General features: G+C 65.1%; 38 protein-coding genes and 1 pseudogene (1 of these 39 running past the window's edge). 17 read left to right on the plus strand and 22 right to left on the minus strand.

What is annotated here, in order from left to right; genetic code table 11:
* Nucleotides 1–157 precede the first annotated feature (157 nt).
* Nucleotides 158–496, plus strand: a complete 339-nt coding sequence (locus A6A04_RS07655; protein WP_156612513.1) for a hypothetical protein — start codon at nucleotides 158–160, stop codon at nucleotides 494–496.
* A gap of 289 nt (nucleotides 497–785) precedes the next feature.
* Here A6A04_RS07655 and A6A04_RS07660 read toward each other — a convergent pair whose 3' ends face one another.
* The 4 genes and pseudogenes from A6A04_RS07660 to A6A04_RS23585 all read right to left on the minus strand — a co-directional run.
* Entirely contained in the window at nucleotides 786–1,511 is a 726-nt protein-coding gene (locus tag A6A04_RS07660) for an efflux RND transporter periplasmic adaptor subunit (RefSeq protein ID WP_068491568.1), read from the minus strand.
* Entirely contained in the window at nucleotides 1,508–3,142 is a 1,635-nt protein-coding gene (locus A6A04_RS07665; protein ID WP_245651119.1) for a TolC family protein, read from the minus strand. The genes A6A04_RS07660 and A6A04_RS07665 overlap by 4 nt, the downstream gene beginning before the upstream one ends.
* Nucleotides 3,143–3,159: 17 nt before the next feature.
* Nucleotides 3,160–8,142 carry a putative Ig domain-containing protein gene (locus tag A6A04_RS07670; protein ID WP_068491571.1) on the minus strand — a complete coding sequence of 1,661 codons (4,983 nt, stop codon included), beginning with the start codon at nucleotides 8,140–8,142 and terminating at the stop codon, nucleotides 3,160–3,162.
* A 1,731-nt stretch (nucleotides 8,143–9,873) separates the two neighbouring features.
* Nucleotides 9,874–10,725 (minus strand): annotated as a pseudogene (locus A6A04_RS23585) (DUF4347 domain-containing protein); the annotation flags it as partial.
* 160 nt (nucleotides 10,726–10,885) lie between these two features.
* Here A6A04_RS23585 and A6A04_RS07680 point away from each other — a divergent pair.
* Nucleotides 10,886–11,992 carry a helix-turn-helix transcriptional regulator gene (locus A6A04_RS07680; protein ID WP_156612515.1) on the plus strand — a complete coding sequence of 369 codons (1,107 nt, stop codon included), beginning with the start codon at nucleotides 10,886–10,888 and terminating at the stop codon, nucleotides 11,990–11,992.
* On the opposite strand, the gene A6A04_RS07685 is transcribed toward A6A04_RS07680, so the two are convergent.
* The gene (locus A6A04_RS07685) at nucleotides 11,975–14,074 is read right to left on the minus strand and encodes a TonB-dependent receptor (protein WP_172822742.1); all 2,100 of its coding nucleotides are present in this window, start codon (nucleotides 14,072–14,074) and stop codon (nucleotides 11,975–11,977) included. The genes A6A04_RS07680 and A6A04_RS07685 overlap by 18 nt on opposite strands.
* 244 nt (nucleotides 14,075–14,318) lie before the next feature.
* Here A6A04_RS07685 and A6A04_RS22255 point away from each other — a divergent pair, with 244 nt between their 5' ends.
* Entirely contained in the window at nucleotides 14,319–14,522 is a 204-nt protein-coding gene (locus tag A6A04_RS22255) for a hypothetical protein (RefSeq protein WP_156612516.1), read from the plus strand.
* A gap of 32 nt (nucleotides 14,523–14,554) precedes the next feature.
* Nucleotides 14,555–15,148, plus strand: a complete 594-nt coding sequence (locus A6A04_RS07690; protein ID WP_156612517.1) for a helix-turn-helix transcriptional regulator — start codon at nucleotides 14,555–14,557, stop codon at nucleotides 15,146–15,148.
* An 87-nt stretch (nucleotides 15,149–15,235) separates the two neighbouring features.
* Here A6A04_RS07690 and A6A04_RS21560 read toward each other — a convergent pair whose 3' ends face one another.
* The 12 genes from A6A04_RS21560 to A6A04_RS07755 form a co-directional block, all read right to left on the minus strand.
* Nucleotides 15,236–17,257 (minus strand): HlyD family type I secretion periplasmic adaptor subunit, encoded by a 2,022-nt coding sequence (locus A6A04_RS21560; protein ID WP_082914781.1) that lies wholly within the window; start codon nucleotides 17,255–17,257, stop codon nucleotides 15,236–15,238.
* Between the two features lie 9 nt (nucleotides 17,258–17,266).
* Nucleotides 17,267–21,178 carry a peptidase domain-containing ABC transporter gene (locus tag A6A04_RS21565; protein ID WP_082914782.1) on the minus strand — a complete coding sequence of 1,304 codons (3,912 nt, stop codon included), beginning with the start codon at nucleotides 21,176–21,178 and terminating at the stop codon, nucleotides 17,267–17,269.
* 90 nt (nucleotides 21,179–21,268) lie between these two features.
* A complete protein-coding gene (locus A6A04_RS23110; RefSeq protein WP_172822743.1) occupies nucleotides 21,269–27,577 on the minus strand; it encodes a cadherin-like domain-containing protein in 6,309 nt (2,102 codons plus the stop codon).
* Between the two features lie 215 nt (nucleotides 27,578–27,792).
* The gene (locus A6A04_RS07710) at nucleotides 27,793–28,587 is read right to left on the minus strand and encodes a TOBE domain-containing protein (RefSeq protein WP_068491583.1); all 795 of its coding nucleotides are present in this window, start codon (nucleotides 28,585–28,587) and stop codon (nucleotides 27,793–27,795) included.
* Between the two features lie 164 nt (nucleotides 28,588–28,751).
* Nucleotides 28,752–29,441: a response regulator gene (locus A6A04_RS07715; protein ID WP_068491585.1), complete on the minus strand. Its 690-nt coding sequence runs from the start codon at nucleotides 29,439–29,441 to the stop codon at nucleotides 28,752–28,754.
* A complete protein-coding gene (locus A6A04_RS07720; protein ID WP_068491587.1) occupies nucleotides 29,438–32,155 on the minus strand; it encodes a sensor histidine kinase in 2,718 nt (905 codons plus the stop codon). The genes A6A04_RS07715 and A6A04_RS07720 overlap by 4 nt, the downstream gene beginning before the upstream one ends.
* A gap of 10 nt (nucleotides 32,156–32,165) precedes the next feature.
* Nucleotides 32,166–32,540 (minus strand): potassium-transporting ATPase subunit C, encoded by a 375-nt coding sequence (locus A6A04_RS07725; protein ID WP_068491589.1) that lies wholly within the window; start codon nucleotides 32,538–32,540, stop codon nucleotides 32,166–32,168.
* A 21-nt stretch (nucleotides 32,541–32,561) separates the two neighbouring features.
* Nucleotides 32,562–33,179 carry a potassium-transporting ATPase subunit KdpC gene (gene kdpC, locus A6A04_RS07730; protein WP_068491654.1) on the minus strand — a complete coding sequence of 206 codons (618 nt, stop codon included), beginning with the start codon at nucleotides 33,177–33,179 and terminating at the stop codon, nucleotides 32,562–32,564.
* A gap of 12 nt (nucleotides 33,180–33,191) precedes the next feature.
* Entirely contained in the window at nucleotides 33,192–35,264 is a 2,073-nt protein-coding gene (gene kdpB / locus A6A04_RS07735) for a potassium-transporting ATPase subunit KdpB (protein WP_068491591.1), read from the minus strand.
* A gap of 12 nt (nucleotides 35,265–35,276) precedes the next feature.
* Nucleotides 35,277–37,004, minus strand: a complete 1,728-nt coding sequence (gene kdpA / locus A6A04_RS07740) for a potassium-transporting ATPase subunit KdpA (RefSeq protein ID WP_068491593.1) — start codon at nucleotides 37,002–37,004, stop codon at nucleotides 35,277–35,279.
* A gap of 10 nt (nucleotides 37,005–37,014) precedes the next feature.
* The gene (kdpF, locus tag A6A04_RS07745; RefSeq protein WP_068491594.1) at nucleotides 37,015–37,104 is read right to left on the minus strand and encodes a K(+)-transporting ATPase subunit F; all 90 of its coding nucleotides are present in this window, start codon (nucleotides 37,102–37,104) and stop codon (nucleotides 37,015–37,017) included.
* Nucleotides 37,105–37,491: 387 nt separating this feature from the next.
* A complete protein-coding gene (locus A6A04_RS07755; RefSeq protein WP_068491598.1) occupies nucleotides 37,492–37,884 on the minus strand; it encodes a septal ring lytic transglycosylase RlpA family protein in 393 nt (130 codons plus the stop codon).
* Nucleotides 37,885–38,069: 185 nt separating this feature from the next.
* Here A6A04_RS07755 and A6A04_RS07760 point away from each other — a divergent pair, with 185 nt between their 5' ends.
* Together A6A04_RS07760 and dapA are read left to right on the plus strand one after the other, a co-directional pair.
* Entirely contained in the window at nucleotides 38,070–38,531 is a 462-nt protein-coding gene (locus A6A04_RS07760) for a nucleoside/nucleotide kinase family protein (RefSeq protein WP_156612520.1), read from the plus strand.
* Nucleotides 38,532–38,542: 11 nt separating this feature from the next.
* Complete coding sequence (gene dapA, locus A6A04_RS07765) at nucleotides 38,543–39,481, plus strand: 4-hydroxy-tetrahydrodipicolinate synthase (RefSeq protein ID WP_068491602.1); 939 nt, start codon at nucleotides 38,543–38,545, stop codon at nucleotides 39,479–39,481.
* Between the two features lie 126 nt (nucleotides 39,482–39,607).
* On the opposite strand, the gene glmS is transcribed toward dapA, so the two are convergent.
* Nucleotides 39,608–41,431 (minus strand): glutamine--fructose-6-phosphate transaminase (isomerizing), encoded by a 1,824-nt coding sequence (gene glmS, locus A6A04_RS07770; RefSeq protein WP_068491604.1) that lies wholly within the window; start codon nucleotides 41,429–41,431, stop codon nucleotides 39,608–39,610.
* Nucleotides 41,432–41,436: 5 nt separating this feature from the next.
* A complete protein-coding gene (gene glmU, locus A6A04_RS07775; protein WP_068491605.1) occupies nucleotides 41,437–42,780 on the minus strand; it encodes a bifunctional UDP-N-acetylglucosamine diphosphorylase/glucosamine-1-phosphate N-acetyltransferase GlmU in 1,344 nt (447 codons plus the stop codon).
* Between the two features lie 94 nt (nucleotides 42,781–42,874).
* Here glmU and gph point away from each other — a divergent pair, with 94 nt between their 5' ends.
* The 8 genes from gph (at nucleotide 42,875) to A6A04_RS07815 (ending at nucleotide 52,492) form a co-directional block, all read left to right on the plus strand.
* On the plus strand, nucleotides 42,875–43,552 hold the full coding sequence (gene gph, locus A6A04_RS07780) for a phosphoglycolate phosphatase (RefSeq protein WP_068491607.1): 678 nt from the start codon (nucleotides 42,875–42,877) through the stop codon (nucleotides 43,550–43,552).
* Between the two features lie 93 nt (nucleotides 43,553–43,645).
* Nucleotides 43,646–46,111, plus strand: a complete 2,466-nt coding sequence (locus A6A04_RS07785) for an EAL domain-containing protein (RefSeq protein ID WP_245651120.1) — start codon at nucleotides 43,646–43,648, stop codon at nucleotides 46,109–46,111.
* A 36-nt stretch (nucleotides 46,112–46,147) separates the two neighbouring features.
* On the plus strand, nucleotides 46,148–46,534 hold the full coding sequence (locus A6A04_RS07790) for an RrF2 family transcriptional regulator (RefSeq protein ID WP_068491609.1): 387 nt from the start codon (nucleotides 46,148–46,150) through the stop codon (nucleotides 46,532–46,534).
* A 302-nt stretch (nucleotides 46,535–46,836) separates the two neighbouring features.
* Nucleotides 46,837–47,829 carry a hopanoid-associated sugar epimerase gene (gene hpnA, locus A6A04_RS07795; RefSeq protein WP_068491611.1) on the plus strand — a complete coding sequence of 331 codons (993 nt, stop codon included), beginning with the start codon at nucleotides 46,837–46,839 and terminating at the stop codon, nucleotides 47,827–47,829.
* Entirely contained in the window at nucleotides 47,826–48,980 is a 1,155-nt protein-coding gene (locus tag A6A04_RS07800) for a glycosyltransferase (protein ID WP_068491613.1), read from the plus strand. The genes hpnA and A6A04_RS07800 overlap by 4 nt, the downstream gene beginning before the upstream one ends.
* Complete coding sequence (gene hpnD / locus A6A04_RS07805; protein WP_068491615.1) at nucleotides 48,977–49,843, plus strand: presqualene diphosphate synthase HpnD; 867 nt, start codon at nucleotides 48,977–48,979, stop codon at nucleotides 49,841–49,843. Before A6A04_RS07800 ends, hpnD begins: the two co-directional genes overlap by 4 nt.
* Nucleotides 49,844–49,861: 18 nt before the next feature.
* Entirely contained in the window at nucleotides 49,862–51,784 is a 1,923-nt protein-coding gene (gene shc, locus A6A04_RS07810) for a squalene--hopene cyclase (protein WP_068491616.1), read from the plus strand.
* Nucleotides 51,785–51,838: 54 nt separating this feature from the next.
* A complete protein-coding gene (locus tag A6A04_RS07815) occupies nucleotides 51,839–52,492 on the plus strand; it encodes a phosphorylase family protein (protein ID WP_068491655.1) in 654 nt (217 codons plus the stop codon).
* On the opposite strand, the gene hpnH is transcribed toward A6A04_RS07815, so the two are convergent.
* Nucleotides 52,442–53,590: an adenosyl-hopene transferase HpnH gene (hpnH, locus tag A6A04_RS07820; RefSeq protein ID WP_068491618.1), complete on the minus strand. Its 1,149-nt coding sequence runs from the start codon at nucleotides 53,588–53,590 to the stop codon at nucleotides 52,442–52,444. The genes A6A04_RS07815 and hpnH overlap by 51 nt on opposite strands.
* A 154-nt stretch (nucleotides 53,591–53,744) precedes the next feature.
* Here hpnH and A6A04_RS07825 point away from each other — a divergent pair, with 154 nt between their 5' ends.
* The 3 genes from A6A04_RS07825 to hpnJ are packed head-to-tail and all read left to right on the plus strand — an operon-like array spanning nucleotide 53,745 to nucleotide 56,951.
* Entirely contained in the window at nucleotides 53,745–54,359 is a 615-nt protein-coding gene (locus A6A04_RS07825; protein ID WP_068491620.1) for an ABC transporter substrate-binding protein, read from the plus strand.
* 1 nt (nucleotide 54,360) lies between these two features.
* Complete coding sequence (hpnI, locus tag A6A04_RS07830; protein WP_068491622.1) at nucleotides 54,361–55,515, plus strand: bacteriohopanetetrol glucosamine biosynthesis glycosyltransferase HpnI; 1,155 nt, start codon at nucleotides 54,361–54,363, stop codon at nucleotides 55,513–55,515.
* Complete coding sequence (hpnJ, locus tag A6A04_RS07835; RefSeq protein ID WP_068491624.1) at nucleotides 55,512–56,951, plus strand: hopanoid biosynthesis associated radical SAM protein HpnJ; 1,440 nt, start codon at nucleotides 55,512–55,514, stop codon at nucleotides 56,949–56,951. The genes hpnI and hpnJ overlap by 4 nt, the downstream gene beginning before the upstream one ends.
* A 58-nt stretch (nucleotides 56,952–57,009) precedes the next feature.
* Here the strand turns inward: hpnJ and A6A04_RS07840 are convergent, their stop codons facing one another.
* Together A6A04_RS07840 and A6A04_RS07845 are read right to left on the minus strand one after the other, a co-directional pair.
* A complete protein-coding gene (locus A6A04_RS07840) occupies nucleotides 57,010–57,369 on the minus strand; it encodes a DUF4189 domain-containing protein (protein WP_068491627.1) in 360 nt (119 codons plus the stop codon).
* A 34-nt stretch (nucleotides 57,370–57,403) separates the two neighbouring features.
* Nucleotides 57,404–57,671, minus strand: partial view of a lysylphosphatidylglycerol synthase domain-containing protein gene (locus A6A04_RS07845; protein ID WP_068491629.1) — the 3' portion only. The gene runs 698 nt beyond the window's last position; only the last 268 of its 966 coding nucleotides appear in the window; its start codon lies off the right edge, out of view — the gene reads right to left on this strand; its stop codon occupies nucleotides 57,404–57,406.

A 57,671-nucleotide genomic window follows, 5' to 3' on the forward strand; every position in this document is an offset into this window, starting at 1 on the left:
TGACGCCTCCGGGCGCTACGCACCCTACGCCATCATCCCCAGGCAAAAGCTGCTACACCACTCGACGGGACATGACCCTCCGTCGCCCCTGGCCAGGCAACATCAACCATGCTTCACTAACATTCGATCTGGAGCCGCCATTGGGGGCCGGTCAGGGGTGCTCAACAACACCGGGACGGAGATGGCCGATGCCATGGGAACGCTGGCCGCCGTCATATTCGAGGTCACCACCCGTCTACGCGACAGTGCCTATTGTCTGAAGCAGGTGAATGCCATCTCCTCCGCTCTCAGGGAGCAGGCCAAACGCCTGGCCGATACCGCTGGTGAGGTCGGGCCGGACGAAGAGGAACGCTGTGGGGCCATGCTGGGGCAGTTGGCGGAATGCTACACCATGGCGCGTGAGCGTGAAACTCACCATTCCCAAGTGAATGGAGGGGCCTTTGTGCCGCATCAGGCAAGTGCAGGCACTTTTTCTGTCGATGATGCGCTATTCTGATATTTCAAGTATTGCGGTAATGTTGTTGACGTTCTGTCAACAACTTCCTTTTATGGCGTGAAATCGCCAGATGGTCCGATCCAAAACGGCCGCCAATTCAGATGTATTCCGGCCACTCCCTGGGTGGCTGTTATTGCTGGACGTTCTGCAGCCAGGGACTCGACCGGACTGACCTTGCCGCCACTTCCAAGGACATGGCCAGGGCCGCGCCCGATGAGATGTCGACCGGGATGAGACGCTTCAGTTTCCTCGGTTCGGAATGAGTGGGCAGCCGCTTGAGACTTCACGGCTAGGGACCGGCGGGCGGTGCTAGCAGCACCTTTCCCGACATGCCGGCGGAGAGTTCGGGGAAATGGCCGCCGATGGTACCGGTGACCTTGACGGATTGGCTGACCGGGTCGATGCGGGCGCCCACCCGCGTCAGCTTGACCGGGTAGGTCTTGGCGGTTTCGTCGATGGCGACCTGGAAACCATGGCCGGGCTTCAGCCATACCAGCCATTTGCTGGGCACCACGAAGTCCAGTTCCAGCATGGAATCGTCCAACACATCCAGCAGCGCCTGGCCCGGCTGGACGAACTGCTGGGAGCGCACCTTCTGTTCCACCACCCGCCCCTCGAAGGGCGCGGGAATGGCGCATTTCCCGACCACGGTCCCGGCGGCAACGTCACGGGCGCGGGCCTTGTCGCGCTCGGCCAAGGCGACGTCGTTTTCAAGCTTGCCGATGGTCTGCAGTTCCAGAAGGCGGGCATTGACCGCCACGGTCTTTTCCGCCGCCGACAGCGCCGCCCTGGCCTCGGCCAGTTGCGCCCGCTGGATCGAGCAGTCGAAGGCGACCAGGATGTCGCCCTTGCGGAACCGCTCGCCCTCGCGCATGCCAATTCTTTCCACCTTGGCACCGATCTCGGCGGCCAGGGTGGTGAAGTCACGGGGGCTCAGCTGTGCCCGCAATTCCTGGGCCTGGGCGGGAAGCGCCCAAGCGAGCAGCAGGGCGATGGCCGGGGCGGCCCGTTTCATCGCGATGGGGCCTGGGCCAGATCCCGGTTTTGCGCTCCGCTGCCCTCGGCATCGGATGGAGTGCCGTCATCCTGGCCGAGCCAGCGCCACGACTGGCCTTGCGCCGTGGAAAACGCCCGTTCGGCCGGGGAGGGGGCGTGTGCCGCTCCCCATGCTTCCAACCGTAGCGCGATGGCCGCCGACAGGGCGCGCAGGTCATGGCTGGCGACATTATCCGGCATCAGGTCGTGGCCGATACTGGCCTGCATCCGGGCATAGGCCTGCTCGACCTGGGCATAGGTCTGGAACCGGCGCAGGGCGGAGGCGATGGCCGAGGCGCGTCCCGCCACCCGTTCCAGCATGCCCTGGGCATCATTGGCGGTCCTGGCCTCGGACAGTTCGAACAGGCGCCTGTCCACCTTCCACAACTCGTCCGACTGGTCGAACTGGCTGATGGAATTCCTGAATTGCCGCTCGGAGACATGCACCTGGGCCAGCACCGCCATGCGAAGCGCCAGGCGCCGGGCCTTGGCCACGTCCTCGTTGGTTTCGGCGTATTTGATGGCGTCGGGACCGCTGATCAGGTTCATCAGGTTCCACGACAGCTTGGCACCGGCCTCGTACCAGTGATTGGCCATCAGGAACGAGTTATGATCATAGTTCCGGCTGGCCGAGAAGGTGATGCCGGGAAACAGCCGGACGATGGCCTTGCGGGTGTCGTCCGCCGCCACGCGGGCCAGATAACCCTGCTCGCGCAGGTCGGCATTGCCGGAGAAGGCCAGTTCCTCCATGCGCTCCAGATTCAGGTCCCAGGCGGGAGTCTTCAGGTCCCTGGGCACCTCCAACGCCAGCTTGGTGCCGGGCGGCGCATTGATCAGCGCCGCCAGTTCGATCTCGGCGGTGGACAACTCCTGCTGGATGGCGGTCAGTTGGCGCAGGGTCTCCAGCAGGCTCTTCTGGTAGCGCAGGGATTCGGATGGGGCCTTCAGGTTCTCGCGCTCCACCGTCCTGGCCCGCTCCAGCGCCACCTTGGCCTCGGAAACGGCGGTGCCCACCTCGGCCATGAGTTCCTGATGCGCGGCGGCGCGCCAGAAGGCGAAGCGCACGTCCTGCACCAGAGTGTGCACCGCCTTGCGCTTCCGCTCCGAAGCGATCAGGGCGCGGTCGGCGTTCTGCTTGGCGGTGAAATAGGACAGGCCGAAATCCAGCACGTTCCACGACAGTCCCAGATCGGCGGTATAGTTGTCGCGATCCGCCGAATAGGTCGGGTTCGAACTGCTGGTGGTCTGGGTGTAGAGATCGCGCGAACGGGTGGCGTTGGGCTCGGAGCGGCTGGTGAAATTGCCGCTGGCCACCAGCCTGGGCAGCATGTCCCAGCGGTCGATATCGGTCTGGCCCAGGGCCTGGGCCTCTTCCATGATCTTGGCGCGACGGTCCAGATTGTACTTCAACGCCCGGGCGATGGCCTCCGACACGGTCAAGGGAGCGGTCAGCGCCTCGCCCGACTTGAACATGTCGACGCGGTCATCCTTGGCGCTTTGGCTCAGTTGCTCGGGCGTGAACGGCTTGGGGGCCACGGCGCAGGCGGCCAGAAGCGCCACCATGGAGACGGAGGCCAGAAGATTCCTGGCACCAGACGCAGACAAAACCATGACCATTCCCCTCATGCTCACGCGGCCTTGCCGCTGTGCTTCAATCCAAACAGGGCGGCCTGCTTGGCCAGACGTGCCTCCTGGCTCAGTTCCCGCAACTGGCTGGTCAGGCCGGGACGGCCCACCGGCCTGACCGCCGCCTGCTTGACGCCATCCCGGAACGGCGCCGCGCCGGTCTGCCCCGGCGCCCCCTGGGGCTGGCCCTCGCCCTGGGGTTGGGGCGCCTCGGCTTCCCCGGTCTCCCCGACCACCACCTTGAAGGTCTGCACCGCTTCGCGGCCCTCGGCATCACGGGCGACAACGCGGATCACCACCTCGCCCTTGAAGCCGGGCGGCGGCGTGCCCTCGAACGAACCGGTCTTGGGGTTGAAACTGATCCAGCCGGGCAAGGCCGATCCGTTGGCTTGCAGCGCCGTCAGCGCCACCGACGCGTCCGCGTTGCTATGAGCGAAGGCTCCGGCTGGGATGGCAATGGACACGCGCCCCCCCACGGCGACCACCGTGTCGCGCATGGGGGCCGCGATCACCAGGGTCTCGCCACCACCCGTCGGCTTGGCGGCAACCGCCAGTTGGAAGGGGCTGGATGGAGGACTGGCCGGTGCGGTCGGAATCGCCGGTGCCGTGGACGACTGTGCCGGTTGCGGCGCGGGAACATCCACGGTGATGGACGTCATCGGGGCGGTCTGGCGCACCACCGTCGTCAATGTCGGCGCGATTCCCCCGTCACTGGCGGGGGGAGCCTGCGCCGGAAGCGAAGGCGGCGGTGGCGGCGGCGGCGGGGAGGGGGGCGGAGCCGCCACGGGCGCCGACTGAACCGTGATGGTCAGGCTCTTGCTTGCCGTGGCTCCGGCGCCATCGGTCGCCGTGATGGTCACCGCGCCGCCACCCGCCGAAATCGGATGGCCGGAAATCCGGCCGGTCTGGGGGTTGATGGACAATCCTGCGGGCAATCCCGTGGCACTGAAGGTCAGCGTGTCCCCGGCATCGGCGTCCGAGAACGTGCCGTTGGGAAGCGGGTAGCTGTAAGCCGATCCCACCTGCCCCATCGGCGGCGAAAGCAACACGCCCGTAGCCGTGGGGGGAGCGTTCACCGAAATGGTGGCGCTGACCGTGCCGCCGCCCAAGCCGCCATCATTGGCCGCCTTGGATGCCTGGGCGGTGAAGCCGCCATTGCCGCCGCCGACGGGAGTGAACTTCAGTCCGGCATTGCCCTCGGCGAAGGTGATGAAGGTGCCGTTGGTTATTTGGATGATGCCGTCATTCTTGTAGAGCGTGCCGCCGGTGATGCCGGTGATCTTGAAGTGGGAGACTTCGGCGCCATCCACCAGATTGCGGCTGAGCACCAACCCGGTCGAGGTCTGGATGTTGGGCGCGCCGCTGGCATTGGTCACGCTGGGCGTATCGGCGACGGGGCTCAACGTAATGTTGCTGGTCGCGGTTGATCCGCCCAGGCCGCCATCGGCAGTGCTGGTGGATCCCTGTACGGTGAAGGCGCCATTGCCCCCGGTGGTGGCATTGCGGTTGGCGGTGGGGCGGAAATAGACGTTGGTAGTCGCTCCGGCGCTGGCGATGAAACTGCCGTTGGTGATGGCCTGGGTATAGGCCGCGTCGGAATAGAGCGTGCCGCCGGTGATGCCGGTAATCTTGTAATGGCTGGTTTCCGCCCCGTCCCCGGCCGCACGGGTGATGGCGATGGCGCTGGAATCGGTATCTTCGGTCACCGTCGGGTTGGCGACGGTTGGTGTGTCGGCGGTTGCGGATACCGTGATGGTCGATGTGACCGCCGAGCCTGTGTTGCTATCACTGTCGCGAGCGACAAAAGTTATGGTGCGTGCCGTGGTGTTGGGGGACTCCGTGGTGTTGTTGAAACGGGCGGCCTTCAACAGTGTCAGGTAGTCGGCTTTGGCGCCCGATCCCGACAAGGTCAGCACCGAGCTTGATGTGTAGGTCACCGTGATGCCATTCATGGTGACACCGTCAGCCCAGCCGTTGAGGCTGAGGATGTCGCCGCTCTGGGCATTGGTCAGGGTGATGACCGCCTGAGTGAGATTGGTGCCGTCATCTGTCAGGGTGGCGTCGCTATCGATGATGGACAGATTGCCATTGTTCTCGGTGAAGGCGTCGGTATAACCGCCATTGGTGCCACCCGAGGAATCGTCGCCGTCCAGATCGATGATCGGGGCGCGGATCAACGCCACGCTGACATTCTGATTGCTTGACGTGCCGACGCCGTCATTGACCGTCACCCGCACGGTGCGCGACGCGGTGTTGACGGTACTGGCATCGCTGTTGCGGTAGGTCAGTGCCCGCACCAGCGCTTGCACTGCGGTGGGGGAACTGTTGGCGTTCAGGCTGACCAGCAGACTATTTCCTGACGAACCGCCGCTATAGGTGCCCAAGGGGGTACCTTCATACGTGATGGTGCTGCCCGAGACGCCGATCTGGCCGACCCCGGTTCCCTGATTGGCTATGCCCAGCACGTCCTCGGCCGTCTGGCCGTTCGCGATGATGGAGACGGTGACGTTGCCGCCGTTGAAATTGGTGTTGTCGAGGTCTGCGACCGTGGCGTTGCCAGCCCCGTCCAGGGCGACCGCAGCACCGCCGACGCTGTAGCTGACGGTATCGCCGTTCATATTGGTCAGCGTCGGCACGTCGTTGACGGCGGTGATGGTGACGGCCGAGGCAGTGTTGATGGTGGTGCTGGCGATGCCGCTGTTGGCGGTGCCACCGGAATCGGAGACCGACACCAGGGTGATCGTACGCCCCCCATCGGTTGTCGGCTTTTCGGAGCTGCTCAGGTAACCGAGGGCGTTCAGATAGGCCTGCCAGTTGGCGGCGGTGGTGGCCTTGGTCAGCGTCACTGTCGCCGTCGATCCGCTCATGGACACCGAATAGCCGATAGTATTGGCCGATGTGGTGCCGTTGGTGCCGTTGGTCAGCGTGATCTGTTCGCTATCGAGAACCAGCTTCTCGGCGCTGCCGTCGAACAGGTTGCCGACCGTCACCACCACCGAATTGATGGTCTGGCCGGATTCGATGGTGGACAGGCTGGCGCCGGAAAACAGCGTCTGGGCCGCCCCGTTTTCGGTATAGGTCGGGTTCGAGGCGGTAATCGATCCGGTGGGGGCGTCGTTTACCCCCGTTACCGTCACCGTGGTAGAGCCGGTGGCGGTCTTGACCCCGCCCGAGCCTTGCGCGGCGGCGGAGTTGCCATCGCTGAAGGTCCAGTTCAACTGGACGCTGGCGGTGGGGTCGTCGGATGAATTGGAGTATCGGATCGATTGCAGCGCCTCGTTGATTTGGGCCTGGGTGGCATTGGCCCCGAAGGTCAGCAGCAAGGTTCCCGACGAATTGGTGGTCACCGTGCCGATGGTAACCCCCGACAGCGTTAAATTGCCGCTTTCGGTCAAGGCGCCCAGATTACCGGAGGCGGTGAAGACGTCCTGGATGCTGGCGCCGCCGTTTCGGGCAATGGTCAGGGTGGTGCCGCTGAAATTGTTGCCCAACTCGGCGTCCGCCACGGTGACGTCGGCGTCCAGAATCACCGCGGCGCCGCCTTCGGTAAAGGCGGGCGCGCCGTTCAGGTTGGTAAAGGCCGGGGCGTCGTTGACCGGGTTGACAGTGATGGAAAAGGGGGTCGAGCCGATGGTGCCGCCCGCGCCGTCGGCCACCGTGAAGGTGAAGCTGTCGGACGTGGTCTCGCCGCCATTGTGGGTATAGGTGATGGCGCTGTTGGCGATGTCGGTCTGGGTGAAGGTGCTGCCGCTGCTCATCGCCGCGCCATACTTGTAAAGCGTGCCGTTGGCCGGCGCCGTGCCCACCGTCAGGGTGCGGTTGCCGGCGGCGCTCTCGGCATCGGAAATCGACAGGGCCGCCGAGCCGATGGTGGCGGAGGCCCCCTCGTTCAAGGTCAGGCCGGCATTGGTGCCCACCGTCGGCGCATCGTTGGCGCCGTTGATGGTGATGACCAGGACGGCGGTGTCGGTGAGGCTGCCATCCGAAACGGTGTAATTGTAAGAATCGGTCACGGTCTGGCCGGCGGCCAGCGAGTTGACAGCGGTCTCGTCGACCACATAGGTGTAGGTGCCGTCGGCATTGAGCGTCAGCGAGCCATTGGCGCCGGCCAGCGCCTGGCCTACCGTGCCGGCGGTGCCCGCGCCTTCCATATTGCCGCCCCGCACCGCCGTCACCGTCCTGGTCGCGCCCGTATCGGGGTCGGTATCGTTGGTGATGACATTGCCGGTGGCGTTGGAACCCGCTGCCGTGCCGGTCTCGGTGCCGGAACCGGTGTCGTTGACCGCCGTTGGGGCGTCGTTGGCGCCGATGATGTTGACGCTATAGGTCCGTGTCGTCGACGCGGAGCCGTCCGACACCGAGACGGTGAAACTGTCGGTCACGGCGCCCGTGGTCGCGTTGATCTGGGCGTTGCCGGGGACGTAAACATAAGAGCCGTCGCTGCTCTTGACGTACAAGGTGCCGTAAGTTCCGGCCTTGGATACGTCGTAGGCAGTGCCTCCGACATTTGTCGAGCCGCCAGTGGTACCGCCCGTAATGTCATAGGTCAGCGTGGTACCGGTATCGACATCGGCCCCAGACAGGGTTCCGGTAATGTTGCTGAAACTGTCATTGGCCGAGCTGTCGGTATAGCTGCCGGTCGATGGTGCCATCAGCGTCGGAGCGTCATTGACGGGGGTGAGGGAAATGGTGGATGTCGCGCTTGCCCCCCCCAGGCCGCCATCGGCATTACTGGTGGAAGCCTGGACGGTAAACGCGCCATTGCCTCCCGAAGAGGAATTACGGTTGGCGGTGGGACGGAAATAGACGTTGGTGGTGGCACCCCCGCTGGTGATGAAATCGCCGTTCGTGATGGCCTGGGTGTAGGCCGCATCGGAATAGAGCGTTCCACCGATGATGCCGGTGATCTTGTAGTGGGTAACCTCGGCGCCATCCACCGCATTCCGGCTGATGGCGATGGCGCCGGAATCGGTATCCTCGGCCACTGTCGGGCTGGCGATTCCAGCTGTATTGGCTCGCGCCGGCGAAATAATCCTGCCGCTCAGCCCCCAAACACTGCTGTCTGATGCCGCGTTCAACTCGCGCCACGAAACGGCAACGTTGCCATCCGCCAACAGTGCTATTTTGGCTCGCTCTTGCCACCCCTGGGCACTAGAGTTGACAAGCAGCTCACTTCCAACCTTCGCGCTATTCGCATCAAAAAACTGCGCTCTTATCGCCGACGCATCTCCGTCGCCGCCGCCTTGGTAGCCGATAGACTCATTGTTGGGGCCTGTGGCAGACTCGCCATCCGTCCAAAATGCGACAAACCCACCATTTTGGGTTCCGACTAATGTTGGCCAGTCCTGATTCCCCTGGGCCGCTGTATTCACAACGAACCCTGCGCCCACTTTCGCCCCGGAGGATGAAACGACCTGCCCATGCAACCTGAAATAAGAGTCATCGACGCCATCCGAATCTGATCCAGGCGCTCCATCGGCCCAGTCACGCCAGACGACGACATATCCACCACCAACAAGCGACGTGATCTGGGGCTTCTCCTGACTTCCCTGAGAATCCCAGGAACTAAGGAGCAATTCGGTCCCAACTTTTTGTCCGGTAGCATCAAATAGCTGGGAACGAATTCCCGGTGAATTGCCATCCCCGCCACCGGAGTTGTGGAGACCAATCTGTAAAGGCCACTCAGTCTCAATGTGTGAGAACGCGCCGTCAACCCACGTCACGGCAAATCCTCCACCTGTTAGAGCGGTGATTTGCTGGTAATCTTGATTGCCAGCCGCAGTCGTATTAACGGAAAATTCCGCACCAATTTTTGTGCCTGCCGCGGAAATTATCTGCCCTCTTAGTCTGTATGCACTGTTGTCTACACTAAGCGGATCGCCTTCGTCAGTCCAATCTCTCCATGCGACAACGAACGAGCCATTGCTTAGTGCCGCAATCTTAGGATGATCCTGATCGCCGGCCAGCAGCGAGTTAACCAATAGCTCGGAGCCAACTTTTGCCCCGGACGTGTCAAAAATTTGGCATCTTATGGCACTTAAGCTGCCGTCCCCTCCACCTTGGTTTCCTAGAGATTCATAATAATCTCCCCATCCATATCCACCATCTTTCCAAGCAACCGCAAAGCATCCATTGCTCAGCGTCGCAATGACAGCCTCATCCTGGTGGCCCGCCGTTGATGTATTTATTATAAATTCATTTCCGGACGATATCGTGGCTGATGGGTTGGCCGAGAAATCTGGCAATGTGAAAATCCGGCCAACCAGCCGATACCCAGAGGTGTCCGTGCCCTGGTCGCCATCGAAGTAGTCACGCCAGACAAATGCAACCTTATTATTTCCAATATCCGTGACAATTGTCTTTGACTGAAATCCTTGAGTTGTTGAGTTTACCTGAAATTCAACGTGGGATGCGCCGGAATTGTAGAAATAATCAGCAACAATACGACCGTGACTTCCGTCACTATTCGTCTCGGTTCCATATGAGTTCTGGTTCAGGCTCCCGAGTGAAATCATTCCATCTTCATAAACGACAGCAAATCCACTACTTCCAACCGTACATATTTGCGCATTATCTTGATTCCCAGGTTTGACGTCATTTACGGAAAGTTGAGGGGCGGCCGTAGCCGGCAGACTTAATATTCTATTTGCTTGCAGCGTCAATTCATCGACATCTATAATCCCATATCTTGCCTCAAGGTCGTCGTTTCCTCCGGATGCAGTGTCGCCGGTATCGTCCGTCGACGCCGCCACATCCGCCCCGGTGATCAGGGCCAGGCGGCCGATGAAGGCGCCGCCGATGGCGCCCGATCCCACGTCGCAGCCATAGAGCAGGATGTCGCCATCCGCCGACAGCGCTTGGCCGATGGCGGCCAGATCAGTGCCGCGCGGATCCAGGTTGGCGAGCGACAGCACGGCATCGCCCAATTGCACCTGTCCCTCGGCGCCATGGCTGATGACGTGGATGGCGTCGATATCGCTGCGCCCCTGCAGCAGATCGGCCATCTGGGACAGTCCGTCGCGGCCGGCATCGAGAACGTGGACCTCGACCCCGGCCTTCAACCCGTCGATCAGGCTTTGGTAGTCCTGGACATGAGCATCGACGAAGGCGATCTCGGTGCGGGCAGCGGGGGCGGCAGGAGCTTCGGCCGCCGCCTCGGCGACCGCCTGGACCGCATCCGTCACCGCCGCGCCGTCGAACATGATGCGCGGTTCCAGGGCCACGATCATCGGCCGCTTGGAAGACATCCTGGAGTGACGCTCCTGGCGAACGGAGGGTCGGCCGACCGGGCTGGTGCCCTTCAACGATGTCCACAGCGTCGATCCCATGATGCCCCCGACCGCTTGCCTCGGTTGCGCTCCAATGCGCCCCCATGGCCGGACGATGCCAAACGGTCGCGGTCGCCGCGTCCCCCATATGGGTGATATGCCCCGACTTTTTGCGGATATGGGCGATTTTCCTCCCCCTGGCAGCCATTCCTCCGGCGGTGAGCAACACAGGCCCAAGCCAGACGCGCACTCAAGCATCTGAAGTCGTGTTTCAATAACTGCGAAAGCGAATGCTCGCATTCGCTGCTAAGTGATGGGGCGCATAAACCAAAAATATTAATCGCACTGCGTTTTCTTTAAGGCACTCTCATGCTAGCCTAGGCTGTGGCTTTATGGTGACGACATGCTGAACAGCATTGAACAGGCTTTGGAACTCGTCGGTTGCTTTCAGGACGCCGCGTTGGATAACAGCCGTTGGCCCGATGCCTTGAGCAGGCTGTCCGGCGCGTTCCAGGGTGACCTTGGCGTCCTGACCGTGGGCAGCATTCAGCCCATGACCCTGATCACCAATCTGATGACGGGGACCATTGTCCCGCCTCCCAATCTGGAAGAACTGATCGACCGTCTCAGCCCCACCGACCTTCGCCTGCAATACGGCATGAGCCATCCGGGCAAGGCCTTTGCCTGCCGACAGGTCCTGGACGAGAAGGCCTGGACGGCAAGCCCGTTCTACCGCGAAATCCTGGAACCCAATGGCGTTCCCTATTCCATCGTCTGCATGGATGTGGTCGACCGGCATTACGTCTTTTCCACCGGCACCTTGCGTGGCGACCGCGACGGCTCGTTCACCAATGAGGAGGTCCGGCAGTTCGAAAGCCTGACACCGCACCTGATCCGGGCGGTGCGGACCCAGATCCGGCTGGGGCAACAACAGAGTGTCACCGATGACCTTCGGGCGACGCTGAATGCCCTGGTGGCGGCGGTCATCCTGGTGGACGCCACCGGCAAGGTATGGTTCGCCAATCACGCCGCCGAGTCCATCCTGGCCCAGGGCGACGGGCTGGGGGTGTCCCAGGGACGGCTGCGCGGCGGCACGCCGGGTGATTCGGGGAAGATCGAGGCCATGGTGGCGGAAACGGTCATGGCGGCCAGGGCGTCCCGCTTGCCCGGTGGCGATGCCCTGACCCTGGACCGGCCCTCGGGCAAGGCGCCGCTGAACCTGCTTTGCGTTCCCATGCGGGCGGATCGGCTGGAGGTGTTTCCGCTGCGGCCCTCCGCCATGCTGTTCGTCAGCGATCCCGAAGCCGAGCGCCCCATTCCCGAGGCGCTGATCGCCAGGATGTACGGGCTGACTCCCGCCGAGGCCCGGCTGTGCGGCGACCTGCTGCGCGGCATGGATCTGGCCGGGCATGCCGAACGCCACGGCATCACCGCCAATACCGCCAGGACGCATCTGAAAAGCATCTTCGCCAAGACCGGTACCGGCAGGCAGGCGGAGCTGCTGCGGCTCATCCTGGCGGGTCCCATGGGCCAAGCGGTCCTGGACGGTCTAGAACTCCACGCTTAAGCCCGCACCGATCATGCGGGGTTCGCCCACGCCGGCCACCTTGCCGCCCAGGGCCGTTCCGTAATCGGCGGCGCCAATGCGGTAGGCCTTGTCCAGCAGGTTCTTGCCCCAGACATCCACCCGCCAGCCATCGCCGATGGCGCCAACCGTCAGATTGGCGATTCCATAGCCGGGCTGGCGCAATTCGTTCAGGGCGTCGAAGTAGAGCGAGCTGCGATACTGCCATTCCACACGCCCGAACAGCTTGGTCCAGGGGGTGACGAAGCGCTGGTACTGGATGGCCGAGACCGATGTCAGCCGCGATGAATAGGGCAGGCGGTTGCCGGTGGCGTCGCGGGTGGGGTGATTGGCGTAACGCAGATAGCGGGCGTCCATATAGCCGAGACCGCTGGATACTTCCCAACCCTTGGCCGGACGCCAGGCCAGTTCCGCCTCTCCCCCCAGGATCCGGGCGGAACCGCTGTTTCCCGTGATGGTGCCGGTGGGATTGGCCATCTGAACCTGCGGGTGGCGCCAGTCGGTGCAATAGGTGGCGAGGTTGAGATCGACGCTGTCGTCGAGAAAGGTCGATTTCAGGCCCGCTTCGTAATTCCAGGCGGTCTCGGGGTTGAAGTGCAGGGTCGAGGTCTTGGAAAAGGCATCGTTGAAGCCGCCGCTCTTATAGCCGCGCTCGACCTTGACATAGGCCATCACCCCGGGGTCCAGATCATGGGCCAGAACCATCTTCGGCGAGATGTTCTGGTAGTCGCGGTCGGTGGTCACCGTCTGGGAGACGCCGAGAACCGCGCCGGTGGCGCCGGGCGCGTGGGAATAGCTGATCCACTTGTTTTCATGGCTGAGCCGACCGCCCAGGGTCAGGCGCCAGGTGGGAACGAAGGTCCATTCCACCTCGCCGAACAGGGCGGCGTTCCACTGCCTTTCGTTGGCCACCGAAGTCTCGCGATAGCCATAGGCCTTGCCAAACAAGGCCGCGATGGAATGGAGCTCCTGATAGGAGCGGGTATGGTAATCATCGGCATAGAGGAACACGCCCCCCTGCCAGCGCCAATCCCCGGCGGCATTGGAGGAAAGCCGGACCTCCTGCGAGACCTGCTTGTGGTCGTCGAACTGGCCCCATTGCCATTGGTCCTTGCCCGAGAAATCGCTGCCCTCGCCGCCGAAGCCGATATGACGGACGGCGGTCACCGACGCGACATCGAAGCCGGGGGTTCGCCAAAGGGCCTTGGCGGTGATCCCGCTGTTGTCGCGATGGCTGTCATAGGGCCGGGTGGCATCGGTGACGTAGCGCAGGGCGTCGTCGAATCCGGCGATGGCGGTTCGGGTGGCGCGGTCCTGGGCGTGATCCAGGTTCAACTGGTATTCCACATCCGGATTGGGGCGGGCCAGCATCTGCAGCCGGGTGCCCCAGTTGTCGCGGTCATTGATGTCGCGCCCCGTGCTCCGGTCATGCACGGTGCCATCCTGGCGTAGCGCGCCGACAGAAATCCGCGCCGCCAGGCGGTCGGGGATAACCGCGACATTGGCGTGAGCCAGCGCCCGCCGATAGGCGTAGGTGCCGCCATCGATGCGGGCGGCGGCGGAATTATCCATGCCGGGCGGGGCAAGATGCTGCTTCACCGCGCCGCCGATGGCGTTCTTGCCATACAGGCTTCCCTGAGGCCCGCGTAATACCTCGATGCGGTCAAGACCCACGAAATCGGTGCCGAAACCGGCCATCCGGCCGATGAAGACATCGTCGATATACATGGCAACGCCAGGGTCGACGCCGCCGCCGATCACATTGGCGCCGATTCCCCGGATGGTGATGTTGTTGGATCGCTCATTGCCGGTATCGGTGGTCCAATTGAGTCCCGGAACCGCCGCCACGGCCTCGCGGGTATCGCGGATACCGCCGAGATCCATCTCATTCGGCCCAAGGAGGCTGGCGCTGATGGGAACGTCGCCCAGACGTTCACGCCGCCGTTGCAACTCGGCCTCGACCTCGTTGCGGGACGTGCCGAAGATATCGATCATCAATGGTGCTGGCGCGGGCTCGCCATCAACCGGCTGGGCGGATACTTCTTCCATACCCGCGATCAGCATCGCGATGCCAAGCCCTGTCGCCTTTCCAAGGCGAGGTCGGTGCGACATTCCTCGTCTCATTGCACTACCCTACGCAGCCTTATCGAGATGATAGGTGAAGCATGGGCGACAGGAAAGCCCATCAACCGCAACTATTTTCAAGACTTGGTCAACTTTCTGTCCGTCCATCCCCCATATGGGTGACGCCAATCTGGCGACGAAAAGACACTCTAGGGTTAAGGAGCGAACCTTCGGGAGTAGGGTGATGACAAGCGCCGCGGACCCGGCTCAAACGGAACTGAGACAGATGGCCTCCGTCGCCATCAAGCTGGCCATGGATCAGGGCGTCACCGGCCCATTCGCCATCGTCAAGGCAATCCACCGTCTTCGCCAGCAAAGGCCGGAGCTCACCGATGACCAGGCATTCATCCTGGCTTGCGGAGCCTGGGCGGGCAGCACGGAACCGTGATCTCCCCCTTTCCATCGCTCGAGCTATTGCCGGTGGCCGCGCTGGTTCTCTGCCATGATGGCGGCGTCGTCGAAGCCAACGATCCGGCGCGCTCCCTGCTGGCCACATGCCCACCTCGGCCTGAAAAATGCGATGGTGTCGACTGCCCCGTAACCCGGTTGGCGGAAGCGATGATGCCTGGGGCTGAAGGTTATCCCTCGGCTCCCTTCACGGTCATCTCGCAATCGGGCCGCATTCCTGAGCGGGTGATCCTGCTGCGCCTTGCCGACATGGCGCCCTTCACCCTGGCTCTTCTATTCCAGGATGACGGATCGCCGCCATTCGAGGAGGCTGCCTTGTGCCGCCTTTACGATTTGACACCGGCAGAGGGAAAACTGACCGCGTATCTGGCGAGAACCGGTGGCTCGATCCGGGTCTTCGCGGAACTTTCCAATATTTCCGTTAATACCGTCCGGACCCATCTCAAACGGATTTTCCTTAAGATGGGGGTGTCGAGCCAGGCCGATCTGGTGCGCAAGGTCTATGCCGAGTCGGCACGGCTCCCGCGTGGAGGGGACGCCCCCCAGCCGGTCGCGCCCCGGTCACTTGTCTGTGCTCGCCTGCCATCGAAGACCGAGAATCCTTGACCGGCACGGCCAGCACGCCGCTGACGCCCGCCCACGGTTGCGCCGGGCTGCAAGGGGGGGCTGCAAGGGGGGCACGGAGCCCCCCGCTCACCGTTCGCGGAAGGCCTGCGACGCCGCCAGTTGGATCGGTTTCAGAAGGTATTGCAGGATGGTCTTCTCGCCGGTCACCACATCGGCCTGCACCGTCATGCCGGGCAGGATGCGGTTGCGCTCCGGGTCGTCGCCCACATAGGCCTTGGCCAGGGTCACCACACCCTTGTAATAGGGCAGCTTGTCGTCATCGAGGAAGGTGGACGGCGATATCTGGGTCAGGACACCCTCCACCGCCCCGAAGCGGGCGAAATCGTAGCTGGAGACCTTGATCCGGACCGGCTGCCCCGGTTGCACATGCCCGACATCGCGGGGCTGGATCTGGTTCTCCACCAACAAGACATCATCCACCGGAACGATCTTGGTGACCATGCCGCCTTGGGGGATCACCGCGCCCGGGCTTGCCACCGAGAGTTCCTGGACGATGCCGCGCACCGGCGCCACCAGGGCGAGGCGCTGCACCCGGTCCTCCAGCTTGCCGCGGGTTTCGCGCAGTTGGGCAAGCTCGGCCCCGGCGGTGCCCATTTCGGTCACGGCATCCTGGATCAGCTTGCTGCGCTGGTCCTGAAGCCGCGACTCCGCCTCCGCCAGGGACTCGCGTGAGGTGTGAAGCTGGGCCAGAAGCCTGGAGCTTTCCCCCTTGAGGCGCTCGGACTCGCGCTTGATCGTCAGGAAGGAGACCTGGGAGTTGAGCCCCTTGGCCAGCAAATCGGAACGGATGGCGACTTCGCGCTCCACCAGATGCAATTGCTCGCCCAGGGCGTGGTGCTGGCCTTCATACTGGTTGATCTCGGAGCGTCGTTGGGCGATCTGGCGTTCCAGCACCGCGACGGAGGAGTCGCGCGCCGCCTCCTGCGCCTTGAAGATGGTGCCCTGGTCGCTGGCCTGTCCATCCCCGGCAATCGCGGAAACCAGCGAGAAGTCAGGCAAGCGTCCCTCGGCGAAGGCGCGCAGGCGTTCGGCCCGGAGCTCCAACCCCGCCTCGCGCACCTTGACCTGCTCCAGTTCCGCCATGGCCTGGGCCGGGTCGAGCCGCAACAGCACCTCGCCCTTCTGGACCAGTTGGCCCTCGCGCACCAGGACCTCGGCGACGATACCGCCCTCCAGATGCTGGATGGGACGGATCTGCCCCGATGGCACCACCTGACCGCTGGTGGCGGCCACCTCCTTGACCGGAGTGACCGCGCTCCAGCCCAGCAGGGCCAGCACCGTCAAGATGGTGGTCAGCACCGAAGCCCGTGCCAGTGGACTGACGCCGCCTTCCTCGAACACCACGGCATGGGCGAGATGGCGGCGGAAGCGGTCGATGCTTTCCTGGTCGTTCAGTTCCAGCGCGGCGTCGGCGGTCTCGGGATAAAGCCGCGTCAGCGACACCATCAGCAGGCTGAGGCCGAGGAACCAGCCCAGGCTGCCCCAGCGGGTCGCTTCGGCCGCCATGGATGGGCTGCCCAGATAGGCCAACTCCACCAGCCCCCGAACACAGAGTATGAAGGCCAAGGCCAAGGCGGCCACCAGGCGGGTGCCGCCCATGGAATGCTGGCGCAGCACCACCGCCACCGCCTCCAGGCGCATTCCGATCAGCCACGTCCCCCAGAAGGCCATGACCATGACCCAGGCGGATTGCGCAATCCATATCCAGCCACAGGAGGGCGCGACCGGCAGGCATCCATCCAGCCAGAGTTCCGCAACCATGATCATCGCGATGGGAATCAGGGCAAGCCAGCCCAGCAACCACCCCCACCGGTTCAAGCGTATCCCCATGACGTCGCAGGCAAAGGCCACGGCGGTGGGAACCACGATGGGCCAGGCCAGGGCGCCCCATCCCCCCAGGCCCAATGTGTTGGTTCCTCCCGGCACCGCGAACTGCCCCAGGGTGAGCCCCACCAGCAGCGCCAGTTCCAAGGCGGTACGACCGAAATCCACCCGACGGCGAAGCAGCAGATAGATCAGCAGGATGGCTGCCTGAAGCGTGCCCAACAGGGGAAGACTGTCCAACAGGGCCATGGCCGACGTATCCAACTCTCTCTCCTACCCTGCCAGTTTCGCCCGGACCTCGGAGGCCGGACCCGCGATACGGATGGCACCCTTTTCCAGCACAAGAATCTGATCGGCCAACGACAGATGGCTGGGGCGATGGGTCACCAGGAAGATGGTGGCCAATCCCCGCGTCCACTCGATGACCTCGCGGAACTTGCGGTCGCCCTCGGAATCCAGCCCGGTCACCGGCTCGTCCAGCAAGATGATGGGGCTGCGCTTGAGATAGGCCCGCGCCAGCGACAATCCCTGGGCCAGGGCGCCTGGGATCACGTTGCTGCGGGCGTCGCCGACACGGGTATCCAGACCCGAGGAAAGGTTTTCCACCTCGCTTCTGACCCCGGCCATGTCGAGGGCATGCCAAAGATCGGCCTCGCTGGCATTGGGATGAGCCAGCCGCAGGTTCTGGGCGATGGTTCCGAACAGCAGTTCGGGGACCTGCGGCGCATAGGCGATGGCCTTGCGCAATTCCACCGGATCGATCTGGCGGATATCCATGTCGTCGATGACCACATTCCCCGCCTGGGGCTGGTACAATCCGGCGATCAGTTTCAACAGGGTCGACTTGCCCGACCCATCGGGCCCCACCACCGCGACCACGTCGCCGGGATTGGCCTGGAACGAGACGCCCAGCAGGGCCGGGTCCGAATCATTGGTGTAGCGGATCGATACCCGCGAGAAGGTGACCGAGCCCTTGAGCCGCAGCGAACCGCCCGCCAGGGGGCGATCCTCGGACTCGGTCCGCAGGCTCAGCAGGCCTTCCACCTGTCGCACGGTATTGCGGGCCTGCTCCATGCGCTGCAACAGCCAGAACCCCGCCTGCATGGGGGCGAGGACCCGCCAGACCACCATCATGGAGGCGATCAGCGCGCCGGCGCTCATTCGCCCGGCCAGAACCTGATGGACCCCGACCGACATGGTGGCGATTCCCGCTCCGATCACCAGGGCCTGGGAGACGGCGCTGAGAGCCCCCGACAGGGCGGCGGCATGGCGTCCGGCCATGGCCGCGTCGGCGGAATAAGCACGGAAACGGTGTTCCCAGATATCTTGCAGTCCATCGGTATGGAGCGAACGCATCTTGGTCAGTGTCTCGACCACGAATTCCTGGCGCTGGTTGGTGGTCCGCGCCATGTCGGCGACGCGGGCGCGGACCATCGGCATCAGGCCGACGAGAATCAGCAGGAACATTCCCAATGCCGCCAGGGGAACCAGGGCGACCGGCCCGCCCAGCAGGAACAGCACCAGCACGTAGAAGAACACGAAGGGCAGGTCGAGCAGGGCCACGGCCAAGCCATCGGTGAAAAGGGTGCGGAAACTTTCCAGCTCACGGAACCGTGCCAACTGCCCCGCGATTCCGACCCGTTCCGTGATCTGCAACGGCAGCGCCATGGTCCGCTCGAACACCATGGCCGAGATGATGAAGTTCAACCGCACGCCCATATAGCCGTTGGCCCGGTTGCGCAGTTCCTGCAGTACATGCTCGGCCACAACCACGATGGCGACACCGCCCAGGATGCCGATCAGCATGCGCGGATCACCGCTTCCGATCACCTTGTCGTAGACCGACATGGTGAACAAGGGCACGCCCAGCGACAGGATATTGATCACCAGGCTTTGTGCCAGGATGGCCCAGATCAGCCCCCGGAAACGCTCCATCAGCCCCCGGAACCAGTGGGCGGGCTTGCTTGATGTGGCCGCATCCACCGCGCTGAAGAAATAGGCCGTCCCCCAAAGTCGCGAGTGGGGGATGCTCCTGGACGCCCCGTCCACTCCGTCATAGACCGTGACGCCCCCCCGGTCGGCATCCAGCAGGACCAGGGGCGAGCCGTCGGCGGCCATGAACAGGCAGGGCAGCAGGCGCGGCTCCACCGGTTCCCCCTTCATGACGATCGAGGAACTGCCGAAACCAAGATTGGCCATGACATTGCGGAAGGCGACGATGTCCAGCTTGGACTGGATGTGCGGCATGGCCTCGGCCAGACGGCGGGGATCGGTGCACCAGCGCATGGCCTCCAGCAGGGGAACCAGGCAGCGGCCCAGTGAGGAGGCCTGGCGGAGACCGCGCAGGAAATCGGCATCCGCCAGCGAGGTCGGAGCGTCCCGCTCTTCTCCCGCCAGCGAGGCCAGGATCATCGGGCCGATCATGGCGGCGGCGGCGCTGGCAGTGTCGCTCACCGGACGCAGCGATGTCTGCCCCGCCGGGCTCAGGCGCCCGGCCTGGATCTCGAAGTTGCGGTCGGCCAGATTCAGCAGGGACGGCCGGGACGAGACCAGGACGATGGTCACCTTGCCCTTCAACCGTTCCAGCAGGTCGCGCAGGGCTTGGTTTCCCGCGCCGTCGACGGCGGTATTGGCCTCGTCGAACAAGATGATGTCGGGACGACGGGCCAGGACCCGGCCGATGGCGATCAACTGACGGATGCCGCGCGGCAGGGAATCCTGCGGTCCCTGGGCCACGGGAGTGGAATAGCCCAGCGGCAGGCGGGCGACGAAGCGCTCGATCCCCAGGTCGCGGGCCACCTCCCTTGCCGCTTCGACCCTTTGGGGATCGAAGCCGGACAGGTTTTCCATGATGGTCCCGCGATACAGTTCCGAACGCTGGGCGATGAAACCGATATGGGCCCGGTAACTGTCCGGGGCGTAATCCGCCAGATCATGACCATCCAGGCGAATGGACCCGGAACTCGGCCGCATCAGGCCGCCCATCAAGCCCAGCAGCGTGCTCTTGCCGGTGCCGCTGTCTCCGGTGATGCCGATCATCTCGCCCGGCGCTATGGACAGGGTGACACCGGCCAGGATATCGCCGCCCGACTCGTTGCAAAGCCTGACAGCGTCCAGGCTCATCCGGCCGGACAGGGCGGGAAGCGGCGGCAGCGTGGCGGTCCCCCCCGGGTCCTCCAGCAGGGTCTCCAGCCGTTCCTCGGCCAGCCGGGCCGCCTGGAACCGGGTCCAGCGGTCGAGCACCAACTGGATGGGTTGGGTGGCCCGCCCGGCCAGCAAGGAACAGGCCGCCAGCACGCCGGTGGACATCTCGCCCGTGATCACCAGCAGGCTTCCCAGGGCCACCACCAGGATGGTGGTCAGGCTGGAGAACAGCCTTCCCAGGGCCGCCGTCCGGTGCGACAGGTCGGCAACCTGGAACTCGGCCAGGGCGCTGTTTTCCAGCAACCGGTCGTGACGGCGCTGCAGTTGCGCCTCCATGGCCAGCGACTTCACGGTCTGGATGGTGGACAGGGCCTCCAGGATGAAATTGCCCCGGCTCTGGTCGAACAGGATGCGGCGCTTGAGCAGGATGCGCAGCCGGTGCCCCTCGACCACGCCGACCACCATCATGGCGATGGCGAGCCCAACTGGAACCAGGGCCAGCCAGCCGCCGAACAGGGCTAGCAGACCGATGAACAGCAGGGCGAAGGGGATATCGAAGACCGTGACGAAGGTCTGGCCGGCATAGAAATCCTTCAGCCGCCCGATGGCGTTCAAGGTTTCCAGATGGGCGCCCGCGCCGCTCATCTCGAAATGCCCCAGCGGCGAGCGCAGCAGCGAGCGGAAGACCCTGCTCGATGCCATATGCTCGAATCGGCCGCTGGTCCAGGCGGTGACCGCCGAGCGCGCCACCCGCAGCACCGTCTCCAGCCCCACAGCCACCACGATGCCGGTCACCAGGGCTCCCAGCGTATCCAGGGCGGAATTGGGAAGAATGCGATCGTAAACCTGCAGCAGAATCAGCGGCAGGGCCAGCCCCAGCAGGTTCAGGACCACCGTCGCCGCCATCAGATCGGCGAAACATCGCCTGAGGCCCGCCATCTCCAGGATCGATTCGGGCGGCGTTACCAGCGAACGCCACAAGCCCTTCAATTCCTGGCGAAACCACAGGGGCGGCAGGGCACGCCGCAGCAGATGGCGCATGAGACGAAGCCAGGACGCGCCCTTGCGCCTGGAAGAACGCCCCCCCTCGACCTCAGTGGTACTGTGCCTGCCCGTATCCAAGACGCCCCGTCAGTAGATGATCTTCTCGATCCCATCCAGATGGATGACCGAGTTGTCGCCGAAACGGATATCACCCTGGATACCATGGGTGTCGACATATTCATGCGACCCGGCGGGCAGAACCTGCTCGACGCCGTTGATCAGCAACTGGAAGTTCTGGCCCACCGACGAGATGTCCACCGTATCCGCGCCTCCGCCGCCATAGACGAAATCGGCCAGCGCCGATCCTGACCCGTCGGGGAAGTCCGCGCCACGGAAGACCAGGATATCGTCGCCCGCTCCACCGTTCAGGGTGTCGGACCCGGCGCCACCGATCAAGGTATTGGCCCCGGAGTCACCGGTCAGGAGGTCGTTGCCGATGCCACCCACCAGATTCTCGATCCCGGCCAGGATATCACCCGCCGCGTCACCGCCGCTTTGCGCCGTCGAACGGGTGAGGTCGACATTGACCGCAAGGGCCGAGGCGGAATAGTCCGCCGTGTCGGAACCGTCACCGCCGGTCAGACGGTCCGAGCCCGCTCCACCCACCAGGATATCGTCGCCCGCTCCACCCGACAGGGTGTCATTGCCCAGGGCGCCATTCAGCAGATTGGCCAGGGCATCGCCGGTCAGGATATCGGCGCCGTTGCCGCCCAGCAGGTTCTCGATCCCCGACAGGATATCTCCCGCCGCGTCGCCGCCGCTGGCGGTGCCGGTGGCGAGGTTGACGTTGACCGCCGTGGTGGCCGAGGCATAGCTGGCGGTGTCGATGCCATCGCCGCCGATCAGGGTGTCGGCCCCGGCCAGTCCGCGCAGCACGTCATTGCCATCGCCGCCGGTCAGGATGTTCACTCCGGTGGTGCCGGTCAGGGCATCGGCGAAGGCGCTGCCCGTCAAATTCTCGATGGCGCTCAGCACATCGCCCGAGGCATCACCGCCCGACACTTGCGCCGTGGTCAGCGACAGGTTGACGGTGACACCCGCCGTGGAGGACTCAAAGCCCACCGTGTCGGTGCCGGTGCCGCCGATCAGCGAGTCGGCTCCGGCTCCGCCCGACAGGCTGTCATTGCCCGCGCCGCCGTCCAGACGGTTGGCGACGGCGTCGCCGCCGAGACGGTCGTCGAGACTGGTGCCGACGATGCTTTCGATGCCCGACAGAACGTCGCCGGTGGCATCGCCACCCGATACGGCGCCGCTGGCGAGATCGGCCACCAGGGCCGAGGTGGAGGCGGCATAGCTGGCGGTATCGATACCCGCGCCGCCGATCAGGGTGTCGGCCCCGGCACCACCCGCCAGTGTATCGTTGCCCGCGCCACCATCGATGACGTTGACCCCCGAATCACCGGTCAGGATATCGGCGCCGTTGCCGCCCAGCAGGTTCTCGATCTCCGACAGCACGTCGCCGGTGGCGTCGCCCACCGTGCCGGTGCCGGTGGCGAGGTTGACCGTCACCGCCGCCGTCGAGGGCGCATAGCTGGCGGTATCGATGCCATCGCCGCCGATCAGGGTGTCGGCCCCGGCCAATCCGATCAGCACGTCATTGCCATCGCCGCCGGTCAGGATGTTCACCCCGGTGGTGCCGGTCAGGGTATCGGCGAAGGCGCTGCCCACCGCGTTCTCGATGGTGTTGAGCACATCGCCCGAGGCATCGCCGCCCGACACCTGCGCCGTGGTCAGCGACAGGTTGACGGTGACACCCGCTGTCGAGTTCTCGTAGCCCACCGTGTCGGTGCCGGTGCCGCCGATCAGCGAATCCGCCCCGGCGCCGCCCGACAGGCTGTCATTGCCCGCGCCGCCGTCCAGACGGTTGGCGACAGCGTCGCCGCTGATCTGGTCGTTGGAGGCGGTGCCGATGATGCTCTCGATGCCCGACAGAACGTCGCCGGTGGCATCGCCACCCGATACCGCACCGCTGGCGAGGTCGGCCACCAGGGCCGAGGTGGAGGCGGCATAGCTGGCGGTATCGATGCCCGCGCCGCCGACCAGGGTATCGGCCCCGGCGCCACCCGCCAAAGTGTCATTGCCCGCGCCGCCATCGATGACGTTGACGCCCGAATCGCCGCTCAGGATATCGGCCCCGGCGCCGCCGGTCAGGTTCTCGATCCCGTTCAGTACGTCGCCGCTGGCATCTCCCACTGTGCCGGTGCCGGTGGCGAGGTTGACCGTCACCGCCGCCGTCGAGGCGGAGTAATCGGCCCGGTCGAGCCCGTTGCCGCCGGTCAGCTTATCGGCTCCGGCACCACCCGCCAGAATGTCGTCGCCATCGCCCGCGCTCATTGTGTCGTTCCCGGCGCCGCCGGTCAGGATATTGGCCCCCGCGTCACCGGTCAGGATGTCGGCCCCGGCGCCGCCGGTCAGGTTCTCGATTCCCGACAGCACATCGCCATTGGCATCACCGAGTGTCCCGGTGCCGGTGGTGAGGTTGGCGTTGACCGCCGCGGTGGAACTGGACCAACTGGCGGTGTCGTTGCCGTCGCCGCCACTCATCAGATCGGCTCCGGCGCCGCCGCGCAGCAGATCATCGCCGCCACCGCCGCTCATTGTGTCGTTGCCCGCGCCGCCGTCCAGGGTGTTGGCGGCTGCGTTGCCGGTCAGGAGGTCGGCGGCATTGCCGCCGATGATGTTCTCGATACCCGAGAGCACATCGCCCGTCGCGTCGCCGCCACTGCCGATGCCGGTCTCCAGGTTGACGGTCACGGCGGCCGCGGCTCCGGAATAGGAAGCGGTGTCGATGCCGTTGCCACCGGCCAGGGTGTCGCCCCCGGCGCCGCCAGTCAGGAGGTCATTGCCTTCGCCGCCATCCAGGGCGTCGTTTCCGGCGCCACCGGTCAGGGTGTCATTGCCCGCCGCGCCCGCCAGGATGTCGTTGCCCGCGCCGCCGTCCATCACATTGATGCCCGCGTCGCCGGTCAGGCTGTCGGCGGCCGAACCGCCGGTCAGGTTCTCGATGCCCGCAAGTGCGTCGCCCTGGGCGATGCCCCCAGACCCCAGGCCCGTGGTCAGGTTGACATTGATCGAGGTGGTGGCGGCGGAATAATTGGCGAGGTCCGTTCCCGCGCCGCCGATCAGGCTGTCGGCCCCGGCACCGCCCACCAACTGGTCATTGCCCGTTCCGCCGTCCAGCAGATCGTCGCCCGCGCCGCCATCCAGCAGATTGGCGTTGGCATCGCCGGTCAGGCTGTCGTTGAAGGCGCTGCCGGTGGCGTATTCGAAGCCGGACAGCACATCTCCCGCCGCATCGCCGCCGCTCTGGGCGGTGGTCAGGGACAGGTTCACCGTCACGCCCGCCGAGGAATCGGAATAGGTGACGCTGTCGGTGCCCACGCCGCCGATCAGGGTATCGGGACCGGTCCCGCCCCGCATCGTGTCGTTGCCCGCGCCGCCATCCAGGGTGTCGGCCCCGCCGCCGCCGCTCAGGACGTTGTTGCCGGTATTGCCGGTGAGACGGTCGTCCTGGGCGCTGCCGGTGAGATTCTCCATGGCGGACAGCACGTCGCCCGCCGCGTCACCGCCCGAGACCTGGGCCGTGGTCACGGCCAGGTTCACCGTCACCCCCTCGGCCGAGCCGGAGTAGTCCGCCGTATCGGTGCCGCTGCTGCCCGCCAGGGTGTCGGCTCCGCCGCCACCGGTCAGGACATTGTTGCCGGTATTGCCGGTCAGGGTGTCGGCGAAGGCGCTGCCCACCAGATTCTCGATGGTGTTGAGCACGTCGCCCGAGGCATCGCCGCCCGAGACCTGGGCCGTGGTCAGCGCCAGATTCACCGAGACGCCCGCCGAGGAGTCGGCATAGGAGGCGGTATCGGTTCCGCCGCCACCCACCAGCGAATCCGCCCCGCCGCGACCGGCCAGGGTGTCGTCGCCATTGCCGCCATCCAGGCGGTTGGCGGCGCCGTCGCCGCTCAGAAGGTCATTTCCCGCGCCGCCGGTCAGATTCTCGATGCCCGACAGCCGGTCGCCCTCGGCATCGCCGCCACTACCCGAACCGGTGGCGAGGTCCACCGCCACCGCCGTGGTGGAGGCGGCATAGCTGGCGGTATCGGTGCCGGAGCCGCCGATCAGGCTGTCGGCGCCGCCAACACCCGCCAGCACGTCGTTGCCCGCGCCGCCATTGATGACATTGGCCGAGGCATTACCGGTCAGGGTATCGGCCAAGGCGCTGCCAGTGACATTCTCGATGCCGGACAGGATGTCGCCCGCCGCATCGCCCGATCCGGCCTGCGCCGTGGTCAGGGACAGGTTGACCGTCACTCCGGCGGTGGAGGCGTCATAGGCCACCGTATCGGTGCCGGTATTGCCGGTCAGCCGGTCGGCGCCCGCGCCGCCGGTCAGGATGTCATCACCGGCTCCAGCGTCGATGGTATCGTTGCCAAGGCCGCCCAGGATGGTGTCGGCTCCGGCGACGCCGTTCAGCAGGTCATTGCCCGCGCCGCCGTCCAGCAGGTCGTTGCCCGCCGAACCGGTCAGGGTGTCGTTGCCCGCGGTGCCGGTGATCTGGACCGAGACGGGAACCACGGTGAGCGAGGCCGAGCCGGGAATGCTGCCGCCCTGACCATCGGTAACGGTATAGGTCAGGGTGATGTCGGCGGCCTGATTGGGGGTGGTGGTCAGGCTCCAGGTGCCGTCGCCATTGGCGGTCAGGGTTCCTGCGCTGGCGGCCAGATCGGTGATGGACAGACTGTCGCCGTCACGGTCCGTGGCATTGGCCAGCAATTGGGCGCGGGTCAGCACCAGGGTCTGGTCGCCCTGCTTGGAGCCCAGGTCGATGGCTGCGTTGGTCGGCGCGTCGTTGACGGCGGCGAACGTGACAGCGGTGGATGTGGAGGTGCTGCCGCCGTTTCCATCGACCACGTCATAGGTCAGGGTGACGCTGCCGTTGAAATCGGCGGCGGGGGTCAGGGTCCAGGTGCCGTCGCCGTTATCGGCCAGGGTTCCGGCGCTGGAGGCCAGATTGGTCACCGAAAGCGTGTCGCCTTCCACGTCGGAGGCCCGCGAGAGCAACTCGGAGGCACGGATCACCAGGGCACTGTCCTCGGTCCCCGAGGACAGGCTGGCCGCACCGCTGGAAACGGGGGCGTCATTGACGGCGGCGAAGGATACGGCGGTGGAACTGGCGACGCTGCCGCCGTGTCCATCGACCACGTCATAGGTCAGGGTGACGCTGCCGTTGAAATCGGCGGCGGGGGTCAGGGTCCAGGTGCCGTCGCCGTTATCGGCCAGGGTTCCGGCGCTGGAGGCCAGATTGGCCACCGAGTGGCTGTCCCCGTCCACATCGGAGGTCCGCGACACCAGATCGGAGGCGCGGATCACCAAGGCCGTGTCCTCGGTCCCCGAGGACAGGCTAACGGAGCCGCCGGACACCGGCGCGTCGTTGACGGCGTCAACCGTGACGGAAAGACTGGCAGAACTGACGGCCGAGTCGATACCGCCCTCGCTGGAATAGCCTTCCACCGTCAAGGTGAAGGTTCCATTGTCATCGGCGGCCGGACGCAGGGTCAGGCCGACCAGGTCGGCAGGCTCCAGCAGCCAGGATCCATCGCCCTGAGCCTGCCCGGCCGACAGAGTCGCTCCCGAGGGCACACCCCGAATGGTGATCGCCCCCAAACTGTCGGCGCCATCCACCAGCGATGCCGAGATGGTCAGGGGGATAGCGCTGTCTTCATTGCCCTCGGCCGCCGAAACGGTCAGGCGGATGCCATCGCCAACCACGGGGCGGGCATCCTCCTGGACCGGATCATCGACGCTGGTTGTTTCCGTCGTCTCCAGAGTCTCGGCAGCCGCCGTCTGTGTCGGGGCATCCGTTACCGACGCTTCGCCACCCTGTTCCTCGGCGACAGGGGAGGGGGCCGACGGCACGGTCGGCGGAGGCGGTGCCTCGGCCGGTGCAGGCGTCACTGAAGGGGAGGCGGCCTCGGACTGCGGCGCGGTGTCATTGCTTCCGCGCGGTCGATCAGCCGCGCTCGACGGTGTCGCGCCGCCTTCATTTCCCGATGCGGGAGTGGAAACGGGGACGGAGGAGGCGCCGTCACCCCCTCGCGCCTGGGTTTGGGGAGACTGCGGATTGGTGCCAGAGCGAGCATCGACCGAGGAAATCTCCACGGTCTCAACCGCCTTGCGAGGTTCGCCCACCTGGGTGGGAGGAGGCGAGCCGGAATGCACCGTCGAGAGGGATGACAGGGTGTTGAGCAGCGAATCGTCCTGCGCTCCCCCTTGCTGTTCCCCGGCATCGGCCCCGGAAGGAGCCGCACCGGACGCTGGGGTTTGCGCCAATACAGTCAGATCGTCGAACAACGTCCGTTCGCCGGCCGACGCGTTTTCGTGAACGCCCTGTTCGTTCGCCATAACCACTCCGCCCATCCACCTTCCCAGATTATGATGCAATTGTATTAAACTTTACAGAATTTGACTGTGACGCAGATCACAGTGCGCTCAGATCTCCAATTTTTCCCATGAACCGCCCAGGGATTGAATCGTCATGGGGCGGGCGCATCCTTGGCGATCTGCCGAGCCTGGACCCGCACCATGAACGACGATCGCGCAGGGATTGGCGCCGTGGCTTATTCCACCGCCAGAATGACGTGGGATGCCTTGAACAAGGCCCAGGCTGGCGCCCCCGCCTGAAGGCCCAGCTCATCGGCTCCATCCTTGGTGACCATGGCGGTCAGAACCTTGCCACCACCGATATCCAGGGTGATCTCGCTGCTGACCGGGCCGTCCTCGCGGTGCGCCACCGTGCCCGGAATGCGGTTGCGGGCCGACACCGTTGGCGCATCCTTGCCGGTCGCCAACATGACGAACGACGCCTTGACCAGGGCGGTGACCGCCTGACCGGGAGCGATGGCGAGATCGCGCAGGCTTTCCTCGGTGACGGTGGCGGCCAAGGTGACCGCATCGGTGAGGCGCAGGATCACCTCGGCATTGACGCTGCCCTGGCGAATCTCGGCGACGATGCAGCGGAAGGCGTTGCGGGCGCTGGTCTTCATGCCGAGACTCCGGAGCAGGATGATGGGATCGATGGGCGTGCTGGAATCGCTGAACAATGCGGCGGCGCGCGACAGCCGCTCCTCCAGCAGATGGAAGGCGGCGATCAGGGCCTTGCCATCCTCGGTGACCACGGCGCCGCCGCCGTTGCGGCCGCCGGTCTGGGCCGCCACCGCCGGGCGGGGCAGCAGGTTGTTGACGGCGTTCAGGGCATCCCACGCCGCCTTGTAGCTGAGGCCGACCGCCTGGGCGGCCTTGGTGATGCTGCCCTGGCTGTCCACGGCTTCCAGCAGCGCGATGCGATCGCGCCCCACCGGAGACCGGCTGCCCCCCCTCAGCGACAATATGGCTTCGACTTTGCTATCGGTCACGATGCCTCCTCCGTCATGTATTCTGAGTATATGACGGAGGAGGCCGCGCGTCAGCCGAAAAAGCCAAGGCCCCGGCGGATCGTGCCGGGGCCTTGGGTCGTTCATGACCGGTGGATCGCGTCCCAGGGCTTGGTGTCACAGCGGACACCGGGATCTGGTATAGGCTATTCCCCCCGCTTCAGGCGGTAGCCCACTCCGGCATCGGTGACGATCAGGGTCGGCGCCGACGGATCGGCCTCCAGTTTCTGGCGCAGTTGATTGACATAGACCCGCAGATAGGCGGTGTCCTCGCCATGGGCCGGTCCCCAGACTTCCTTGAGGATCTGCTTGTGGGTCAGCACATGGTCGGGCTGGCTGGCCAGGAAGGCCAGCAGCCCCCATTCCCGCTTGGACAGATGCACCTCGGCGCCGTCACGGGTGACGATGCGTCGCCCCAAGTCGATCTGCACCGTCCCGGCCTCGACCACATCGTCATTGCCCTTGCCCTTGATCGCCCGCTGGCGCAGCACGGCGCGGACCCGGGCCATCAACTCGGCCACGCCGAAGGGCTTGACGATATAGTCGTTGGCGCCGCGATCGAGGGCTTCCACCTTATCGAGCTCACCGGCTCGCACCGACAGCACCACGATGGGAACGTCGGAGCGTTCGCGCACCGCGCTGATTACCTCCTGGCCATCCAGATCGGGCAGGCCGAGGTCGAGAATCAGCAGATCCGGCTGCTGGCTGTTGGCCGCTTCGATGCCCTGGGCGGCATTCTCGGCTTCGATCACCTCGTAGCCGTTGGCGGTAAGCGAGATGCGCATGAACTTGCGGATCTGTGGCTCGTCGTCGATCACCAGGATACGGGTGCTCATTTGCCTCCTTCCGGTTCGGCCTCGGCGCTGATGCGCGCCGCCAGTCCGTCCATATCGTCGCGTTGCGGCAGATGGATGATGATGGCGGTACCGGCGCCGTGCAGGCCGGGTTCCGCCTTGATGGTGCCGCCATGGGCCTCGATGATTCCCCGGCAGATGGCCAGACCCAGCCCGGTTCCGGCGGACTTCGCGTCGCCCTGGTCGACCCGATAGAACATGTCGAATATCTTCTCGCTGGCCTCCGGCGGAATGCCGGGGCCTTGGTCGACCACCTCGATGGTGACGTAGTCGGGGGTTCGCTGCGCCCAGACCTTCACCGTGGTGCCGGGTGGAGCATATTTGCAGGCATTGTCCAACAGATTGAAAAACACCTGCTCCATCAGAACCGGATCGACGCAGAGCAGCGGCACGCCGGGATCGATGTCCACCTTGATGGTATGGGCGCGAGCCAGCCTGCGTGTGCGCGCCACCGCCGCGCCGACGATGTCGTTGAGATCGGCCCAATCGGCCCTGGGCTTCAAGGCCCCCGCTCCCAGCTTGGTCATGTCCAGCAGGTTCTGAACAAAGCGGTTGAGACGTTCGGCCTCGTCCTGGATGGTCTGGGTCAGTTCATGGCGAGAGGCATGGTCCATCATCTCATCGTAATTCTGCAACGAGGATGCCGCCCCCATGATGGAAACCAGCGGCGTCCGTAGATCATGGGACAGCGACGACAGCAGGGCCGAGCGCAGCCGTTCCCGTTCGGTGGCGACGCGGGCTGTCTCGATATCGGCCACCAATGTGGTGCGCTCGATGGCGACGGCGGCCTGGTCGGCCAGGGTCTCCAGCAGGCGCATCTGGCTCGGCGACGGGATGTCGGCATCCTCGCTCATCTGGACACCCAGCACGCCGACCGGCCCGCGTCCGGTCTTCAGCGGCAGGAACAGCCACAGCGAAGCCGGCAGGGTCGCCGATCCCCGCCCGGCCAGCTTGCCATGCGCCCAGGCCCAGTCGGCGGCTGCGGCGGAGCGGTCGTCCAACTGGTCCTCGGGCGGATAGCCGGCCGCAATGGACAGTCCGGCATCCCCAGGCAGCAGCACCAGCGATTTGCCGTGGATGGTGGTGGCGACGTGATGGACCACCGCCCACAGAACATCGTCCTGGGTCGCCGCCGCCGTCACCTTGCGGCCGAAATCGTAGAGATTGGTGGTGCGCCGGGCACTTTCCCGCGTCGCCAGGATCTGGGCGCGCAGTCGCGACGCCATGTTGGAGACGATCACGGCGGCGATCAGGAAGAACACCAGGGTCAGCACGTTCTGGGTATCGGTGACGGCAAAGGTCCAACGCGGCTCGGTGAAGAAGAAGTTGAAGGCAAAAAAGCTGGTCACCGAGGTCAGGATGGCGGGGCGCAGGCCTGCCCGCATGGCCACCACCATCACCGCCAGCAGAAAGGCCACCGAGATGCTTGCCACGGGAAGCCACATGTCGATCAGGAAACCCACTCCGATGGCGATTCCTGTACACACGAGAGCAAATGCGAGGTTGAGCCAGTCGGGGGGAGCCTTCACCTTGCGTGGCCGAACCAGCGGCGCCGGCTTGTCGTCATCCTCGCCGCCCACCACGAAGACATTGAAATCGCCGCTTTCGGCGAACAGCCTTTCAGTCACCGATTTGCCCATCCGCCAGCGGCGGGAGCGGGCACGCCCCACCACGATCTGGGTGGCGTTGCGCTCACGGGCGTAATTCAGCACGGTGGCGACCACGTCGTCGCCCTGCAACAGCGCGGTCTCTCCGCCCAATTGCTGGGTGAGGCGCAACGCCTCGGCGACACGGTCCTTGTCGGCCTCGGTCTGGGTATGGGAGCTTGAGGTCTCCACCGTGACCACCACCCAGGCGGCGCCGCGGCGGTCGGCGGCCCGCTTGGCCACCCGCACCAGCTTGGCGGCATCGACCCGCTCGTCGATGCAGACCAGAATCCGCTCCCGCGTCGGCCACGGCCCCGGAATGGCATGCTCGCGCATGTAATCGACCATCTGGGCGTCGACCCGCTCGGCGGCATGGCGTAGCGCCATCTCGCGCAGAGCGGTGAGATTGCCGGGGGAGAAGAAACTGCCCACCGCCCGCTTGGCCTGTTCCGGGACATAGACCTTGCCCTCGTGCAGTCGCTTGATCAACTCCTGCGGCGGCAGATCGATCAATTCGATTTCATCGGCCGAGGACAGGACGCTGTCGGGCAGGGTCTCGCGCACCTTGACCCCGGAAATCTGCTCGACGATGTCGTTGAGGCTTTCCAGGTGCTGGATGTTGAGCGTGCTGTAGACGTCGATCCCGGCGCCGAGAATTTCCTCCACATCCTGCCAGCGCTTGAGATGGCGCGAACCCGGAACATTGGTATGGGCCAACTCGTCCACCAGCACGATCTGGGGACGCCGGGCCAGGATGGCGTCCAGGTCCATCTCGCGGAAGTCCTTGCCGCGATACTCCATCAGGCGGGGCGGCAGCAGGTCGATATTGACCAGTTGCGCCTCGGTCTCGCGCCGTCCATGGGTCTCGATCACCCCGGCGACCAGATCGACGCCGTCGCGCTTGCGCTCCTGCGCCGCCTGCAGCATGGCGTAGGTCTTGCCGACGCCGGGAGCCGCCCCCAGAAAAATCTTCAGCCGCCCGCGCGATTCGCGCTGGGCGGCGGCCAATAGGGCATCGGGGGACGGGCGTTCCTCGCGGTCATCGGTCATAGGGGCATGATCACCTGTTCGGCCATCGGGAGTCCAATGCCTGATTGAGGGTTGAAATATCGATGTCTGGATTGTTCACGATCAGGGCATTGACCATTTGGCGAACCGATGCGGCGGGGACCCCGCGAGCGGCCGCCACCCGCTTGATTTGACCGGCGATCTCTTCAGGATGAAATGTCGGGAGTGCTCCGCCCGTATGAGCCTGGAAATAGCGGGGATCACCGTCCGCCAATCTGATTTCGGCGGACTCGACTGCTCCGGGCGGGGCCATGGCCTGCCGTGCGGGGATCTCACGAAGCAGATAGGTGACGCTGGAGGCGAGAATCACCAGGACCACAAGCCGCCAGGCGGACCGCAGTTGCCCGTCCCGATAAGAATCGGTCATTGGCCGTTCCTCCCTTGCCGCCTATTTCGCCTGCGGCCAGCGCTCGTCCAGGGCGAGGTTGAGCTTCAGCACATTGACCCGTGCCTCGCCGAGGATGCCCAACATCCGGCCCTCGGCCTGACTGGCCACCAGCGCGCGCAACTCGGCCTCGGCCACATGGCGGGCCTTGGCGACGCGCGGCAGTTGGTACTCGATGGCGGCGGGCGAGACATGGGGGTCGAGGCCGGACCCCGAGGCGGTGACCAGATCCACCGGCACCGGAATGCGGGCCTCGGGGTTTTCCGCCTTGATCTGGTCGACCAGGGCCTGGGTCGATTCGATATAGGCCTTGGAACTTGGCGAGGCGTTGGACCCCATGGAGTTGGAAGCGTTGTAGGGCGACGGCACCGTCTTGGTGGAATCCGCCGGATCGGCACCGGTGGTGGCCGAGGGGCGGGAGTGGAAATACTCCGGCTTGTCGAAACCCTGGCCGATCAGGGCCGAGCCCACCACCTGGCCGTTCCTCTCGATCAGGCTGCCATGGGCCTGGGCGGGGAACAGGGTTCCGGCGATGCCGGTCATGGCCAGGGGATAGCCCAGCCCCAGCAGCAGGCTCAGCAGCAGGGTCAGGAGGATGGCGGGAAGGATTTGCTTGAACATGTCCATGACTCCTTAGGCCAGCCCGAGGGCGGCGACCAGCAGGTCGATGGCCTTGATGCCGATAAAGGGAACGATGATGCCGCCCAGGCCGTAGACCAGGATGTTGCGACGCAACAACACCTCGGCGCTCGCGGGCTTGTATTTGACGCCTCTGAGAGCCAGCGGAATCAGCGCGATGATGATCAGGGCATTGAAGATGATGGCCGACAGAATGGCGCTCTGCGGGCTGGCCAGCCCCATGACGTTCAGCGCCTGCAACTGGGGATAGGACACCATGAACATCGCCGGGATGATGGCGAAATACTTGGCGATATCGTTGGCGATGGAGAAGGTGGTGAGCGAACCCCGGCTCATCAGCAACTGCTTGCCGATCATGACGATCTCGATCAGCTTGGTGGGGTCGCTTTCCAGGTCCACCATGTTGCCCGCCTCGCGGGCCGCCTGGGTGCCGGTATTCATGGCGACGCCGACATCGGCCTGGGCCAGGGCGGGGGCGTCGTTGGAGCCGTCGCCGCACATGGCCACCAGACGGCCGCCCTGCTGTTCCTTGCGGATCAGCTCCAGCTTGTTCTCTGGCGTCGCCTCGGCCAGGAAGTCGTCCACACCCGCCTCGGCGGCGATGGCGGCGGCGGTCAGCGGGTTGTCGCCGGTGATCATCACGGTGCGGATGCCCATGGCCCGCAGGGTGGCGAAGCGCTCGCGGATGCCGGGCTTGACCATGTCCTTGAGATAGATGACGCCCAGCAGCCGGTTGTCGCGGGCCACCACCAGCGGCGTGCCGCCCGCCTTGGCGACGCGTTCCACGGCGGAGACCAGTTCCTTCGGGACACCCCCCGGAGTCTTGCCCTCCTTGGCGGCGACGTAGCCGGTGACGGAATCGGTGGCGCCCTTGCGGATTTCCACCAGACCCGACGCGGTTTCGATATTCACGCCGCTCATGCGGGTATGGGCCGAGAACGGAATGAAGGTCGCGGCCGCGCCCAAGGTGGACTCCGCAAAGCTGAACCGCTTCCGGGCCAGGGCGACGATGGACTTGCCCTCGGGGGTCTCGTCGGCCAGCGACGACAGCAAGGCCGCCTCGGCCAGGTCGCGTTCGTTGACACCGGGCAGGGCGATGAACTCGGCCGCCTGACGAGCGCCGAGCGTGATGGTGCCGGTCTTGTCCAGCAGCAGCACGTCGATATCGCCCGCCGCCTCGACGGCGCGACCCGACTTGGAGATGACGTTGAACCGCACCAGCCGATCCATTCCGGCAATGCCGATGGCCGACAACAGGCCGCCGATGGTCGTCGGGATCAGGGTCACCAGCAGGGCGATCAGGAACACCACCGGAATGACCGTGCCGGAATAGCTGGCGAAGGCGGGCAAGGTGGCGCAGACGATCAGGAACACCTGGGTCAGGCCGACCAGCAGGATGGTCAGCGCGATCTCGTTGGGGGTCTTCTGGCGCTTAGCCCCTTCCACCAGGGCGATCATGCGGTCGAGGAAGCTCTCTCCCGGGTTGGCGGTGATGCGCACCACGATGCGGTCGGACACTACGCGGGTGCCCCCCGTCACCGCCGAGCGGTCGCCGCCGGATTCACGGATCACCGGGGCCGATTCGCCGGTAATGGCGCTTTCGTCGATGGTGGCGATGCCCGCCACCACCTCGCCGTCGCCGGGAATGGTGTCGCCCAATTCGCACACCACTAGATCGCCCGCCCGCAACGACGTCGCCGGGACCTCCCTGAAGGCGGTGGCGTCGACGCCGCCAACCTTCTTGGCCGAGGTTTCTGTCTTGGTCTTGCGCAAGCTTTCGGCCTGGGCCTTGCCGCGCCCTTCAGCCACCGCTTCGGCGAAGTTGGCGAACAGCACGGTGAACCACAGCCAGGCGGCGATCTGGCCGACCACGGCGGTGTATTCGCCGCCCGCCGCCACGTCGCGGATGAACAGTACGGTCGAGAGAACCGCCACCACCGCCGTGGTGAACATGACGGGATTGCGGACAAGGTCTCTGGGATCGAGCTTGGCGAAGGCGGAAATCACCGCCGGCCGGATGATCGAGCCGTCGAACAGGGACATTTCCTGCGGACGATGGATAGCCATGAAAGTATCCCTTTAGAACAGAGTGCCGGCGGCGAGCGAGAAATGCTCGACGATCGGACCCAGGGCGAGAACGGGGAAGAAGGTCAGGCCGCCGATGACCACGATCACCGCGATCAACAGGCCGATGAACAGCGAGCCATGGGTGGGGAAGGTGCCCGCCGAGGGCGGCACGATCTTCTTGGCGGCCAGGGAGCCGGCGATGGCCAGGGTCGGCACGATGATCAGGAAGCGCCCGATCAGCATGGCCGCCGCCAAGGTGGTGTTGTAGAACAAGGTATTGCCCGACAACCCGCCGAAGGCCGAACCGTTGTTGCCGGTGGCCGAGGTGAAGGCGTAGAGCACCTCGGACAGGCCATGCGGCCCGGGAGCGGCGATGGAGGACAGCCCCACCGGCAGCACCATGGCCAGCGCGCCAAAGCCCAGGATGGACAGCGGGAAGATCAGGATGCACAGGACGGCCAGCTTGACCTCCTTGGCCTCCATCTTCTTGCCCAGGTATTCCGGGGTGCGTCCCACCATCAGCCCGGCGATGAACACCGCGACGATGACAAAGACGATCATGCCGTGCAGACCGGCGCCGACGCCGCCGAAGATCACCTCGCCCAGCATGATGTTGACCAGGGGCACCATGCCGCCGATGGGCGTGAAACTGTCATGCATGGAATTGACCGCGCCGCAGGAGGTGCCGGTGGTGCTGGCGGCGAAGATGGCGGAATTGGCGATGCCGAAGCGGACTTCCTTGCCCTCCATGTTGCCGCCGGGGGCGGTATCGGTGGAGGCGATGTCGACGCCCATGGCCTGGACCTGCGGATTGCCGCCGGCCTCGGCCCAATAGGCGAATCCGATGCCCACCGCCAGCATGGCCGCCATGGCGATATAGAGGGCGCGGGCCTGACGCTTGTCGCCGATCATGCGGCCGAAGGCGAAGACCAGCCCGGCCGAGATCAGCAATTGCCCGGCCATTTCGATCAGATTGGTGAGCGCGGTGGGGTTCTCGAAGGGATGGGCGGAATTGGCGTTGAAGAAGCCGCCGCCATTGGTGCCCAGATGCTTGATCGCCACCTGCGACGCCACCGGCCCCTGGGCGATCACCTGCTTGGCGCCTTCCAGGGTGGTCGCCTCGACATAGGCGTCAAGGTTCTGCGGCATGCCCTGCCAGACCAGCGCCAAGGTCACCACGATGGACAGCGGCAACAGCACATAGAGGACAGAGCGGACGGAATCGACGTAGAAATTGCCCACCGTCTTGGCCTGCCTGCGCGCGAAGCCGCGCACCAGCGCCACCAGCACCGCCATGCCTGTCGCCGCCGAGACGAAATTCTTCACCGTCATGCCCAGCATCTGGGTGAGGTAAGCCATGGTGCTTTCGCCGCCATAGTTCTGCCAGTTGGTATTGGTGGTGAAGCTGACGGCGGTGTTGAAGGCGAGGTCGGGAGCGACGGCCGACATCTCCGCCGGGTTGAGCGGCAGCAGCGCCTGCAGGCGCATGACGGCATACATCAGCAGCAGTCCGATCACGCTGAACACCAGGCAGGAGAAGGCATAGACCGTCCAATGCTGCTCCTGGTCCGGCTTGATCAGGCAGATCTTGTAGATGAGGTGCTCGATGGGCTTGAACACCGGATCGAGCCAGGTCTTTTCCCCCGAATAGACCCGGGCCATATAGGTCCCGAGCGGGATCGCTCCCGCCGTGACCACGGCGAAAAAGATGACGATTTGCAAGATTCCTGCGGCGTTCACGGCCGGTCTCCTAAAACTTTTCGGGGCGGATGAGGGCGTAGACCAGGTAGACCGCCAGGCCCATTACGGTGATGCCCCCCAGAATCAGATCGAGAGTCATGGTTTTCCCCTCAGATGCGCTCGCAGGCGCGGACGAACAGGCCGCTCAGGGCGAAGAAGGCAAGCGCGGCGACGACGAACACGATGTCGAACATCGGTGCTCTCCGGTTGAAATTTCAGATGGTGATAACCCTACTCCCGGAGGGCATTAAGGGTCCAAGCGGGAGTGCGTAAAGGATGCATAAAGATTGCCATACCCGCTCATCCTGAGAGCCGCACGGGCGCGCTCGATGGCGGTCCGCAGATCACCTTCGGTCAGGCGGTCGCGGCGCATCAAGGCGTGAAGGATGGGGTCGGCCAGCAGATCCGCCAGGGCCGGTTCATCGCCGGCTCGCGCGAACGGAGCGGCCGACCTTGTCATCGGGATTCCATGGGCCATGTCCACTCCTTATGACTTGAGAAGGGAGATCGAGACCGGGGCGATGCCATCGGTCAGAACGCCGAGATCACGCGCCGCGCTCTCCGATAGGTCGATGATGCGTCCCTTGACATAGGGGCCACGATCATTGATGCGAACCACCACCGAGGCTCCGGTCTTGCGGTTGGTCACCTTGACCTTGGAGCCGAACGGCAGCCGCAGATGAGCCGCGGTCGCCAGACGGGAATCGTGAATCTCGCCATTGGCGGTTCGCCGACCGTGATGCTCGTTGCCATACCAGGAGGCGATACCCTTCTGGTGGATGCGTCCCTCGGCGCGGGCGGTGGCGCAGTGCGTCAGGCCGAAGACGGCAATGAACGCCACCATCGCGCTGAGATGGGGAAAGCGATTGACGATACGCATAGTGTCTCCTTCGGTCTTACCCGCGAGACAGACCCTATTCGCCTTGCCGATAAGGCCTCGATACGGTTGTTCGACGGCAAGACGTAAGGAACCGCTGATGCGCCGCTTACGTAAAACCGCGTGGAACCATGATCAGCAGGGCGAATAGGCTTGGCCCATCGTCAATTGCTTAGAACGGGTCCACCATGTCGACCGCCTTGAAGTTGCATGCTTCCTCCCTTTCCCCCAGCGCGACGCAGAACCGCATCCAGGCGCTGATCGCCGCTGCTCCCATCCGGGCCACGGATCGGGTGGCCATCATCGGGCAAGGCTCCTTCGATCTTCTGCTCGGTTTGGCCGGCAAAGGCGGCATGAGCGCCGTTGCCTTGCGCTCGCCGTCCCGCTGCCGGACTGAGGCGGGTGCCGCCGACGTGATCTGGTTCACCGGACTCGAGACCATCGGCTCCGAGATCGCCGCCGCCATCGATTACCTGGAGAGCCCCCGCATCGTCGTCATCGAGCTGACCCGCGACAATGCCAGGTCCGGACTGGCTTCCATTCTCGGGCAACTGCGCGCCAAGGGCCTGGCCGATCAGGCCATCAGCAACGCCGGTGGCCGCGCCCTGGTGGTGGCGTCGCGCCCCGCCTGGCTGCGTCGCGTCATTTAGGAGAGGCCGTGATGCACAATCATCGCCTCGACCACCTGCGCGGCTCCATGGTCGCCTTGGTCACTCCCTTCCGGGATGGCCGCATTGACGAGGAGGCGTTTCTTCATCTCTGCGAACGCCAGATCACCGCCGGCACCAGTGTCCTGGTGCCCTGCGGCACCACCGGCGAGGCTCCGACCCTGTCCCATGCCGAGCAGATACTGCTCATCGGGCTGGCGGTCCGTGCCGCCAAGGGGCGTGTTCCGGTCCTTGCCGGGGCAGGATCCAACTGCACCGCCACCACCATCGAGCTGGTTCGCCACGCCGAGGCGCTGGGGGCGGATGCCGCGCTGTGCATCACGCCCTATTACAATCGTCCCTCCCAGGAGGGCTTGTTTCGGCATTTCGAGGCGATCCAGGCCAGCACTACCTTGCCCATCGTGCTCTATGATGTGCCGAAGCGTACCGGCGTCAGCCTGGAACTGGATACCATCGTCCGGCTGGCGCAACTGCCCAATATCGTGGGTCTGAAGGATGCCTCCGGCGACATGGCAAAGGCGGGACGGCTGCGCTATTCGGTGCCATCGGAATTCCTGCGGCTGTGCGGCGACGACGCCCTGCTGGGCGATCATCTGGCCCTGGGCAGCCAGGGTTGCATCTCGGTAACCGCCAATATTACGCCAGCACTCTGCGCTGAAATGCATCGCGCATGGCAAGACCACGATTACGGTCGGTTCAGCCGGATCAATGCGGCACTGTCTCCGCTCAACGGAGCACTGTTCTTCGAGAGCAATCCCATCGCCGTCAAATGGGCGTTGAGTCAACTGGGGCTGGTGAGCGATGAACTTCGCCTGCCGCTCACGTCGCTGTCGTCCTGCCACCATCCCCAGGTGCTGCGGGCCTTGGCGGGCATTCTGCCGTTCGAGGCGCGCGCCTTCGCCCACGATGATTGTTTGGGCCAAGTGGCGTGACGCCTTGCGTCATTGGCATCAGAAACGGGGGCTGCCGAAGATGCGGCACTTGCCTTTCGTGGCAAGTGAGTGGAGCCAGGATGAGGCTCCATTATCCGCACAAAATCGTCTGAATGAGGTGGCGACTTACTCGACGGTGACGCTTTTGGCCAGATTGCGTGGCTGATCCACGTCGGTGCCCTTGGCGATGGCGACGTGATAGGCCAGCAGTTGCACCGGGATGGCGTAGAGGATCGGCGCCACGAACGGGTTGACGGCGGGCAGGGCCATGGCGGCGAAGGGGGGCGAGGCCAGGCGGTCGACGCCCTCCTGGTCCGAGAAGAACACCACCCGTCCGCCCCGCGCCACCACCTCTTGGACATTGGAGGCGGTCTTCTCGTAAAGCTCGTCGGTGGGGCAGATGACGATGACGGGCACCGAATCATCGATGAGCGCGATGGGACCGTGCTTCAATTCGCCCGCCGCGTAGCCCTCGGCGTGGATATAGCTGATTTCCTTCAGCTTCAGGGCGCCTTCGAGCGCGATGGGGAAGCTGGCGCCGCGCCCGAGATAGAGCACGTCGCGGGCCTCGCTGATGCCCTGGGCCATGAGGCGGATTTCATCGTCGCGGCGCAGGAATTCGGCGACACGCGCCGGGACTTCCGCCAGGGCCTGGCAGATCTCGGCCTCGGTCTCGCCGGAGATGGCGCCGCGCGAGCGCGCCATGCCGACGGCCAGGCAGGCCAGCACCACCAATTGGGTGGTGAATGCCTTGGTGGAGGCGACGCCGATTTCGGGCCCGGCCAGGGTCAGCAAGGTGGCCTCGGCCTCGCGCGAGATGGTGCTTTCCGGCACATTGACCAGCGCCAGGGTATGCTGGCCATGGGCGCGGCAGTAACGCAGCGCCGCCAGGGTGTCGGCGGTCTCGCCCGACTGAGAGATGAAGATGGCCAGCCCGCCCGGTTCCATGGGCGGCTCGCGGTAGCGGAATTCCGAGGCGATATCCACCTCGACCGGCAGGCGGGCCAGCTTCTCGATCCAGTACTTGGCCACCGATCCGGCATAGAAGGAGGTGCCGCAGGCGATGATGCGCACCCGGTTCACCACCCCCAGGTCGAAGGGCAGGGAGGGCAGGGTGATGGTGCGCTCGGCCGGGTTCAGCATGGTGTTCAGCGTGCCGCCGATCACCTCGGGCTGCTCGAAGATTTCCTTGAGCATGAAATGGCGGTGCTGGCCCTTGCCGATCAGGGCGCCGGAGAACTGGGTCAGGCGCACCTCGCGGGTGACGGTGGCGCCGTCGCGGTCGAAGATGGTGGCGCCATCGGCGGTCAATACCGCCCAGTCGCCGTCCAGCAGATAGCTGATCCGCTGGGTCAGCGGCGCCAGGGCCAGGGCGTCGGAGCCCAGATACATCTCTCCCTCGCCATAGCCCAGCGCCAGCGGCGATCCCTGGCGCGCCGCGATCATCATGTCGGGGTGGCCGGCAAAGATGATGCCGAGCGCGAAGGCGCCGCGCAGGCGCTCCAGCGACTTTGCGGTGGCATCCCGGGGCGACAGGCCCTGGGCCAGGTGGTGGTCGATCAGCTGCGCCACCGCCTCGGTGTCGGTGTCGCTCTCGAAGACATGGCCCTGGGCGGTCAGTTCCGCCTTCAGTTCCTGGAAATTCTCGATGATGCCGTTATGGACCACCGCCACCCGCTGGGTGGCATGGGGATGGGCGTTGCGCTCGTTGGGGACGCCATGGGTGGCCCAGCGGGTATGGCCAATGCCGATGCCACCCGCCACCGGTTTGTCCTCCAGCAGCCGGGCCAGATTGGCCAGCTTGCCCTCGGCACGGCGGCGTTCGATGCCACCATTGACCAAGGTGGCGATACCCGCGCTGTCGTAGCCGCGGTATTCCAGGCGCTTCAGGCCTTCCACCAGCAGCGGCGCCACGTCCTGCTTGCCGATGATACCGACGATGCCGCACATGCGTCTTATCCTTCCTTTTTGGCCCGCTGCTGGGCACGGAACCGGTCGGCCCAGCCCTTCAATTCCATCTGCGAACCGCGCGCGACGGCCAGCGCGCCGGGGCTGACTTCCTTGGTGATGACCGAACCGGCGCCGATGACGGCGCCGTCGCCGATCCTGACCGGCGCCACCAGCGCCGAGTTCGAGCCGATGAAGGCGCCCTTGCCGATATCGGTGAACGACTTGTTGAAGCCATCGTAATTGCAGGTGATGGTGCCCGCGCCCACATTGGCGCCCGCGCCGACCCGGGCATCGCCGATATAGGTCAGGTGGTTGATCTTGGCCCCGGCTTCCACCACGGCCTTCTTGACCTCGACGAAATTGCCGATATGGGCGGCCTCGCCGATCTCGGCGCCGGGGCGCAGCCGGGCATAGGGGCCGAGAATGGCGCCATCGGCGACGGTGCAGCCCTCGAAATGACAGAAGCCCTTGATCTCGACATTGCTGCCGATGGTGACGCCGGGGCCGAACACCACATGCGGCCAGACCACCACATCACTGCCCAGCACGGTATCCCACGAGAACCATACCGAGGCGGGGTCCACCAGAGTGGCGCCCCCGGCCATGGCGGCCTCGCGGAACTGACGCTGCACCACCGCTTCGGCGGTGGCCTGCTCGGCGCGGGAATTGACCCCCAGCAGTTCCTCGGGGTCGCCTTCCACATGGCTGCAATTGGCGCCATCGGCCCGGGCCAGGGCCACTACGTCGGTCAGGTAGTATTCGCCCTTGGAATTCTTGTTGTCGATGCGCTCGATCAGGCTCCACAGCCGCTTGCCGTCCATGGCCAGAACGCCGGAATTGCACAGCGGGATGCCGCGCTGGTCTTCGGTGGCGTCGCGATACTCGACGATGGCCTTCAGGCCCTCGGCGCCCACGACAAGCCGTCCGTAGTGGCCGGGGTCCTCGGGCCTGAAGCCCAGAACCACCACCGCCGGGTCGCGCGGACCGCGCCGCTCGGCCAGCAAGCGGTCCAAGGTGGCCCGGGTGATCAGCGGCGTGTCGCCGTACAGGATCAGCACGTCACCGTCGAAATCGCCCAGGGCTGCCCGCGCCTGGGCGACGGCATGGCCGGTGCCCAGGCGCTCGGCCTGGATCACGGTGGGGATGGGGGCGATGGTCTTGGCCACCACCTCCATGTCGGGGCCGATCACCGCCACCACCTTGTCGGGGGACAGACCGGCCACCGTCGCCATCAGATGGCTGACCATGGGGCGCCCGGCGATGGGGTGCATGACCTTGGGCAAGGCGGATTTCATGCGGGTGCCCATGCCGGCGGCAAGGACGATGACGGCAAGCTTGGGAGAAGCCATGGAAACGCCAACACTCAATCTGTTGCGGCTGCGGCGCGAAGGTGCCACAAAAGGGTGGTTCGGGCCAAATCAATCTTTATTTCGAACGGTGTCAATGTCCCAAGCCCTGCGCGCCGTGCTGTTCGATCTGGACGGCACCCTGATCCACTCGCTGCCCGACCTTGTGGCGGCGGTGAACCGCATGCTGGCCACCGAGGCACGTCCCCCCCTGACGTCGGACGCGGTCAAGGCCATGGTGGGCGATGGCGCCGATGCCCTGGTCAGCCGGGCTTTCGAGGCCACCGGTGGCCTGCCTGGTCCCGAGATCGGTCCGTATCTGGAGCGCTTCCTGGCCGATTACGAGCCGCGCTCGGCCGATACCACGCTGCCTTGGCCAGGGGTGGAGGAGACCCTGTCGCGGTTGCGTGAACTGGGGCTGGCCCTGGCGGTCTGCACCAACAAGCCGCGAGCCGCCACCGCCGAGGTCCTGTCCAAGTTGGGGCTGGACGTGCATTTCGATCTGGTGGTGGCGGCCGAGGACGCACCGGCCATCAAGCCGGATCCGGCCCATGTGCGGGTGATCCTGGACCGGCTGGGAATCGAGGCGGGGGCGGCGGTGATGGTGGGGGATTCCATCAACGACATCCTGTCGGCCAAGGCCGCCGGCGTGCGGACGGTGGCCTTGTCCTTCGGCTATGCCCATGGTCCGGTCGCCGATCTGGGGGCCGATCGGGTGATTGATCACTTTTCCGATCTAATTTGTGTCTTGCCCAACCTAGGTAAACCGGCATAGTTGGGCGGGTGGATGGGACGGCTTGCCCTTGCGGCCTGGGTTGCAAGGTAGCATGCTGAATACAGTCTTCGCTTGCCTGATCGGGGAGGGGCTGTGCCCGCAAAGCAGAACGAGACGTTGCAAAACCGCCTGGAGATGCTTTCCCGGCGGGTTGATGAACTCTCCTTGTATCAGGTGGTGTTCGAACATGCCTCCGAGGGCATTGTCACCACCGATGCCCAGAACCGTATCATCGCCGTCAATCCCGCTTTTACCGCCATCACCGGCTATGAAGCGGACGAGGTCATCGGCCGCGATCCGAAGCTGCTTCGCTCCGGTGTGCAGGATGCCGCCTTCTATACCGAGTTGTGGGAGACACTGAACCGCACCGGTCATTGGCACGGCGAACTTATCGACCGGCACAAGAGCGGACGGCTGTTCGCCATCCATCTCTCCGTCTCCACCCAGTTGGATTCCAAGGGAAAGGTGGTGCGCCGCATCGCCGTGTTCCGCGATGTCACCGAGGCGCGCGAGAATGCCGAGCAGTTGTGGCGCCGCAATAATTTCGATCCCCTGACCGAACTTCCCAACCGCTCGCTGTTCCTCGACCGCCTGCTTCAGGCCCTGGTCATGGCCGGGCGCGAGAGCGCCAGGGTGGCGCTGCTGTTCATCGGCCTCGACGGCTTCAAGAACATCAACGACTCGCTGGGGCACTGGATCGGCGACAAGGTCTTGCAGGAAGCGGCGCGCCGCTTTCAGGGCTGCCTGCGCCAGGGCGACACCGCGGCGCGGTTCAGCGGCGATGAGTTCACCGTCGCCCTGGGCGGCGTGCAATCCATCGACGAGGTGGAAACCATCCTGCGCCGGGTGCTCGAAGCCTTGCAGGAACCCTTCGTCATCGAGCAGCATCAGGTGCTGATCTCGTGCTCCATCGGTATCTGCCTGTGGCCGGGCGACGGCGACGATGTCGAGGCGTTGATGCGTAACGCCACCTCGGCGCTGCAGCAGGCCAAATTGGCCGGGCGCAACACCTTTCGCTTCTTCACCCCGGCCATGGATGCCCGTGCCCAGGCGCGTTCGCGCGTTGCCGATGAATTGGCGGGCGCGCTTTCGGGCAACGAGTTCCATCTGGTGTTCCAGCCGCTGGTGGATCTCAAATCCGGCAAGGTGACGGCGGCCGAGACGCTGTTGCGCTGGCATAACCGCTATCTCGGAGTGGTCAGCCCGGAACAGTTCGTCCCCCTGGCCGAGGAACTGGGACTGATCCGGCCCATCGGCGAATGGCTGCTCACCGCCGCCTGCCGCGAGGCCCAGAAATGGCAGAGCTTCGGCCTGGGCGATATCGGGGTCGCCGTCAACATCTCGCCCCGCCAGTTCCAGCAGGGCGACATCCTCACCATTATCGAGCGTGCCCTGTCCGAAACCGAATTGGCGCCGCGCCTGCTGACCATCGAAATCACCGAAGGCCTCCTGCTTGCCAATAGCGAGGAGGTGATCAACAAACTGGATCGCATCCGGGCCCTGGGCGTGACCCTGTCGGTGGATGATTTCGGCACCGGCTATTCGTCGCTGTCCTATCTGAAGACCTTGCCGGTCGATGTCTTGAAGATCGACCGTTCCTTCGTGGCCGACATGCTGGAAAACCTGGATGATGCCACCTTGGTGGACGCCATCATCGCCATGGGCCATTCCATGCATCTGGAGGTGGTGGCCGAGGGCGTGGAGACCGAGGCGCAGTTGGCCTATCTCACCGAGAATGGCTGCGACTCCGGCCAGGGCTATTATTTCAGTCCGCCGCTCAATCCCACCCGGTTTCGCGATTTCGTGATCGAACGGTCTGGCCTCGATGCCAAGTTGGGTGAGACCAGGCCGGCAGGCAGCGCGCCGCGGGGGGCCAACGTCCTGTTCGCCGACGACGTGGAACTGGTGCGGTTGGTGTTCCATGACTTCCTGGACGGCACCGCCTGCAGCATCGTGGAAGCCGCCACCGGAACCGAGGCGGTGGAAAAGTTCGCCGCCGCCGTTGAACCTTTTGATCTGGTGGTGCTCGACCTTCATATGCCGGGCATGGACGGCTTCGAGGCCGCCGCCGCCATCCGCTCGATGGAAGCCCGTGACGGCCGTCCCCGCACCCCCATCATCGCGCTGACGGTCAGCAATACGGACGAAGAGCGCTGGCGGGCCAAGGATGCCGGTTTCGACCGTTTCCTGTCCAAGCCCATCGCCCGCAACGACCTGCTTGGCGCCATGGCCGAGATGCTGCCCATGGAACGGACCGACGCGGCGCCCTGCGTCGATACCCTGGCGGGGTTGAACATTCCCCAGGGATTGGAGCATCTGCTTCCGAACTTCATTCAAGAGATGATCAAGGATCAGCAGACCCTGCGCTCCCTGGCCGACCTGCAGGACCGCCCGGCGCTGGCCGAGCACGCCCATGCCATGCGCGGCAAATGCGGATTGTTCGGCGAGGAGGTGCTCTACCAGATCCTTGGACGCATCGAGGACCACGCCCCCACCATCGGACATGACGAAATCCTTGGACTCGTCGCCAAGGTGGTTGAACGGGTCGGCCGCCTGTAGCAGCATGACCCAGACCAAAGTTTGGGCGGGCGTCGCATGAAGATCACCCAGTTCACCGACTTTTCCTTCCGATTGCTGCTTTTTCTGGCCCGGTCGCGCGACCGGGTGGTGACGGTGCGTGAGGTCGCCGACTATTATTCCATTTCGGCCGAACATCTGAAGAAGATCGTCCGCTCTTTGTCCGACCTGGGCCATATCCAGACGGTGCGCGGCAAGCTGGGCGGCCTGAAGCTGGCGCGTGAACCGGACGAGATCAATCTCGGCCGCCTGATCCGCGATCAGGAGAATCTGGCCCTGCTGCCCTGCCACGAGCCCTGCGATACCTGCCCGGTGCAGGACTGCAAGCTGCGGGTGCTGGTGGATCAGGCGTTGGGTGCTTTCCTGGCCCATTTCGACGGCAAGACCCTGGCCGACATCATCTGATGCCCTCTCGGGGCAATCGGGAGAAGGCAACATATCCGCTTTCCCCCTCTCCCGCTTGCGGGAGAGGGTCGGGGTGAGGGCCTGGTGGCCGCGACTTGATGTCGAATGGCGCGCCGACGCGCGCGCCCTCACCCGTCTCGGCTTCGCCGCGCCACCCTCTCCCGCAAGCGGGAGAGGGAGCGTTCTCCTTCAAGCGATTGCCCTGATGCCCTCTCGGGGCATTTGACCCCCATGGGCAAGTGTTGTAACTAACCTGCCAGCCGCCTGGGCGACGCCTCGCCCGGGCCAAGGGTGTTGGACTCATGGACGGAAAATTCCTGGTTACCGGAGCCACCGGCTTCGTCGGCTCGGCCATCGTGCGGGCACTGTTGGCGCGCGGCGCCGAGGTGCGGGTATTGGCGCGGCCCAATTCCAACCGCCACAACGTCGCCAGCTTGAAGGTCGAGGTGGTGGAAGGCCGACTGGAGGACGCGGCCTCGCTGCGCCGCGCCATGCATGGCTGTTCGGTGCTGATCCATACCGCCGCCGATTACCGCATCTGGGTGCCGGACCCCCGGGCGATGATGGCCGCCAATGTGGACGGGACCCGCGCCCTGATGGAGGCCGCCCTGGCAGAGAAGGTCTCCCGCGTGGTCTATACCTCGTCGGTGGCGACCCTGGGCCATGTGGACGGCGGCATCGCCGACGAGGACACACCCAGCGACATTTCCGATAAGGTCGGCCCCTACAAGCAGTCCAAGTTCCTGGCCGAGGAAGTGGTGCGGCGCATGGTGGCCGATAACGGCCTGCCCGCCGTGATCGTCAATCCTTCGACTCCCGTGGGGCCGGGCGACGTCAAGCCCACCCCCACCGGCCGCATGATCGTCGAGGCGGCTTCGGGCCGCATGCCCGCCTATGTGGATACTGGCCTCAACATCGTCCATGTGGAGGATGTGGCCGAGGGCCATCTGCTGGCCCTGGAGAAGGGCCGGATCGGCGAGCGCTACATCCTGGGCGGCGACAACCTGACCCTGGCCGATATTCTGGGCCGCATTGCCCGTATCACCGGCGGCAAACCTCCCTTGATGAAGCTGCCGCGCCTGCCGCTTTATCCGCTGGCGGTGGGGGCCGAGCTGTGGGCGCGCCTGACCGGCGCCGAGCCCTTCGTCACCGTGGACGGGCTGAAGATGTCACGCTGGAAGATGTTCTTCTCCTCGGCCAAGGCCGAACGGGAATTGGGATACCGCCACCGTTCCGCCGACGAGGCGTTGAAGGCGGCGGTGGAGTGGTTCAAGCATACCGGAGACGTGGCATGAGTGGTTTGGCGTCGCTTGTCGGCCTGGCGGGGGCCGGTGCCTGGGCCTGGCTGCTGACCATGCGGGGCGGCTTCTGGCGGGTGGAGCCGACGAAGCGCTTCCCGTCGCCGGAAGGCTGGCCCGAGGTGGTGGCGGTGATCCCCGCCCGTGACGAGGCAGAGACCATTGGCGAAACGGTGGAATCCCTGCTGTCGCAGAATTATCCCGGCACGCTGTCGGTGGTGGTGGTGGACGACCATTCCAGCGACGGCACCGCCCAAGTGGCCCGCGACCGCGCCGAGTCCATGGGATGTGCCGCCCGGCTGACCGTGATCGCGGCTCCGGAATTGCCCGAGGGCTGGACCGGCAAGATGTGGGCGCAAAGTCAGGGTGTCGCTGCCGCCATGGTCTGGCGCCCCGAAGCGGGGCTGCTGCTGCTGACCGATGCCGATATCCGCCACGGCAAGGGAGAGTTGCGCCACATGGTGGCGCGCGCCCTCAACCAGGGGCTGGATATGCTGTCGCTGATGGTGCGGCTGCGGACCGAGAGCTGGTGGGAAAAGGCCATCGTCCCGGCTTTCGTGTTCTTCTTCCGCATGCTCTATCCCTTTGCCTGGGTGTCGGATTCGCGCAGCACCACCGCCGCCGCCGCCGGAGGCTATGTGCTGATCCGCCCGGCCATGCTAGAGAAAATCGGCGGCGTCAAGGCCATCAAGGACGCCCTGATCGACGATTGCACCCTGGCCGCCGCCGTCAAGGCCCATGGCGGCAGTCTGTGTCTCGATCTGGCGGAGGAGGCCGTCTCCCTGCGCGGCTATGACGGCCCGGAAGGGCTGTGGAAGATGATTTCCCGCTCGGCCTATTCCCAATTGCGCCATTCTCCCTGGCTGCTGTTGGGCACCGTTCTGGCCATGCTGCTGGTCTTCGTGGCGCCGCCGCTGCTGGCCTTCCGCAATGGCGGCGGGGCGTCCACCGGGGCGCTGGCCTGGGCCGCCATGACGCTCGCCTATTACCCCATGGTGCGGTACTACCGGCAATGGCCGTTCTGGGCGCCGTTATTGCCGCTGATCGCCTTGTTCTATCTGGGCGCGACCCTTCATTCCGCCGTCAAATACCATCTGGGGCAGGGGGGCGAATGGAAAGGCCGCGTTCAGGACGGAAAGACGGCATGAACGCCCTGTCTCCCGCCTTGACCATCGATCCCGCCCAATACGAGATGGTGGCGGAGAAGGTCCGCGCGTCCGGAACCTCGTTTTATTGGGGCATGCGGCTGCTGCCCCTGGAACGCCGCTATGCCATGTATGCCATCTATGCCTTCTGCCGCGAGGTCGACGACATCGCGGATGAACCGGGAGAGGCGGAGACCAAGCGTCGCCAACTGGCCGAATGGCGCGACGAGTTGGACCGGCTGTATGCGGGCGCCCCGTCCCATCCCATCGCGCAGGCTCTGGCCGGGCCGGTGGCCCGTTTCGGCCTTCCGCTCGAAGACTTCGTCGCCGTGGTCGATGGCTGCGAGATGGACGGCCGCAACGAGATGGTACGCCCCTCCATGGCGCAGCTGGAGCTGTATTGCGACCGGGTGGCCTGCGCCGTCGGGCGGCTGTCCACCCGGGTGTTCGGCGAGTTGCGGCCGCGCAGCATGGAGGTGGCCAATGCCACCGGCATGGCGCTGCAACTGACCAATATCCTGCGCGACGTGGCGGTGGACGCCGCCATCGGGCGCCTGTATCTGCCTGATGAGTTGCTGACCAAATACGGCATCCCTGACAGGGATCCCAGGCAGGTCCTGGCCCATCCCCATCTGGCGGCGGTCTGCCGTGACCTGGGCGAGACCGCCCGGGGCTATTTCAAGGCCTCGGACGCCGCCATGGCCGAGTGCTCGCGCGCCGCCATGCGGCCCGCCACCCTGATGAAGGAAATGTATCGGGAAATCTTCAACAAGGTGGAAGCCGAGGGCTTCGTCCCCCGCGATCCACCGGTCAAGGTGTCCAAGGCTTTCAAGATATGGTGCATCCTGCGCCACGGATTGCTCTAGAGCGACTGAGGTACGACCGTGTCTATCAACGAAACCATCTCCCTGGAAAAGGCGGTGAACGATTCGGCCGCCGCCTTGCTGGCCAAGCAGCGCGCCGATGGCCACTGGGTCTTCAATCTGGAAGCCGATGCCACCATTCCGGCGGAATACGTGCTGTATCTGCATTATCTGGACGAGCGCGACCCCGAACTGGAACAGCGGATCGGCGTCTATCTGCGTGATATCCAGGAGGAGCATGGCGGCTGGCCGCTGTTCCATCGCGGCGATTTCAACATCAGCGCCTCGGTGAAGGCCTATTACGCCCTGAAGGCCATCGGCGACGACATCGACGCCCCCCATATGGTGCGGGCGCGGGAAGCCATCCTGGCCCATGGCGGCGCCGCCACCGCCAATGTCTTCACCCGCACCCTGCTGGCGTTGTTCGGGCAGATTCCCTGGAAGGGCGTGCCCATCATGCCCGTCGAGATCATGATCCTGCCCAAGTGGTTCCCCTTCCACCTGGACAAGGTCAGCTACTGGTCGCGCACGGTGATCGCGCCCTTGACCGTGCTGATGACGCTGCGGCCCCAGGCCCGCAATCCGCTGGGCATCCATATCCGTGAACTGTTCGTCACCCCGCCAGAGAAGGTGACCAACTGGTATCTGGACGAGGTGCGCTCCAACTGGGCCTATCTGTTCCGCGGCATCGACATGGTGCTGCAGAAGGTCTATCGCTTCTTCCCCAAGAGCATTCAGAAGAAGGCCATCGACAAGGCGGTGGCCTTCGTCGACGAGCGTCTGAACGGCCTCGACGGGCTGGGCGCCATCTTCCCGGCCATGGTCAATTCGGTGCTGATGTACGACGTGCTGGGCGTGCCCAAGGACGACCCCAGGGTGGTCACCGCCAAGCAGTCCATCCGCAACCTGATCGTCGACGAGGGCCATCGCGTCTGGGTGCAGCCCTGCCTGTCGCCCATCTGGGATACCGCCCTCGCCACCCATGCCATCCTCGAAGTGGGTGGTCCCGAGGCGGAAGCGGCGGCGCGCAAGGCCTGCGACTGGATGGCCGAACGCCAGATCACCGACGTGGTCGGCGACTGGGCGGCGCAGCGCCCGGGGCTGGAGCCCGGCGGCTGGGCCTTCCAATACGCCAATCCCCATTACCCCGATGTGGACGATACCGCCGTGGTGATGGCGGCCATGGATCGCCTCGACCCCAAGGCCTATGAGGAAAATCTCCGCAAGGGCGCGGTGTGGCTGCGCGGCATGCAGTGCAAGGACGGCGGCTGGGGCGCCTTCGACGCCGAGAACACCGCCCATTACCTCAACCACATTCCCTTCGCCGATCACGGCGCCCTGCTGGACCCGCCCACCGCCGACGTGTCGGCGCGCTGCGTCTCGGTACTTTCGGTGATGGGCAAGCGCCACTCCGACGTCACCGCCCATGCCGGGGTGGACTATCTGCTGCGCGAGCAGGAGAAGGACGGCTCCTGGTTCGGCCGCTGGGGCACCAATTTCGTCTACGGCACCTGGTCAAGCCTGTGTGCGCTGAACGCCGCCGGTCTGGCCCACGACCACCCCGCCATCCGCAAGGCGGTCAAGTGGCTGGAAAGCAAGCAGCGGGAAGACGGCGGCTGGGGCGAGGACGGCCGGTCCTACTGGACCGACCAGCCGCGCGGCGAGGCCAAGGAATCCACGCCGTCGCAGACCGCCTGGGCGGTTCTCGGCCTGATGGCGGCGGGCGAGGTGGCCAGCCCGGCGGTGGCGCGCGGCATCGACTACCTGATCCGCACCCGCAATGCCGAGGGCCTGTGGGACGAGGAACTCTACACCGCCGTGGGCTTCCCCCGGGTGTTCTATCTGCGTTACCACGGCTATCGCCAGTTCTTCCCGGTCTGGGCCCTGGCCCGCTACCGCAACCTCACCACCGGCAATGCCGGGCCGGTGATGCATGCCCTTTAGCCGCCTCTTCTCCCTCCCCCGGCCTGGCCGGGGGAGGGGTGGGTGGTGGCGGCCATGACCGTCGGCGTCATCGTCGGCATGACCAGCGAGGCGGCGCTGATTCCGCCCGGCCCCAAGCTGGCCTGCGCCGGGGCGGTGCCCGCCCGGGCCGAGTCCCTGGCGCAAGCCTTGCTCGACCAGGGCGCCCATGCCCTGATCAGTATCGGCATCGCCGGTGGGCTCGACCCCGCGCTGGAACCGGGCGCCGTGGTGGTGGGCAGCGGTGTCCATGTGGACGGAGCGGTGGTGGCGTGTGACGGGGCGTGGGCGTCTCGACTGCTGTCGGTCATTCCCTTTTCCCGCGCCGGGCTGGTCTTTGGCGCCGACCGGGTGATCGGCGGCACCGAGGCCAAGCATCGGCTGTTCACCGATCATGGAGCGGTCATCGTCGACATGGAAAGCGGAGCGGTGGCACGGGTCGCCGCGCGGGCAGGCATTCCGTTGGCGGTGCTGCGCACCGTGGCCGATCCCGCCAGCCGGTCATTGCCGCGCGCCGCCATGGCGGCGCTGGACGAGGATGGCAATCCCCGCATCGGCGCGGTGCTGGCCGGTCTGGCGCGCAGGCCGTGGGAGCTGGCGGGGCTGATCCGGGTCGGACTGGACAGCCGCGCCGCCTTGTCAGCCCTGCGAGACTCGCTGAAGATTGTTGGTCCGACCCTCGGCGTGTAGCTTTTCCAGATTCTCGGCCAGCAGCTGGTCGTAGTTGTTGACCGCCGGGCGCTGTCCGTCCAGGGGGATGTCGGCGGCCATGGGGCTTTCGGTATCCGGCCCCTTCAGCGCCACCCAGGCCGCCTTCAGCGGATTGCTGAGCGTATCGGTGACGGCGGTGGCCTCGAAGCCGCAATGGACCATGCAGTCGGCGCATTTCTCATAGCGCCCGACGCCGTAGGAGTCCCAATCGGTCTCCTCCATCAGTTCCTTGTAGGTCTTGGCATAGCCCTCGCCCAGCAGATAGCAGGGCTTCTGCCAGCCGAACACGTTCCGCGTCGGATTGCCCCAGGGCGTGCACTGATAGGTCTGGTTGCCCGCCAGGAAGTCCAGGAACAGCGAGGACTGGGTGAACACCCACTTCTTGCCCTTGCCCAGCCGGAACAGGCGGCGGAACAGTTCCTTGGTGTTGCGGCGGTTGAGGAAATGCTCGGTATTGGGCGCCCGCTCATAGGCGTAGCCGGGCGAAATGGTGATGCCGCCGACGCCGATGGAATGGGCGTAGTCGAAGAACTTCGCCATGCGATCGGCATCGGCGTTATTGAACAAGGTGCAGTTGATGTTGACGTTGAAGCCCGCCGCCTTGGCCGCCTTGATGGCCGAGACCGCCTGGTCGAAGGTGCCTTCGCGCGACACGGCGCGGTCGTGGTCGTCGCGGTCGCCGTCCAGATGCACCGTCCAGGTGAAATAGGGGCTGGGCTCGAACAGGTCCAGCTTCTTTTCCAGCAGCAGGGCATTGGTGCACAGATAGACGAACTTCTTGCGCGCGATGGCGCCCTTGACGATCTGGTCCATCTCTCGGTGCAGCAAGGGCTCGCCGCCCGCCATCACCACCACCGGGGCCGGGCACTCGTCGATGGAGGCCAACGCCTCTTCCACCGAGATGCGGGAATTCAGGATGGCGTCGGGATAGTCGATCTTGCCGCATCCGGCGCAGGTCAGGTTGCAGCGGAACAGCGGTTCCATCATCAGCACCAGCGGATAGCGCTTCACGCCGGAAAAATGCTGGCGCATGACATACATGCCGATGCGGAGGGACTGGAGCAGGGGAACGGCCAAGGGATCGCACTCTGACTGGCTGAATGGGCGGCCGGACTATACAGGGGGGCAAAGCCAAAGTTCAACAGTTCTGCGGGTAGGGGCTTTCGATACGGGACAGCCATCCCAAGATATGGTATGGCAGCGGTCTAATTATTCGAGGGAGTCCACCGTCATGTCGTCGCCTTCCTGGGTCCGAATCCTGCTGCTGCTCGTGGCCGTGACCCTGTCCGCGCCCGCCGTGGCGGCCGAGGCCGACGGGACGGTGAAGGGCTTCAACGATCAGCTTCTGGCGGTGATGAAGGCCGGGCCCAAGCTGGGCTTCAAGGGCCGTTTCGAGAAGTTTCGCACCGTTGTGTCGGACTCCTATGACCTGACCACCATCACCAAGTCCATGTTGGGTACCGTTTCCGTCGCCAAACTGACGCCGGACGAGTTGTCGCGGCTGGTGGCGGTCTATGCCGACTTCTCCGCCGCCACCTATGCCTCGCAGTTCGAGGCCTGGGATGGCGAGGCCTTCGAACTGGGCGAGACCCGGCCGCATCCCACCACCGCCGGGGCGGTGGTCGTCCAGAGCTGGATCGTGCCCAAATCCGGCAATGCCACCCAGATCGATTATGTGCTGCGCCCCGACCAGGGCCGTTGGCGCATCATCGACGTGCTGTTCGAGGGCACGGTCAGCCAGGTGGCGGTGCGGCGGTCCGAATTCGGCGCCATTTTCCGCGATAAGGGACTTGCGGGCCTGATCGAGGTCATCCAGGGCAAGACCGCCGCTATGGAAAAGAAATAACATGCTGGACGGGGTGGGGCAGGGGCTGTCGCTGCTGTTGCTGGCGGCCTGCGCCTGTGGCTGCCTGTATCAGGTGGTCTCGGCGCTGCTGGTCCGTCGCTTCATGGCCGCGCCTGTTCCCGTGCCATCCAGCCGTCCCCCGGTCAGCGTGATGAAGCCGCTTTGCGGCGCCGAGCCGGGCATGGCGGAGAATCTGGCCTCGTGCCTGGAGCAGGATTATCCCGCCTTCCAGATGGTGTTTGGGGTGCAGCGGCCCGATGACCCCGCCCTGGCCGAGGTGGCGAGGCTGGAAGGCACCGAGCGGGCCGAACTGGTCACGGTGGCCGATGCCACCTCCCATGGCCGTAATCTCAAAGTCGCCAACCTGCTGAACATGTGGCCCAAGGTCCGCCACGACCTGATCGCCATCGCCGACAGCGATATCCGGGTCGCCCCCTCCTATCTCGACCAGATCGCCGCACCCTTCGCCGATCCCCAGGTGGGAGTGGTCACCTTCCTCTATGTGGGGCGCGCGGTTCCGGGGCTGTGGAGCGCGCTGGGCGCGCTGGGCATCAATCACGGCTTCCTGCCCTCGGCTTTGCTCGCCCGTGCCATCGGTCGCAAGGATGGCTGCTTCGGCGCCACCATGGCGGTGCGCCGGGATGTGCTGGACAAGGCGGGGGGGCTCGCCGCCCTGGCCGACGTCCTGGCCGACGACTGGGTGCTGGGCCATCTCGCCCGCCAGCAGGGTCTGACCATCGCGCTGGCGGCGCGGCCGGTGGATATCATGGTTCACGAAGGCGACTTCGCCACCCTGCTGGCCCACGAGGTTCGCTGGGGCCGCACCGTGGCGGCGGTGGACCGGGCGGGCTATCTCGCCTCGGTCATCACCCAGCCGGTGGCGCTGGCCCTGCTGGCGGTGCTGGCGGGATGGGGCAGCCTGGCATCGCTGGTCGGGCTGGGCCTGGCCTGCGCCTGCCGCCTGGGCGCCGTCCGCGTCCAGGAGAGCGCCCTGGGCCTGCCCAAGTCCCCATTGGGACTATTGGCTTTACGAGAAATTCTGTCATTCCTCGTCTATGTTGTCGCATCTTGCGGCCGGACTGTGATATGGCGTGGCCGCCGGTTCGTCGTGCGGCGCGACGGCACACTTGAGCTTGTTGAAGGGTCTGCACCATGAAGAAGTCGCTGTTCCTCAATCCGCCCTCGTTCGACGGGTTCGACGGAGGCGCCGGAGCCCGGTTCCAGGCGAAGCGTGAGATCAAGTCCAACTGGTACCCCACCTGGCTGGCCCAACCGGCCGCCATGGTGCCCGGTTCCAAGCTGGTGGACGCGCCTGCCAGCGGCAAGACCCTGGACGACGTGCTGAAGCTGGCCAAGGATTACGAACTGCTGGTGATCTATGCCAGCGCCGCCACCTATGCCTCGGAATGCAAGGTGGCCGAGGCCTTCAAGCAGGCCAATCCCAATATCATGATCGGCATGGTCGGCGCCCATGTGGCGACGGTGCCCGAGCCCTCGCTGCTGGCGTCCACCGCCATCGACTTCGTGGCCCGTCATGAATTCGACTACACCATTGTCGAGATCGCCGAGGGCAAGCCCTTCGCCGAGATCGACGGCCTGACCTTCCGCGGCCCGGATGGCGCGGTGGTCCACACCAAGGATCGCGAGCTGATCCACGACATGGACGCGCTGCCCTATGTGGCGCCGGTCTATCGCCGTGACCTCAACCCCGACGACTACTTCATCGGCTATATCCGCCATCCCTATCTGTCGTTCTATACCGGGCGTGGCTGCAAGTCGAAGTGCAGCTTCTGCCTGTGGCCGCAGACCATCGGCGGCCGGGTCTATCGCGCCCGCAGCGCGGCTTCCGTCATCGAGGAGGTCAAGCAGGCCCGCGCCATGTTCCCCGAGGTGCGGGAGTTCTTCTTCGACGACGACACCTTCACCGACGATCTGGAGCGGGTGGAGGAAATCGCGCGCGGCATCGGCCATCTGGGCGTGCCGTGGTCGTGCAACGCCAAGGCCAATATTCCCCGCAAGACCCTGGAAGTGCTCAAGGCCAACGGGCTGCGGGTGCTGGTGGTGGGCTATGAGTCGGGCGTGCAGGAAATCCTGAACAATATCAGGAAGGGCCTGCGCATCGACATCATCAAGCGCTTCTCCAAGGACTGCCACGAACTGGGCATCGTCGTCCACGGCACCTTCATCCTGGGCCTGCCGGGCGAAACCCGCGAGACCATCAAGCAGACCCTGGAATTCGCCAAGGAGGTCAATCCCCGCACCCTCCAGGTGTCCATGGCGGCGCCCTATCCCGGCACCGAGCTCTACGAGCAGGCCCTGGCCAATGGCTGGTTCAAGCAGGACAAGGACCTGCTGATGAAGGGTGATGCCGGTGGTTGGCAGGCCGCTGCCCTCAGCTATCCCGACCTGACCAGCGACGAGATCTTCCAGGGCGTGGCCGAGTTCTACAAGGCGTTCTATTTCCGCCCCGGCAAGATCGGCGAGATCGTCTGGGAGATGCTCCAGGACTGGGACATGATGAAGCGCCGCCTGCGCGAGGGTGTGGAGTTCTTCCAGTTCCTGCGCACCCGCAACGCCGCCAAGGCCTGCTGAGGCCGGAGCAAAAAAGAAAGGGCCGCCCCATGGGGCGGCCCTTTCGCATTGGGTGATATTACTGGCAGTCGGAAACCACGACCTTGCAGCCGGCGCCGCAGGCTTCCAGGGCATTGGCCTTGGCGGTGTTTTCGCTGCTGCCCCAGCCGATGCCGGAATAGTCCCTGGACGCGGCATAGGCACCACAGGTGTCGTAACGAACCGCGACCTTGCAGTTGCTGTTGCCCGCCTTCTTGCATTCGCGCATGGCGTCGGCCCCGGCTTCCTCGCGGGTGGAACCGGTGCCGATGCCGTAGCCCACTTCGGACACCTTGGCCCCAGCCTCGTCATCGACGGCGATGGCTCCGGCGGCGAAACCAGGGGTGGCGCCGATGGTCAGGCCCAGCACCACGGTAAAAGTCAGAATGAATTTCTTCATGTTTTCAAACCCCTCTGAAAAACAAATCCATCCCTCAGCCCTCGGCCTGCTTGCGGGCGGCGGCGTGTTCCACGAAATGCCAGGCCAGCAGCGAAGGGATGCCCAGCATAAGCTCGCGGCCGCGCTTGAGCAACGACAGCGCCAGGGCGAGCTCGGGGGAGAGGCCCAGCAGGCCGCCCACCAGGACATAGCCGCCCTCCTGCAGGCCGATGGCGCCGGGAACCACGAAGGCGACGCTGCGTATGGCGAAGATGATGCTTTCCATGGCCAGGATATCCTCCAGGCTCATGGGGTGGCCCAGC

It is taken from the genome of Paramagnetospirillum marisnigri (assembly GCF_001650715.1).
Classification (GTDB): domain Bacteria; phylum Pseudomonadota; class Alphaproteobacteria; order Rhodospirillales; family Magnetospirillaceae; genus Phaeospirillum; species Phaeospirillum marisnigri.

Bases quoted from the DNA above. Each gene is read 5' to 3' on its own strand.
- A6A04_RS07725 (WP_068491589.1), bottom strand. From the start codon at position 32,540: ATGACCGATTCTTATCGGGACGGGCAACTGCGGTCCGCCTGGCGGCTT.
- dapA (WP_068491602.1), top strand. From the start codon at position 38,543: ATGCACAATCATCGCCTCGACCACCTGCGCGGCTCCATGGTCGCCTTG.
- hpnI (WP_068491622.1), top strand. From the start codon at position 54,361: ATGCTGGACGGGGTGGGGCAGGGGCTGTCGCTGCTGTTGCTGGCGGCC.
- kdpC (WP_068491654.1), bottom strand. From the start codon at position 33,179: ATGTTCAAGCAAATCCTTCCCGCCATCCTCCTGACCCTGCTGCTGAGC.
- A6A04_RS22255 (WP_156612516.1), top strand. From the start codon at position 14,319: ATGACAAGCGCCGCGGACCCGGCTCAAACGGAACTGAGACAGATGGCC.
- A6A04_RS07660 (WP_068491568.1), bottom strand. From the start codon at position 1,511: ATGAAACGGGCCGCCCCGGCCATCGCCCTGCTGCTCGCTTGGGCGCTT.
- A6A04_RS07760 (WP_156612520.1), top strand. From the start codon at position 38,070: ATGTCGACCGCCTTGAAGTTGCATGCTTCCTCCCTTTCCCCCAGCGCG.
- hpnJ (WP_068491624.1), top strand. From the start codon at position 55,512: ATGAAGAAGTCGCTGTTCCTCAATCCGCCCTCGTTCGACGGGTTCGAC.
- gph (WP_068491607.1), top strand. From the start codon at position 42,875: ATGTCCCAAGCCCTGCGCGCCGTGCTGTTCGATCTGGACGGCACCCTG.
- A6A04_RS07755 (WP_068491598.1), bottom strand. From the start codon at position 37,884: ATGCGTATCGTCAATCGCTTTCCCCATCTCAGCGCGATGGTGGCGTTC.
- A6A04_RS07720 (WP_068491587.1), bottom strand. From the start codon at position 32,155: ATGACCGATGACCGCGAGGAACGCCCGTCCCCCGATGCCCTATTGGCC.
- A6A04_RS07790 (WP_068491609.1), top strand. From the start codon at position 46,148: ATGAAGATCACCCAGTTCACCGACTTTTCCTTCCGATTGCTGCTTTTT.
- kdpF (WP_068491594.1), bottom strand. From the start codon at position 37,104: ATGACTCTCGATCTGATTCTGGGGGGCATCACCGTAATGGGCCTGGCG.
- A6A04_RS23110 (WP_172822743.1), bottom strand. From the start codon at position 27,577: ATGGCGAACGAACAGGGCGTTCACGAAAACGCGTCGGCCGGCGAACGG.
- kdpB (WP_068491591.1), bottom strand. From the start codon at position 35,264: ATGGCTATCCATCGTCCGCAGGAAATGTCCCTGTTCGACGGCTCGATC.
- A6A04_RS07840 (WP_068491627.1), bottom strand. From the start codon at position 57,369: ATGAAGAAATTCATTCTGACTTTTACCGTGGTGCTGGGCCTGACCATC.
- A6A04_RS07800 (WP_068491613.1), top strand. From the start codon at position 47,826: ATGAGTGGTTTGGCGTCGCTTGTCGGCCTGGCGGGGGCCGGTGCCTGG.
- A6A04_RS07715 (WP_068491585.1), bottom strand. From the start codon at position 29,441: ATGAGCACCCGTATCCTGGTGATCGACGACGAGCCACAGATCCGCAAG.
- hpnD (WP_068491615.1), top strand. From the start codon at position 48,977: ATGAACGCCCTGTCTCCCGCCTTGACCATCGATCCCGCCCAATACGAG.
- glmS (WP_068491604.1), bottom strand. From the start codon at position 41,431: ATGTGCGGCATCGTCGGTATCATCGGCAAGCAGGACGTGGCGCCGCTG.
- A6A04_RS07825 (WP_068491620.1), top strand. From the start codon at position 53,745: ATGTCGTCGCCTTCCTGGGTCCGAATCCTGCTGCTGCTCGTGGCCGTG.
- A6A04_RS21565 (WP_082914782.1), bottom strand. From the start codon at position 21,178: ATGCGCCATCTGCTGCGGCGTGCCCTGCCGCCCCTGTGGTTTCGCCAG.
- A6A04_RS07685 (WP_172822742.1), bottom strand. From the start codon at position 14,074: ATGCTGATCGCGGGTATGGAAGAAGTATCCGCCCAGCCGGTTGATGGC.
- glmU (WP_068491605.1), bottom strand. From the start codon at position 42,780: ATGGCTTCTCCCAAGCTTGCCGTCATCGTCCTTGCCGCCGGCATGGGC.
- A6A04_RS07815 (WP_068491655.1), top strand. From the start codon at position 51,839: ATGACCGTCGGCGTCATCGTCGGCATGACCAGCGAGGCGGCGCTGATT.
- A6A04_RS07665 (WP_245651119.1), bottom strand. From the start codon at position 3,142: ATGGTTTTGTCTGCGTCTGGTGCCAGGAATCTTCTGGCCTCCGTCTCC.
- hpnA (WP_068491611.1), top strand. From the start codon at position 46,837: ATGGACGGAAAATTCCTGGTTACCGGAGCCACCGGCTTCGTCGGCTCG.